Raw genomic sequence first — 55,252 nt, forward strand, 5'->3', positions numbered from 1 at the left:
GAGCCGGGCCCTGGGCCGGAGCCGGGCCCTGGGCCGGAGCCGGGCCCTGGGCCGGAGCCGGGCCCTGGGCCGGAGCCGGGCCCTGGGCCGGAGCCGGGCCCTGGGCCGGAGCCCCAGCCGAGGCCTGGCCCTGACCCTGACCCGAGGCCTGGCCCTGGCCCTGGGGCGGAGCCGCGGCCGGGCCCTGAGCCGGAGCCGCGGCCGACGCCGGGCCCTGGGCCGGAGCCCAGGCCGGATCCGGAGCCGCGCCTTGGGCCGGGCCCTGAACCGGGGCCAGGCCATGGCCCTGGGTCTGGGCCGGAGCCCTGACAGGGGTGGCGAAAGCCCCCCTGAACTGCGGTATGCCGGGAGACTAGCGAGGGCCACTGACAACGCCCGCCCGAGGGTGGGCCGGGGGTGCGCCGTGGGTGGGACGCCCTGGTTTGGGTAGTCTGTCCCGGACAGTGCGAGCAGCCGGTTGGGGTGGGGTAATGGAACGTCAGACGCGTGTGCCCGGTGTGGTCCTGGCGGCTTCGCTGCTGCTGGCGGTGGCCGGCTGTGCCGGTGGCGGCGGAGCCGGTGACGACGGGAGGCCGACCGCGCGGGCGTCGATACCGGCGTCCCCGTCCGCGCCGCAGTCCGCGTCCCCGTCCGCATCCGCGCCCGGTGACGACGGCAAGCCCGCAGCGGGGGACGTCCTGCCCGGCATGGTCAGCGCGGCCGTGGCCCGTACCCAGTTGGCCGCGCTGAAGGTGGCCGAGCCGGGCACGATGGCCGGCTACAGCCGCGCCAAGTTCACGCACTGGGCCGAGCAGGGCGACAAGTGCGACACCCGGGAGGTCGTGCTCAAGCGCGACGGCACGGACGTGACCCGCGACTCCGAGTGCCGGGCGGTCTCCGGCAAGTGGACGAGCCTGTACGACGGCGTGGCTGTCGGCGAGGCGTCGAAGATGGACATCGACCACATGGTGCCGCTCGCCGAGGGCTGGCGCTCCGGCGCGGCCGGCTGGGACGCCGCCAAGCGCAAGGCCTTCGCCAACGACCTGACCAACCCTCAGCTGCTCGCGGTCACGGCTTCCTCGAACCGGTCCAAGGGCGACCAGAGCCCCAACCTGTGGCAGCCCCCGGCCAAGTCGTCCTGGTGCCAGTACGGCCGGGCCTGGACCACGGTCAAGTCCACCTACGGGCTCACCGTGACCGAGCCCGAGAAGAAGATGCTGGGCACCATGCTGGACACCTGTACGCCTTAGCCGGGCCTCGTACTCGGGTCTCGGCTCGGGTCGCGGCTCCGGTCTCGGCTCGGGTCTCGGCTCGGGTCGCGGCTCAGGCCTCGGCTCAGGCCTCGTACTCGGTGAGGTCGATGCCGTGGATGTTCAGCAGGGAGCCGTACTCCGGGTGCGCGGTGTCCTTCTCCGGCACCATGCCCAGCTTGCGGATCACGCTCTCGGACTCCTCGTTGCCCGCGCGGTTGACGGCGACGACCCGGTCGAGTCCGCGGTCCTGGAGCGCGAACTCAAGCGTCGCGTGCGCGGCCTCGGAGGCGTACCCCTGGCCCCAGAAGGACCGGCCCAGCCGCCAGCTGATCTCCACCGCGGGCAGCACCTCCGGCAGCCACTCCGGCACGGACAGCCCGACCGCTCCGATCAGCTCCCCCGAGGCGAGCAGCTCGACGGCGAAGAGGCCGAACCCCTCGTCGTCCCACTCGTCCTCCCAGCGCTCGATCTCCTCGGCGGTCTGGTCCAGGTCGAGGGTGGAGCCGTCGCCGATCCAGCGCATCACCTCCGGGTCGGCGTTGATCTCCGACAGGGGGACGAGGTCGTCGTCGGTCCAGCGGCGGAGGAGGAGGCGGGGGGTGCGGATCTCGGTCATGCCCACATCCTGCCCAAAGCAGCCGACCAACCGGTAATCCGCCATTGCTGCCGTGTTGCAGGTTCGTGGCCATCGCGGTGGGAAGGTTCCCGCGGCCCGACCGTACCTCCTACGGTCCGTCGGGAACCGCGACCGAGGAGAGCCCTGTCATGCCCTTCGACCCGACCGCCGAGAGCCAGTACGACCGCACGCGGCTGCGGCAGTGGGCCCACGGCCGCGCCCGTTCCGCCGGTGTGGAGCGCCGCGACCTGCTCAAGGTGTTCGCGGCGGGGACGGCCGCCGCCGCGCCGCTGGGTCTGGCCGCGGGCGGAACGGCCTCCGCGGCCACCGCCGGGACCGCCACCGCCGACGCGGTCGGCACCTCCTCCGCCGCGGCGCAGCCCGGGATCGTCAAGCCGGTCCCGCCGGAGCTGTTCACCCTGCGGGGCACCAACGCGGAGACGAACTTCGCCGCCCTGCGCGGCACCGGCCGGCTCACCCCCGTGGACCGGTTCTTCGTACGGAACCACACCGCCACCCCGCGCATCGACACCGACGGGTGGCGCCTGAGGATCTGGGGCAGCGGGCTGGCGGGCGGCCCGGTGGAGTTCTCGTACGACCGGCTGCGCTCCCTGCCGTCCGTCGCCCGGACGCTGTTCATCGAGAGCGCGGGCAACGGCCGGAGCTTCTACACCACCCAGCAGGGCCAGAAGGTCGGCGGCACGGCGTGGACGCTCGGCGCGATCGGGGTCGCGCGCTGGCGCGGGGTGCGGCTGTCGGACGTACTGCGGCTCGCGGGCGTGACGCGCCGGGCCGTCGACGTGCTGCCGCGCGGGCTGGACGGCGAGGTGGTCGCGAACGGGGTGAACCTGGGGCGGGTGCGGCGCCCGCTGCCGGTGTCCAAGGCGCTGGACGACGTACTGCTGGCGTACGAGATGAACGGCGAGCCGCTGCCGCCCGACCACGGGGCCCCGGTGCGGGTCGTGGTGCCGGACTGGATCGGGATCTCCTCGGTCAAGTGGGTCGGAGACATCGAGGTGAGCGACGAGCCGCTGTACTCGCCGTGGAACACCGACCTGTACCGGATGTTCGGTCCCGGGCAGTCGGCCGGGGGCGGTACCGCGCTCACCCGGCAGACCCTCAAGAGCGCCTTCGAGCTGGAGCTCGGCGCCACCGTGCCGGTGCACCGGACGCGGCTGCTGACCGGCCGCTCCTGGTCGGGCGCCGCGCCGGTGCGACAGGTGGAGGTCAGCACGGACGGCGGCGCCCGCTGGCAGCGGGCCCGGCTGCACGACGCCCCGCGGCGGGGCAGCTGGGTGCGCTGGTCGCTGCCCTGGACCCCGCGGGCCACGGGAACGACGGCCCTGCTGGCGCGGGCCACGGACGCCACCGGGCGCACGCAGCCCGCGACGGCCGACTACAACACGGAGGGGTACCTCTTCGACGCGGTCGTGCGCCACCCGGTGCTGGTGGTCTGACCGCGGTCCGTACGGGCGCCGGGGCCTCAGGGGGTGTGGAAGCGGACCTCGGGGGCGTCGGCGGCCGGGCCGTCGAGGACGGGCTGGGGGCGTCCCTTCAGGTGCTGCTCGAAGAAGGCCCCGACGTAGCGCCGTGTCAGCTCGACGGACCGGGCGCCGGCCAGCGGCGCGTCGGGGTCGGGCAGACCCAGCTGGTCGGCGATGGCCGGGAAGTCGGTGAAGGTGAAGTGGCCCGAGCCGGCGAAGGTGATCCACCGCTTCCAGCCGTCGAGGCGGGGCCAGCCCTCGTCCCAGCTGTCGATGGCGCCGGGGCCGTTCGCCTGCGCGCCGAGGAGCATGAAGGGGCGGCCGCCGGCGCCGCTCCCGGGCCGGGGGGTCGCGAATCCGCCGTCCATGTCGATCGCGGCCCGGATCCTGCGGTCGGCGGCCATCGCGGCGAGCGAGGACGCGCCGCCGATCGAGTGGCCCGCCATGGCGATGCGGCTCCGGTCGATGAGGTCGGCGTGGCGCCAGGCCGGGTGGCGTGCGGTGAGGCGGTCCAGCAGGAAGGACACGTCGCGGGCGCGGACCTCGGTGACGGCGCGCACGCCGTCGGGCCCGTCGACCTGGTCGCAGGCCAGGCACTCCCGTACGCGGCCACCGGGTAAGGCGGTCGCGGCGCTCTCGTAGGCGTGGTCCACGGCGGCGACCACGTAGCCGCGCGAGGCCAGGTCCTCGGCCAGCGAGGTGAGGGTGGCGCGCGGGACCGTGAAGCCCGGGGACAGGACGATCAGGGGGTACCGGCCGCCGACGGGGCGGGCGCCGGACCGGGAGTGGGTCCGTGTGCCGGCCAGGGTCTCCGCCGGGATCACCTGGTCCAGTTCCCGGTCGATCAGCAGCAGTCGGGCCTCCTCGGCGGTGAGGTAGGGCGCCGGGCCGCCCGTGCCGGGGCGGGCCGGGTAGCGCATGGTCACCATCAGCTCGCGCGGGCCGGCGTGCGCCCAGGGGTCGGTCCGGCGGCGGTCCACCAGGTGCAGGGTCTCCTGGCCGACGGCGAACCGGCCGGTGGGGTGCGGGAGTTCCGCCGGCGTCCGCTGGGGGTCGAAGGACGCGGCGGGGCGTGCGGCGGCGGCCGGTGATGCCTCGGCCGCCGTTGACACGCCCGCGGCGGCGAGCGGAAGGAGGAGAGCAAGTAGAGCTGCGGACACGGCAGTTCGGCGTGTGGTCATGAGGACGAACCTAGGCGGCCCGGCCTGGCGGAACGTCAGCTCACAGGCGGACCGGGCCTGCGACCGCAGTCGCTGCCCGCGTCATCCCGAAGTCTGAGGGACGGTGATGGAGTCGAGCTTGGCCCGCAGGTAGCGGTGGGAGTCGACCGGGTCGTGCGCCACCCTGCCGACCGGGGCCGGAAGGGATTCCACGCGGGTGTTCGGGTCGCATTCGTAGAAGTAGACCAGGGAGATCAGCTCCTCTGCCGGTGCGTCGGCAGGCGGCGGCAGGACGCGGTGGCGGCCGGCCCGCCAGCGGTCGCCCGTCCAGCGGGCCATCAGGTCGCCGATGTTCACGGTGAGCGCGGCCGGGTCGTACGGGGCGTCCTGCCAGCCGTCGGAATCGGTGTGGATCTGGAGCCCGCCCGCGCCCCGCTGGCGGTCGAGGACGGTGACCGTGCCGAAGTCGGTGTGCGCACCGATGCGGAACTGTCCGGGCAGGGGCTCTCCGACGACCTCGGTTCCGGGGTACCAGTTGAGGTTGAGCCCCCAGGTGGGGTGTCCCGTGTGCCGGGTGAAGTGGTCCGTCGCCAGGCCCAGGGCGGCGGCCAGCAGCTCCAGCACCTCGTCGGAGAGCGCCCGCATCGCGGCCAGGTACTCCTCCACCAGGGGCCGCAGTTCCGGGGTCTCGCGCGGCCAGGTGTTCGGGCGGAACCATTCGGCGTCCACCGCCGCGACCCCGGTCGGGTCGTCCGCCGCGAAGGACCAGGACTCCTTGAGGTCGGGCGGGGAGGCGGCCCCCTCGGCGTAGCTGTTGGCCTCCGCTCCCGGGCCGAGCCAGCCGCGCCCGCCCACGGCGACCGAGTACGGCTCCTTGGCGGCAGCGGGCAGCCGGAAGAAGGTGCGGGCGGTTTCCCGGATCCGGGCGGGCAGGGAGGGGTCGACCCCGTGGCCGGCCACCAGCAGGAAGCCGGCGCTCTGCAGGGCCTCGTCGACGCGCGCCCCGATCCGGGCGCGTGCCTGGGGCCCGCCGTTCCGCCAGGGTCCGAGATCGATCACGGGGACTTGGGAGCTCGCCATGAAGGCCTGCCTTCCGGTCGGTGGGATCGAGGCTAGTCCGTTTGCCGCCCGCCGCACGGAGGCGCGTAGGCGAGGTAGGGCATGTGGGCGGTCCACTGGGCGCGGGTGATCCGCTCTCCCGTGTGTTCGCAGGCCTCCGCGATGCCCCGGCCGAGGTCGGTTCCGGCGAGCCGGAGGGTGGCGTCGAAGCCGCCGGAGGCCAGGACCGCGCCGTCGGGGCTGAAGGCCACCGAGCTGACGGCGGTGAGGTGTCCGGTGAGGGTGGTGAGCGGGCCGGGCCGGGCGGGCCGGGCCACGGACCACAGCCGCACCGTCCGGTCGTCGCCGGCCGAGGCGAGCGTACGGCCGTCGGGGCCGAAGGCGACCGAGCCGACGACGTCGGTGTGGCCGGAGAGGGTGGCGAGCGCTGCGGGGTGCCGCAGGTCCGTGACGTCCCACAGCCGTACGGGGGTGTGTCCGCCGGCGGCGGAGGCGAGGGTGCGGCCGTCGGGGCTGAAGGCCACGGAGAACACCGCCACGTCATGGCCCTCCAGCACGGCAAGCAGCGCCGGACGGCGCGGATCGGTGACGTCCGACAGCCGTACGGTGGCGTCCTCGCCCGCGGTGGCCAGGGTCCTGCCGTCCGGGCTGAAGGCGACCGCGCGGACGACGTCCCGGTGCCCCGCGACTCCCGTCAGCGCGACGGGCCGGGCGGGTTCCGTCACGTCCCACAGCCGGACCGCGCCCCCGGTGCCGCAGGCGGCCAGCGTCCGGCCGTCGGGGCTGTACGCGAGGGCGCGTACGTCGCCCACCTGCGCGTCGAGCCTCGCGAGCTGCGCGGTCCGGGCCGGGTCCGCCACGTCCCAGAGCCGGATGCTTCCGTCGGCGCCGGCCGTGGCGAGGGTGCGGCCGTCGAAGCGGTAGACCACCGAGCGGACGTCGTCCGTGTGCCCGCTCAGCGTGGCGAGGGCGACGGGCCGGTCGGTGCCGTGCATCCGCCACAGCCGGGCCGTGTGGTCCCCGCTCGCGGTGGCGAGCTGCTGCCCGTCGGGGCGGTAGGCGAGGGCGACGACTTCCTTGGAGTGCGCGGCCGTCGAGGTCATCAGGGTGCTGATGAGGCTGTCGCGGGTGCGCGCGGGGGGCGAGAGCCGGTAGGCCGTCAGGCTCAGCTGTACGGCGAGTCCCGGCTCGGTGTTGGTCAGGCCGGTGGCGCTCTCGGCGAGGTTCTGCGCGACCGCGTCGTTGCGCTGCCGGACCACCTCGTCCTCGGCGCGCACGGCGTTGACGGTGGCGACCGCGGCCACGGCGACGAGTGCGGCGAGCAGGGCGACCAGGGACCGCAGCCTCCGGGTGCGGCGCCGGGCGGTGTTCCCGGCGGCCTCCTCGGCCGCCGTGCTGGCCTCGTAGAACTCGCGCTGCTTCGCGGTCAGTCCGACCGTGCGGGTGGTGACCAGCTCGCGGGCCAGGGCGAGCCGGGTGCCACGGTAGAGGGCGCCCGCGTCCCGGCCGACGTCCTCCCAGGCCCGGGCGGCGTCGGAGAGCCTGCGGTGGAGCCGCAGCCGTTCGCGGTCGTCGGTCAGCCAGCCGCGCAGCCGGGGCCAGGCGCGGATGAGTGCCTCGTGGGTGAGTTCGACGCGCCCGTGGTCGAGGGTGAGCAGGCGCAGCCCGGCGGCGCGTGCCAGCACCGTGTCGGTGTCGGTGTCCTGGCCCAGTTCCTCGCGGGCCACCGGTCGTTTGGTGTCCTCCGTGCCGTCGCCGAGGGCGATGAGGTGGCCGAAGACCTGCCGGGCCAGCTCCTGCCGACGCGCGGAGAGGGAGGCGTAGAGGGTTTCCGCGGACTGGGCGAGGGCTCCGTCGAATCCGCCCGCCGCGTGGAAGCCGTCGAGGGTGAGGGCGGCGCCGCGGCGGCGGCGCCAGGTCTCCAGCAGGGCGTGGGAGAGCAGGGGCAGTGCGCCGACCTGCCCGTGGGCGTGGGCCACGAGGGTGGCCTGGAGGGCGCCTTCGACGGTGAGGCCGGCCTGCCGGGCGGGTTCCACGACGGCCCGGCGCAGTTCGGCGGCGCTCATCGGTCCGACCACGATCTGCGCCTCGCGCAGTACCTCGACCAGGGGCGCGTGGCGGGTGCAGTGGGCGTAGAAGTCGGCTCGTACGCCGAGGACGACGCGGCAGCGGGAGCCTGGAGCCCGGGCCGCGGCGACGAGCGCGGCGATGAAGCGCTCCCGCTCCCGCGGGTCGGTGCAGACGGTGAAGACCTCCTCGAACTGGTCGACGACCAGGACGGTTTCTTCGCCGCCGTGGTCCGGGCAGGTGTCCGCGGCCCCCGGGAGCCCGGCGAGCACCTCCTCCAGCAGCCGGGCCGGGTGGGGTCCCGGGGTGAGGACGCGCACGGCCCGGTGGGGGGCGCCGTCCCTCAACCGGGGCAGCAGCCCGGCGTGCAGGAGCGAGGACTTGCCCGCGCCCGAGGCTCCGACGACCGCGAGGACGCGGTGGCGGGCGAGGGTGGCGACGAGGTCCTCCACCAGGCGCTCGCGGCCGAAGAACAGTCCCGCGTCCTCGCTGCGGAAGGCCGCGAGGCCCACGTACGGGAGCCGGTGCCCGCCGTCCCCCGGGAGTCCGGGGTCGGATCCGGGTCCGGGTCCGGGTCCGGGTCCGGGGTCGGGTGACGGCGTGCCGTCCAGGGCGAGTTCGGCGGCGACCTCGTGCCAGCGCCGCTCCCACTCCCCCGCGTCGCCGCCGCAGGCGCGTACGTACGACAGGGTCACGTCCAGGCTGGGCAGCCGACGGCCGGCCGCGGCGCCGGAGAGCGTGGCGACGGAGTAGTGCGCGCGTGAGGACAGGTCGCGGTAGGGCGGGGATCCCGCCTCGTGGCGCAGGTGGCGCAGGGCTCTGGCGAAGTGCAGCAGCGGTCCGTCGGTTCCCTCCAGCGGACGCTCCTTGCGCGCCATCCACCGGCCCCTTCCACTCGTGCCCTTTTCTGCGTTCCGGGGTGGATTGTTCAGCAATTGTTTGTTCACTGCCAGCGGGCCGACGGCGAACAACGGAAGGCGGCTAGACCTGAGTCCGGAGCACCGGGACAGGAAGGAGCACGCCGATGGAACGACCGCTCGACGCCGCCGTCGCCACCGCGGCCGCCCTGGTGGCGGCGGTACTGCTGGCCGGCTGCGGAGCGTCCGCCGCGCCCCGGCCGCAGGGGCCGGTCCGCGAGCCGAGCGCCGCCGAAACGCGGCTGCTGGAGCGGGCCGAACAGATCCTGATCAGCGGCTGCATGCGGGAGCGCGGCTTCCCGTACGCCGTCACGGAGGCTCCCGCCGGGGACGCGGCGGGACGGTCCTTCCCCTACGCGGTCGACGACGTGGAGTGGGCGCGGGTCCACGGGTACGGCGGCCGCGACGAGAAGCGCCTCGCCGAGGCACGGCGGGCCGATCCGAACCAGAAGTACTTCCACCGGCTGTCGGAGCGGCAGCGCGCGGCCGCCCGTACCGCGCTCATGGGCCGCTCCCCCGTGGGCCTTTCGGCTGAGGCGCCCACCGGGATGACCCTCACCGCGAGCACCGAGGGGTGCATCGCGCAGGCGCAGCGCACGCTGTACGGCGATCTGGCCGGCTGGTTCCGCGCCAAGGTCGTGACGATGAACCTGCGGCCGGTGCGGGAGACGCGCGTGCGCGAGGACCGGCGCTACGCGGACGCGGTCCGCGAGTGGGCCGGCTGCATGCGGGCGGCGGGACGGCCGTACGCGACCCCGGCCGACTCCCGGCAGGCCGCGGCGGGCCTGGCCGAAGCGGCCGGGACCGAACTCGCGGTCGTCGAAGCGACCTGCGCCACCGGCACATCGCTGGCGCGGGTCTCCCAGGCTCTGGACCTCACCTACGGCGAACAAGTCCGTGCTCGGCACCAGGACGAGATCACGCTCGGGCGAAGGCTCCAGAACGACGCGCTCCCGACGGCGGAGCGGGTCGTGGCTCGACACGACGCATGACGGACAGGCAACGGACACACCGAGGGAGAACCCCATGAACAAGTTCCGTACGACGATGCTGGCCTGCGCGCTCGCGCTGCCGCTGCTGGCCGCCCCCGCGACGCTGACGACGGCCAGCGCGTCCCCGGCCGACGCCGCCGGCGTGGCCGCGGACGGCAACTACTGGGTCTGGGCCGACACCAACCGCGGGGGTCCCAGCTGTGGTTGGAGCGGCAACGACTCCGACTGGCGCACCTGCGGCTCCGGCGGCAACTACAACATGAACGACCGGGCCTCGTCCTGGTGGAACAACGGTTACTCGGGCTCGCTGGGCGATGTCCGCGTCTACGAGGACATCAACTACGGCGGTGCCTCGACCTGCGCCCCGAACGGGTCGGCCGGCAACATCCCGTGGGAGTGGAACGACCGGATCTCCTCCCACAAGTGGGTGACCAACTGCGGTTACTGACCCGCGCAGCGCGTTTCGGCGGGCCTCCCGGGCATCAGCCCCGGGGGGCCCGCACGGCGTAGCGGATCTGTCCGTCGTCGGCGCCGACCTGCTCGAACCCGGCCCGGCGGACCACCCCGTGGGAGGCGGCGTTGCCCTCGGCCACGTTGGCGCGCAGCTCGGTGAGGCCGGGGTGCGCGAACGCCCAGTCGGTCAGGGCCTTGAGCGCCTCGGTGGCGTAGCCGCGGCCGCGGGCCGACGGTACGAGGTCGTAGCCGATCTCCGCGCCGCCCTCGGCGTCCGGGGCGGCGTGGAAGCCCATGCCGCCGATCGCGCGGCGGTCGCTCGTGCGGACGAGGGCGTACGGCCCCCAGCCCGGCAGGTAGCGGCCCTCCTCGCGCGTTCTGGCCGCCATCCCGGCGCCGATGCGGGTGCCGTCGGCGGGGCCGTCCTCGGTCCAGGCGAAGCCGCCGGTGCCGCCCGCGTGCAGGTCGGCGGCGGACGCGGCGGAGATCTCGCAGAGCGTCAGGCGCTCGGTCACGACGGGATCGGCGTACCAGCGCCAGGTCGTCTGGCGGGCCAGGCCCGGGAGTTCGCCGCGGCCGGTGGCCCACAGCAGCGTCCGCCAGGCGTCGTTGCCGCGCGGGACGTGCGGGAAGAGCCGGTCGAGGACCTGCGCGGACAGGTCCGGGCAGGCTTCCCAGTCGTGGACGCCCAGGCCGGACAGGATGTCGTGGGTGTGCAGCAGCGTCTCGACCACGCCCATCGCGGCGAAGCCGTCGGCGCCCGCGCTGCCGTACGGGTGCCAGGCGCGGTCGCCGGGGCGGGCCGCGCGTACGGCGGCGGACAGCAGGCCGCCGGTCGCCCCGATGATCCGTATCAGGCCGTCGGGGGTGGTGCCGGGGTCGGCGGTGATCTCGAAGGGAACGTACGAGTCGGTGGCGCGGCCGGTGAGCTGGGCCGCGTAGCCGGCGAAGTCGCCCGCCACGTGGACGGCGGTGTCGTAGCAGCTCCAGTCCAGGCCGGCGGCCTGCTTGCCCCAGTCGAGGTGTGCCACGCCCCTCAGTGCCTGGGTGGTGAGTGACACCGCTTTGTCTACGTCCTGCGCGCCCGTGATCGTCATGGGGCGAACCCTAGGCCCCGGACCCCGTCGGACCAACGGAATATCCGTCGAGACCTCGTACTGGTGACAAGGGCGCGCCGCCGTGCCCGCGGCCGGGCCGGGGCGCTACTGCTTGTGCTCGTGGCGGCGCGCCGACGGCGCCCGGACGAAGGGCGGAGCAAGCGGTGGACATTTCGACGAAGGACGTCTTCGGGGCGCCGTGCTGGGTGAGCCTGATGGCCCGCGACCTGGAGACGTCGCAGCGGTTCTACGGTGCGGTCGCGGGCTGGCGGTTCCGCCCGGCCCGGCTCGGCGAGGCCTTCTCGGTCGCCGAGCTGGACGGGGTACCGGTGGCGGGGATCGGGGCGCTGGCCACGGACCTCGGGGTCGCGGTGGCGTGGACCCCGTACTTCGCGGTCGACGACGCCAACGTGGCGGTGGACCGGATCCGGGAGCGCAGCGGCACGATCGCGGTCGGCCCGGTGTCCTTCGAGTCCGGGGGCAGGGCGGCGCTGGTGGCCGACCGGGACGGGGCGGTGTTCGGGATCTGGGAGGGCCGCGTCTCGTCCTCCTGGCGGGTGGGGGCGGGCCCCGCACCGGCCTGGCTGGAGCTGCGCACCCGCAACGCGTTCGAGTCGGCGATCTTCTACGGGGAGGTGCTGGAGTGGGCCACCGAACGCCCGGGGTGCTGCGAGGTCTCCTACGAGGAGGACCAGGTGGTGCTGCGGCAGCGCGGCGAACCCGTCGCCCGGCTCGACAGCGGCCCCGTCGAGGCGGCCTCGTACACGCCGTACAGCCGGCCGCGCTGGCACGTGCACTTCCGGGTCCCGGCGTTGGAGCCTGCGGTGGAGGCGGCCCTCGCCCTCGGCGGCCGCACGGTCTCGGAGATCGAGTCGGGCCCCGCCGAGCGCTGGGTGGCCCTGCGCGACCCGGACGGGGCGCTGTTCACTCTCACGACCTCGCTCGCCGGGTGAGGGCGCGAGGACGCCTCAGCCGGGCGGGCGGCGGGTGCGGGTCCAGTCCAGGAGGGCTTCCGCGGGCCAGGTGTTGACGACCCGGGCGGCCGGGACCCCGCACTCCACGGCGCGTTCGCAGCCGAGGGTCTGCCAGTCCAGCTGGCCGGGGGCGTGGGCGTCCGTGTCGATCGCGAAGAGCGTGCCCGCGCGCTCGGCGAGGCGCAGCAGCCGGCGGGGCGGGTCGAGGCGCTCGGGCCGGCTGTTGATCTCCACGGCGGTGCCGGCCTCGGCGCAGGCGGCGAAGACTGCCTCGGCGTCGAACTGCGACTCGGGCCGGGTCCTGCCGGTCACCAGCCGTCCCGTGCAGTGGCCGAGGACGTCCAGGTGGGGGTTGCGTACGGCGGCCAGCATCCGCCGCGTCATGGCGGGGGCCTCCATGCGCAGTTTCGAGTGGACGGAGCCGACGACGAGGTCGACCTCGCCGAGCAGTTCGTCCTCCTGGTCGAGGGATCCGTCGAGGAGGATGTCGCACTCGATGCCGGTCAGCAGCCGGAACGGCGCCCAGGTCTCGTTGAGCTCGGCCACCGCCCGCAGTTGTTCGCGCAGCCGCTCGGGCGAGAGCCCCCGGGCGACGGTCAGGCGCGGCGAGTGGTCGGTGAGCACCGCGTACTCGTGCCCGAGGTCCGCCGCGGCGCGTCCCATGGCCTCGATCGGGCTGCCTCCGTCCGACCAGTCGGAGTGCACGTGGCAGTCGCCGCGCAGCGCCGCGCGCAGGGCGAGGGCCTGGGGCGACGGCGGCGGGCCCGCCGGGTGCGCGGCGGCCAGGTCCTCCAGTTTCCGCAGGTACTCCGGGATCTCGCCGCCCAGCGCCTCGCGGACGACCTTGGCCGTCTTGGGGCCGATGCCCTTGACCGCCTCCAGCGTGCCCGCGCGGGCCCGCTCGGCCACCTCGCGCTCGCCCATGCCCACGACGGCCGACGCGGCCGTCCGGAAGGCCCGGACCCGGTAGGTCGGCTCCTGGGCGCGCTCCAGCAGGAAGGCGATCCGGTCCAGCGCCGCAACCGGATCCATCGCGTACCTCCTGTCGCCTCCTGTTGTCCCTGTCCCTCCGCGGTCCGTGGTCCCTCTGCTCCCAGTGTGGCCGCGAACCGCCGTCCCGGCTCAGCGGAGCTCGGCCAGCAGCAGCGCCACGTCGGCCGCGGCGACCGCCAGTGTGGCGCGGAAGGGGAAGCGGCCGCCGAGCCGGCCGCCCGCGAGCAGGGCCGGGGTGGCCGTCACGACCAGCAGGGCCCATCCGTACGGGCTGACCGGCCCCGGCGGCCCGAGGACCAGCGCGGCGGTCGAGCCGAGGACGAGGAGGCCGGCCAGGGCGGCCGAGCGGCGTACGCCGAGCCGCTGCGGCAGGCCCGCCACCCCGGTGGCCAGGTCGTCCTCGATGTCGGGCAGGACGTTGGCGAAGTGCGCGCCCGCCCCGAGGAGCGCCGCGGCGGCGGTGAGCCACGGCGGCGGCCAGGGGGCTCCCGGCAGGCCGAGGGTGACGTAGGCGGGGAGCAGCCCGAAGGCGAGGGCGTACGGCAGCCAGGAGGCGGCGGTGGCCTTGAGGCGCAGGTTGTACGCCCAGGCGGCCGCCACGCCGGTGAGGTGCACGGCTCCCGCGAGGAGTCCGCCGGCCAGCGACAGGGTCACGCACAGGAGCAGCGCCCCGATCGCGGCGGCTGCCACCGCGCGCGGGGACACCGTAGCGGCGACCAGGGGTTTGTCCGTGCGGCCGGTGGCGAGGTCGCGGCGCAGGTCGGCGCGGTCGTTGCACCAGCCGACCGACAGCTGTCCGGCGGCGACGGCCGCCACGGTGACGGCGGCTCCGGGGAGCGCGCGCCCCACGGCGGCGGCCAGGGCGGCGGTGAACAGGGTGACGGCCGCCGCCGGCAGCGGATGGCAGGCCCCCAGCAGGCCGGCGGCCGCGGGCGCGGGGATGCGGGGACGGGTGCGGGGCGGGCGGGGTCCTGCGGTGGTGGCGGGCACGGTGCCACGCTATGCGGCGGCGCGCCCGGTTCGCTCGATTCCTCACGAAGTGTCAGTTTTTGCCTATGTTGAGGCAATGACACGTGTCCTCGCAGTGCGCAGCGTGTTCCCGCCCCACCGCTACCCGCAGTCCGAGATCGCGGCGGCGCTCGCCCGCTTCCTCCCGCCGGGTTCCGACAGCGCGCTCCTGCACCGGGTCCACGCCTCGGTACGGGTCGGGGCCCGTCATCTGGCACTGCCGCTGGAGCGGTACGGACCCTCGAACGACTTCGGCGCCACCAACGCCCTCTTCGTCGAGGCCGCCCTCGAACTCGGCGGCCGGGCCGTCGAACTCGCCCTCGCCGACGCCGGACTGCCGGGCTCCGAGCTCGACCTGGTCATGTCGACCACGGTGACCGGTCTCGCCACGCCCTCGCTGGAGGCCCGACTCGCCGGCCGCGCGGGCCTGCGTCCGGACGTACGGCGGCTGCCGCTCTTCGGCCTCGGCTGCGCCGCGGGCGCCGCCGGGGTGGGCCACCTCCACGAGCACCTGACGGGCAGCCCCGGCCATGCGGCGCTCCTGCTCTCCACCGAGCTGTGCTCGCTCACCCTCCAGAGCGCGGACGCCTCGATGGCCGCCCTCGTGGGTGCGGCCCTCTTCGGCGACGGGGCCGGCGCCCTGGTGGCGGTCGGCGAGAGCCATCCGCTGCACGGCTCGGGCCCCGGGCCCTCGGTGGTGGCCGCGCGCAGCCGCCTCTACCCGGGCACCGAGCACCTGCTGGGATGGGACATCGGCCACTGGGGCTTCCGCCTGGTGCTGGGCCCCGAACTCCCCGAGGTGGTGCGGCTGCACGTGGCGGAGGAGGTGGAGACCTTCCTCGCCGGGCACGACCTCAAGCCCTCGGACGTCGACGCGTGGATCTGCCACCCCGGCGGGCCGAAGATCCTCGACGTCCTGGCGCAGGCGCTGGCGCTGCCCGAGGCGGCCTTCGCGGCGAGCCGGAACTCGCTCGCCGCGGTCGGCAACCTCTCCTCCGCCTCGGTCCTGCACATCCTCGCCACCGTCCAGGAGTCGGGGCCGCCGCCGCCCGGGTCGGTCGGGCTGATGATCGCCTTCGGTCCGGGCTTCGCCTCCGAACTCGTCCTGCTGCGCTGGTGAGTGAACCGTGCCGATGAACCTGTACCTGCTGATCGTGGGCCTCGTCGCCGCCGAACGCCTCGCCGAGCTGGTCACGGCGCGCCGCAACAGCGCCTGGAGCCTGGCCCGGGGTGCCCGCGAGTACGGCCGGGAGCACTATCCGGCCATGGTCGCCCTGCACACCGCGCTGCTGGCCGGGTGCGCGGTGGAGCCGTGGGCCGCGGGGCGCCCGTTCGTCCCCTGGCTGGGCTGGCCCGCACTCGCGCTCGCCGCGGCGGCGCAGGTCCTGCGCTGGTGGTGCATCACCACCCTCGGGCCGCGCTGGAACACCCGGGTGCTGGTGGTGCCGGGACTGCCCCTGGTCACGGCGGGGCCGTACCGGCTGCTGCGCCACCCGAACTACGTCGCGGTCGTCGCCGAGGGCATCGCCCTGCCCCTGGTGCACACCGCGTGGGTGACCGCAGTCGGCTTCACCGCCCTGAACGCGGTCCTGCTCGGTGCCCGCATCCGCTGCGAGGACGCCGCCCTCGCCGACGCCCCGGCGGACCGGGCGGCGCACCACGTGCCCGCCGCGGCCCCGCGTCCCGCGCCGTGATCGACCTGCTCGTCGCGGGCGGCGGCCCTGCGGGGCTGGCGACCGCGATCCACGGCGCGCTGGCCGGGCTGGAGGTGGTGGTCGCCGAGCCGCGGCCGACGCCCATCGACAAGGCCTGCGGCGAGGGCCTGATGCCGGCGGGTGTACGGCGGCTCGCCGAGCTCGGCGTGACCGTGCCCGGCCGGCCCTTCCACGGCATCCGCTACCTCGACGGCACCACCGGGCGCCACGCGGAGGGGCTGTTCCGCACCGGCCCCGGGCTCGGCGCCCGGCGCACCGGACTCCAGGCCGCACTGGCCGGCCGGGCCGTGCAGTTGGGCGTACGGGTGGTCGCCCGCCGCGTCGAGGGGGTGCGCCAGGGGCCCGACTCGGTCGTCGCGGCGGGCCTGACCGCGCGCTACCTGGTGGCGGCGGACGGACTGCACTCCCCCGTCCGGCGGGAACTGGGCCTGGCCGCGCCGCCCGTGCCCGGCCGGGCCGCGCGCTACGGCCTGCGCCGGCACTACGCCGTGGCCCCGTGGAGCGACTGCGTCGAGGTGTACTGGTCGGACCGGGCCGAGGCGTACGTGACGCCGCTGGGGCCCGACCGGATCGGCGTGGCCGTCCTGACCACCGAGCAGGCGCCCTTCGACGTACAACTCGCCCGGTTCCCGCTGCTGTCCGCCCGGCTTCCCGCGGCTCCCGGCGCGCCGGTGCGCGGCGCCGGGCCGCTGCGCCAGAGCTCCCGGGTGCGGGTGGCAGGGCGGGTGCTGTTCGTGGGGGACGCGGCCGGGTACGTCGACGCCCTCACGGGCGAGGGGCTCACTCTGGCCGTGACCGCGGCGGGTGAGCTCGTACGGTGCGTACGGGCGGGCCGGCCGCGGGAGTACGAGCAGGCTTGGCTGGAGCTCTCGCGCAGCTACCGGGCCCTGACCGCCTCCTTGCTCTGGGCCCGCGGGCAGCCCCGGCTCGCAGGGCGCATCGTGCCGCTGGCCGCCCGGCTGCCCGGGGTGTTCACGCGGCTGGTGAACGTGCTCGCGTAGCCGCCGCACACCATGGCGAAGGGGGCCCGGGCGGCGCACGCGGCGCCGCCCGGGCCCCCTGTTCCGGGTCAGGAGCCGCCGCGTGGCTCCCGGTACTGGAGCGCCAGGCCCGCGAGGACGGCGGCGGACGCCGCGCAGAGCACCGCCGTGACGCCCGTCCAGGCCGCGGACCCGCCGATCGCACCCGCCAGGGGGTCGAAGTCGACGACCCCGCCCAGCACGTGCAGCACGGTGACGGCCAGGGCCGCCACGGCCCCGGTCCGCCACACCGCGGCCGTGTCCCGCACCGCCACCAGTGCGCCGAGGCCCAGGCACACCACGGTGACCGCGAGGGCGAGCAGCCCCCCGGGCTCACCGGAGGAGACGCCCTCCAGGTCGCCGGGCAGGTGCAGGGCCCCGCAGACCAGCAGCGCGAGCGCCACCGGCCAGCGCAGCACGTGCCGCAGCGCGCGGGAACCGCGGGCGGCCGGGACCGGCTCCGGGGCCCAGCCCTGACGAGGAGCCGCAGCCAGGGCGGGGGTGGGGGCGGGGGCGGGGCGTCCGGCCGGTTCGGGCCGGACCCGGGGGTGCGCCGCCGGTTCGCCGGTGCCGAGGATGCTCACCAGCCGGGCCACGTCCTCGACGGGCCGGCCGAGTGCGGCGGCCCGCAGGGTGATTTCGGTCTCCACCCCGTCGTGCGGGGGCCGGCCCAACAGCGTGACCATCTCCCCGACTTCGTCGACGGGCCGGGACACGGCGGCAGCCCGCAGCGCCTCGTGTCCGGGGTTGGGCAGTTGGCCGGTCTCCTTGAGCAGGCTGACGAGTTCGGCGACCTCTTCGAGGGGGCGCCCGGTGGCCGCCGTCACCAGGACGGTGCGTATGGGCCGGCCGTGCGCCCCGCCGGTATGCGGTGCGTCGTCCGCGGTCGGCACCTCGTCCTCGGGGGTTTCGTCGGCCGGCGGCCGGGTGGCAGTGGTGTCGGGGAGCCGGCGCGGTTCTTCGTAATCCGTCGCGGCGAGCGTGATGGGGTCATTCATGGAAAGCTCCGTTCGCCGACGCGCGGGTCTACACATCGCGCGCCGGTCATCGTGCGTCATGGGAATCGCACGCTTCGTTACATTCAGCGTCACTTCCGTGCACTGCGCCATTCGGGGCGGGCAAACGGGGGGCCGTCCGGACCGGCCCGGATGGCTCCCGCCCGGCGTGGGCATGGAGGAGGCATGAAGGGCACAGAGCTACTGGCCGACGCGTTCGGCAGGGTCCATGAAGTGGTGCACGAGGCGGTCGAGGGGCTGTCGGCGGAGCGGTTGAACGCGCGCGTGGATCCGGAGGCGAACTCGATCACCTGGCTGGTGTGGCACCTCACCCGCATCCAGGACGACCACGTGGCGGACGCGGGCGGGCTGGAGCAGGTGTGGCACGCCGGGAAATGGGCCGACCGGTTCGCGCTGCCGCTGCCCGCCGGGTCGACCGGGTACGGGCACACGGCGCAGCAGGCCGGGAGCGTGCGCGTGGACTCCGGCGAGCTGCTGCTGGGCTACTTCGACGCCGTCCACGCGCAGACCGGGCGGTTCCTGCGGGGGCTCGCGGCCACCGACCTGGACCGGGTCGTCGACGAGGCGTGGGACCCGCCGGTGACGCTGGGGGTGCGGCTGGTCAGCGTGATCGCCGACGACCTCCAGCACGCCGGGCAGGCCGCCTTCCTACGGGGCGTGCTGACGCGGGGCCGCGGATGACTGCCGTACGGCGGGCGGCGCGGGCCCTGCTGACGGGGCTGCTGGTGCCGGGGCTGCTGCTGGCCGCGCCGGTGCTGTCGGCGGCAGGTCCGGCCTTCGGCGCCCCGGCGGCGGACCGGCCCCTGGTGGAGACCGACCGGGGGGCGGTGCGCGGGCGGGCGCAGGACGGGTACCGCACCTTCGAGGGCATCCCGTACGCCGCGCCGCCGGTCGGGGCCCTGCGCTGGCGGCCGCCGGAGCCCGCGGCCCGCTGGACGGGCGTGCGGGACGCGGGGGCGCCCGGTGCCCGCTGCGTGCAGTTGCCCGCGATCGGGCCGGGCGGGCCGAGCGGCTCGGAGGACTGCCTGTTCCTGAACGTGACCGCCCCGGACGGGAATCCGGCCGGCGCCCGGCGGCCCGTCATGGTCTGGTTCCACGGGGGCGGCTTCGTCAACGGTGCCGGGGACCTGTACCGGCCGTACCGACTGGCCGCGACGGGCGGCGCCGTGGTCGTCACCGTCAACTACCGGCTGGGCGTCTTCGGCCTGTTCGGGCATCCGGCCCTGGGCGGGGCCCCCGACGCCACCCTCTTGGACCAGCAGGCGGCGCTGCGCTGGGTGCGGGCCAACGCGGCCCGCTTCGGCGGCGATCCGGGCAGGGTCACCGTCTTCGGCGAGTCCGCCGGCGGCCTCAGCGTCTGCGCGCACCTGACCTCCCCCGCCTCGGCCGGCCTCTTCCACCGGGCGATCGTGCAGAGCGGCTCCTGCTCCACCACGATGCCCCCGCGGGCCCTGCTGCCGGGCCTGGGGGCGTACGAGCCCTTCGTGCCGCAGCCGCGCACGGTCGAGGCGGGGGCCGCCGCGGCGGCCCGGCTCGGCTGCGGCCGGTCCGAGCCCGCCGACGAGCTGGAGTGTCTGCGCGGCCTGGACGCGGGGAGCCTGGCGACGCCCGAGCTGATGCAGCGGTTCTCCCTCGTCTCCTACGGCAACGCGCTGCTGCCGGCCGAGCCGCGGCGGGCCCTGCGGGAGGGCCGCTTCCACCGGGTGCCGGTCATCCAGGGCGCCACCCGGGACGAGATGCGGCTCTTCCTCGGGCAGACCCTGGCGGTGTACCCGGTCCCCGACGAACAGGCCTACCGGGCCCGGCTGTACGCGTCGTTCGGGGAGTCGGCCCCGCGCATCGAGGCGGCCTATCCGGCCTCCGCGCACCCCACGCCGGCGCTGGCCCTGGCGGCGGTGCTGACCGACGTGTCCTTCGTGTGCCCGGCGCTGCGCGACGGCCGGGCACTGGGGCGGCACGTGCCGGCGTACCTCTACCGGTTCGACGACCGGGACGCGCCGAACTACGCCGGGCTGCCGCAGATCCCCGGGTTCCCGTACGGCGCCGCGCACGGGTTCGAGCTGCCCTACCTGTTCGACGCCCCGGTCGTCCTGACCGGGCCGCAGCGGGCGCTGGCGGACCGGATGGCCGACTACTGGGTCCGGTTCGCGCGGACCGGGAACCCCAACGGGCCCGGGGCCCCGCGGTGGACGGCCTCTGCTCCGTCCTCCGCGCTGTCATTGGCGCCGGGGCCGGGCGGGATCCGTCCGGTGGACGCGGGGGCCGAACACCACTGCGCGCTCTGGGAGTCCCTGAGCGGCGCCGGGGGAAAGGCGGAATCGTGAGCGGCTTGGGCGACATCCTGGAGCGCGAGGTCGACAGCGGTTCGCTGCCGGGCGCGGTGGCGCTGGTGGCGCGGGGCGACCGGGTCGAGGTGGCGGCCGTGGGGAGCGCGGACGCCGAGGGCAGTGCCCCGATGGTGCGGGACTCGCTCTTCCGTGTCGCCTCGATCACCAAGATCGTCACTGCCGCGGCCGTGATGGCCCTGGTGGAGGAGGGCCGCTTCGCACTGACCGACCCCGTGGCGCCGTGGCTGCCGGAGCTGGCCTCGCCGGTGGTGGTGCGGACCCCGTCGAGCCCGGTGGACGACGTGGTCCCGGCCGAACGTGCCGTCACCGTCGCGGATCTGCTCACCTCCCGGGCCGGCTGGGGGTTCCCGTCCGACTTCTCGCTGCCGGCGGTCGGGCCGCTGTTCGAGCTGGGGCAGGGGGTGGATCGGCCGCAGCTCACGGCCGCGCCGGACGACTGGATGGCGGCGCTGGCCCGGATCCCGATGCTCGGCCAGCCGGGCGAGGCCTGGCTGTACAACACCTCCTCGGACGTGCTCGGGGTGCTGATCGCGCGGGTCGCGGGGTGTCCGCTGCCGGAGTTCCTGGCCGAGCGGATCTTCGAGCCGCTCGGCATGGCGGACACCGGCTTCGCCGTCCCGCACGGCGACCGCGGGCGCTTCACCGGCTGTTACCGGACTGGGCCGCGGGGCGGGCTGGAGCTGGTCGACGCCCCCGACGGACAGTGGAGCAGCGTGCCGGCCTTCCCGTCCGGCGCCGGCGGGCTGGTGTCGACCGTGGACGACCTCCACGCGTTCGCCCGGATGCTGCTCGACGGCGGCGGCCCGCTGCTGTCGGCCGATTCGGTGCGGCGGATGACCACCGACTGGCTGACGCCCGCGCAGCGGGCCGGCGCCGAGCTGTTCCTGGAGGGCCAGGGCTGGGGGTTCGGCGGCTCGGTGGACATCGCGCCGAGAGATCCGTGGAACGTACCCGGCCGCTACGGCTGGATCGGCGGCACGGGCACGGCCGCGCACGTCACTCCCTCCACCGGGGCCGTCAGCATCCTGCTGACCCAGCTGGAGATGAGCGGCCCGACGCCGCCCGCGCTGATGCGCGAGTTCTGGACGTACGCGGCCTCCTGAGGGCCGCGTACGTCCACCCGGGTGGGTCCGCCGGGTCAGTGGTTCTCGGTCGGCTGGAGGTCGCGCGGGATCATGGCCCACGTGGTGGCCGCGGCGGCGACCGCGAGGGCTCCGGCCAGCAGGAACGCCGGGGTGATCGCCAGGGTGTAGGCGTGCGAGGCGGCGTCGAGCAGGGCGCCGCCGACGTCGCCGCCGATCCGCTCGGCGGTGTGGGCCGCCTCGCCCACGGAGTCCCGTACGGCGGTCAGGGTGGGGCCGTCGAGGTCGAGGGCGGGGAGGTTGCCCCGGTAGAGCGCGGCGGCCGTGGAGCCGAGGATGGCCACGCCCATGGCCGAGCCCAGCTCGTAGCAGGTCTCCTCGATGGCGGCCGCGCTGGACACCTCGTCCGCGGGGGCGGAGGAGATCAGGGTCACCGAGGCGACCGTGGTGGCCAGGCCGGCGCCCAGGCCGATGACCGCCAGGGCGGCGGCGAAGGCCGGGTAGCCCAGGTCGGTGAACTGCTGGAGTATCCACGGCAGGGCCATGCCCGAGGCCAGCACCACCAGGCCGGCGCCCAGGACGTGGCGGATCGCGAAGCGCTGCATGAGGCCGGGGGCCACCATCGAGGCGCAGATCAGGGCGAGCGGCGCGGGCAGCAGGCGCAGGCCCGCCTCCAGCGGGGTGTAGCCCTGGCCGTACTGGAACCACTGGGTGACGAGGAACAGGATCGCGCCCATGCCCACCATCGGCAGGAAGATCGCGGTCGCGGCGACGCTGAAGGCGGGCTTGGCGAACAGCCGTACCTGCAGCAGCGGGTTGTCCAGGCGCAGCTGGCGGCGGACGAAGACGGTCAGCGCGACCACGGCGACGGCCAGCAGGGCCCAGGGCAGCGGGTCGGCGATGCCGCTCTTGCCGAGCTGCTTGATGCCGCCCGCGAGGGCGAGCATGCCGACGATGGACTGGGCGACGCCCCACCAGTCCCACGCGCCGGTGGAGCGCGGGGAGCGGGATTCGGGGAGGTAGCGCAGGCCGGCCGCGACGATGACCGCGGCGACGGGGAGGTTCAGGAGGAAGGCCGAGTGCCAGCCGTAGTCCTGGACGAGGAGACCGCCGACGACCGGTCCGAAGGCCATGCCGCCGCCGAAGACGGCCGCCCAGACGGCGAGGGCGAAGGCGCGTTCCTTGGCGTCGGTGAAGACGCTGCGCAGGATCGACAGGGTGGACGGCATGATCGCCGCGCCGCCGATGCCGAGGAGGGCGCGGGCCGCGATGACGTGCCAGGCCTCGGTGGAGAAGACGGCGATGAGCGAGGCGAGGGAGAAGATGCCGAAGCCCGCCATCAGCAGGCGCTTGCGGCCCCAGCGGTCGCCGAGGGCGCCCGCGGTGACCAGCAGGCCGGACAGCGCGAGGGCGTAGATGTCGATGATCCACAGCTGCTGTACGGCGCCCGGCTGGAGGTCGCCGACGAGCGAGGGGAAGGCCACGTTGAGGATCGTGGTGTCCATCGAGATGAGCAGAAGGCTGCCGGAGAGGATCGCGAGCACGATCCAGCGGCGCGGATCCTGCGTGGGGGTGTGCATGGGGGTTCCGTTCATGTGTGCGGAGGTCACGCTGCGGGACTACTCGGCGGAGGGCCGGGTTCCGCCGAGGAAGGAGGCCAGGACCAGCCGGCCGGTCTGGCGGGGGGCGAGGTGCCCGTCGCGTACGCCCTCGGCGGCCGCGTCGAGCAGGCCCCAGAGCGAGTACCAGATCCAGTACGCGGGCAGGTCGGCGCGGAGCCGGCCGAGTCTCTGGCCGAGCTCCAGGAACGCCAGCGCCCGCTGGTCCTGACGCTCGATGCCGGCCCGGAACTCGGGGTCGGCGAGCACGGTGGCGTCCCGCGAGGTGAAGCCGTACAGGTGGGCGGCGGGCAGCAGGTCGGTCACGAGCTGCTCCAGCGCGGCGTCGAAAGCCGCGCCGTCGGCGCCCTCGGCCAGGTCGGCGGGGCTCAGGCAGCCGTCCACCACTTCGATCGCGCGGACGGCGACGGCCTTGAGCAGGGACTCCCGGGTCGCGTAGCGACGGCTCAGGGTGGCGCGGCTGGTGCCGATGCCTGCGGCGATGTGCGCCATCGAGGCGCTGTGATCGCTTGCGAGGACGCGGGCGGCGCCGTCCAGAAGTTCGTTTTGCTGCACCATGATGAGCCTCCTTCGCCTCAGACGATACATTTTTGTCTCATCTGAAGCAAATTTGCTCAGCCGGTGCCGTTTCGGGTGGTCGTAGTCGTGGCGGTCGTAGTCGTGGCGGTCGTAGTCGTGGTGGTCGCAGTCGTCCTGTGGTCTACGCGCCGCTGTCCGACTGATCCGCCGTTCGGGCACGGGCACCCGAGCGCGTACGCCCCGGGGTCTGGGCCCGCTCCGGGTGGCGGCGCACGTACTCGTGCTCCAGCTCGTTCATCCGGTGCGTGTGCGTGACCAGCGCGTCGTCGGACCCGTGCAGCAGCGTCTCGTGGCGCGTGCGGTGGATGGCCTCCAGCTCCTTGAGCAGCCGGCCCTCCTCCAGCTTGCGCGCCGCCGGACCGCCCTCGCTCTCCTCCATGGCGCGTACACCTCCTCCTCGGCGGGGTCGGGCGCGGCGCCCGGCCCTGGTCCCTCCATCATCCGCCGGTGGCGGCGGCGCGCGCTCGGCAGCTGCGGGCGACCTCGTCGGCGAAGACGCGGGCCGGCGGGCTGAGGGCCGTCCAGCGGCGCACCGCCCAGCCCACCGCGAGGGGAGGCAGCGCCGGAACGGGCACGAGGCGCAGCGGGCCGCCTGTGCCCGGCACCTGCCACCCGGGCAGGGCCGGTACGACGGCATGGCCCAGGCCCAGTTCGGCCAGCAGCAGGGCGGTGTCCCAGTCGGCGACGCTGGTGTCGGAGGTGATCCGGACGCCGGATTCGGCGAGGGCCGCGTCGAGGTGGGCGCGGGAGGCGGAGTTCTCGGGCAGCCGGATGTGGCGTACGGCGGCCAGGTCGGCCGGCTCGATCCGGGGCCGGGCGGCCAGGGGGTCGTCGGCGCGGACCGCGACGACCCAGGGCAGGTCCATGACGGGGCGCTGCTCGATGCCGCGGACGGGGGCGCCGATGGTGATCCAGGCGAGGTCGAGGTCTTCGGCGGCGAGGGCGTCGAAGCAGCTGCGGCTGGAGTTCTCGGTCTGGAACTCCAGGCTCACCCGGGGGTGGCTGCGGCGGAAGCCGACGACCGCCTCGGCCATGAAGTGCCGCACGGTCGTGGCCCCGGTGGTGACCCGGACCGAGCCCGCGCCGCCGCGGACGAGGTCGTCGAGCTGTCGCAGGGCACCGTCGAGGCCGTTGATCCCGTCGGCGGCGGCCGCCCACAGGATCCGCCCGGCCTCGGTGGGTACGACGCCCCGCGCGTGGCGTTCCAGGAGCTGTGCCCCGGTCTGCTTCTCCAGGCGGCGGACGTGCTGGCTGACGGCGGACTGGGTGCAGCCGAGGTCGCGGGCGACGGCGCTGAGGCTGCCCGCCCGGCAGACGGCGACGAAGGCGCGAAGGTCATCGAGGGTCATGAACCCCAAGGTATCGCTTGGGGGTTGGGAGGAAATCGGAGGATTGACTTGGGTTTCCCCGTGGACCACGATCTCCTCAGGGCCCGGCCCGGGCGGCAACCCGTCCCCCGCCCCGCCGAGGTCCGGACCTCGGCGGGGAAGAAGGGGACGGGTGCCGACCCATCGGCCGTGGGGGGCGTTCAGGGGGTGAGGGTCCAGCGCTGGGCCGTGGAGTTGTCGCAGGTGGCGCGGGTGAGCTTGGTGCCGTTTGCGGTGCCGCCACCGACCGGCGCCAGGCATTGGCCGCCCGTACGCAGGCTGGACTGGGGGCCGGACTGCCAGGTCTGGCCGGAGCTGCCGTTGCAGGTCTGGACGGTGACGCGCGAGGGGCTCGTACCGTCCAGGCAGACTCCGCCGAGGCCGGTCAGGCGGCCGTCGCCCTGGAGGGTCCAGCGCTGGTTGGGGCCGCCGTGGCAGGTGTACAGGGTGGGTTCCGTGCCCGGTGTGGTGGCGCTGTGCGGGAGGTCCACGCAGCTGGCCGAGGCCGCGTTGACGAGGGTGGCGTCCGCCGGGAGCGGGGTGGCCCGGCCGGTGAGCGTGATCTCGGCGGCGCTGCTCCAGGGGCCGCGGCCCCCGGCTTCGGTCAGGGCCTTGAGCCGGAGGTAGCGGCCGGCCCGCGCGGCCAGGGTGATGTCCTTGCGGGCGGCGGTGTCGGCGAAGGTGCCGCCGGCCACCGGGGAGCCCCAGTCGGCGGTGGTGTCCGAGACGTACACCTCGTAGCCGCCGATCCGGCCGTTGACGCCGCCGTCCTGGCGGGGCAGGTAGCCGAGGCCGTCGACCGTGTGGCGGGCGCCGAGGTCGATCTGGATCTCGTGCGGGAGCGGTGCCGGGGTGCCGGAGGACCAGGCGGTGTGCCAGATCGTCGCCGGGTTGCCGTCGAAGGCGTTGCGGGCCGCGCCGTTCTCGCCGGACGTCTCCTGGCTGTCGGCGGAGACCAGGGTCCAGGCCGACTGGGAGATCGGGCCGGAGGTGGCCGGGATCGGGTCCGCCGCGGGGACGGTGGTGCCGGTGGCCGTGATGCTGAACGCGCCCGACTTCGAGCCGGTCTTGACCCGGAGGACGCCTCCGCGGTCCGCCGCGTCGAAGTACCAGCCCGACGCCGCGGCTTCGTAGGCCGCCTTCGAGGACTGCCCGGGCAGGGCGGCGCCGTCCGCCGTGACCGTACCGGGGGCGGTGGCGACGTGGAGGGTGAACTCGTAGCCGCGGGCGGCCGGTTTGCCGGTGTAGCTGCCGGTCGGGGCGCCGACGGAGACGGTGACCGTGCCCGGGCCGGAGGCGGGGGCGGAGACGTCGACCCGCTGGCGGGCGTACGCGCCCGACTGGTGGGCGCGGGTGAGGCCGTCGTCCTCGTAGAGGCTGAAGGAGGAGGCGCCGCGCGGGTGGATGTCGTAGGTGAGGGTGGAGACGGGCTTCTCCCCCGTGTAGTTCATCTGCGGCCACATCGGGACGATCGCGCCGCCCTTGACGAACAGAGGCAGGGTGTCGAGCGGGGCCTGGTAGCCGTTCAGCCAGCCCGGTCCGGCGTACGTCTTGCCCGTCCAGTAGTCCGTCCAGGTGCCGGCGGGCAGGTAGATGCCGTCCCGTACGGAGGTGTCGGAGACCACCGGCGCGACGAGGAAGGAGTCGCCGGCCATGAACTGGCCGCTGGTGAGGTTGCCGCGGGCCACCGGGTCGTCGGGGTACTCCAGGACCATGGCGCGGGTGCTGGGCACTCCGCTCTCGTGCGCGACCCGGCTCATCGTGTACAGGTACGGCATCAGGCGCATCTTGAGCTGGAGGTACTTGCGGTTGATGGACAGGTACGGCTCCGCGAACCGCCAGGGCTGCTTGTCCTGGTAGCCCGCCGACGGGTTGGTCGCGCCCCAGCCGGACATGGTCATGAAGGCCGGGGTGAAGGCCTTCCACTGGAGGTCGCGGGCGTAGGTCTTGGGGCTGCCGCCGAAGATGCCGTCGATGTCGCCGGCGGCGTAGTTGAGGGCGGACAGGCCCGCGCCGGTGATGGCGGGGACGTGCCAGCGCATGTCGTCCCAGGTGCCGTTGGTGTCACCGGTCCAGACGACCGCGTTGCGCTGGGTGCCGGCCCAGCCGTCGACGGTCCACACGTAGCGGCGGGCGTCGGAGTTCTTCTCGATGCCGTCGACCGCCTGCTGGACGCCGTTGAAGGCGTACTTGTAGCCGCTGCCGATCCAGGCCACGTCGGTCTTGACGCCGCGGCTGCCGGCCACGGAGACCTCGTCCTTGATGGAGCCGAGGCCGGTGGAGGTCCACAGCCCGGTCTGGAAGCCCTTGGCCTTGAGTGCGTCGACCGTGGACTTCAGCGGCGCGGTGTAGCCGCAGCCGTAACCGTCGTTGGGCAGGAACCAGCCCGAGGGCATGTCGGCGGCGCGGGCGTCGGCGGCGTAGCCGGCCACGTCCGGGGTGGTCTGGTGGCGCAGGCGGTTGTGGTCGCCCTGGTAGTCGGGGTTGGAGGCGTTGAAGCAGTCGGCGTTGCCGAGCTCGAAGCCCCATGCCGGGGCCATGAAGGGTTTGCCGCTGACGTCGGTGTAGGCGTCGAGGACCGATTTGAGGGAGTCGCCCGTGAAGTACCAGGCGTCGAAGCGGCTCTCGTTGTGGGTGAGGGTGGTGGGGGCGTTGAATCCGTAGGAACCGGGGGCCCAGGTGTTGCGCATGACGCCGTAGCCGTTGGTGGACATGTAGAAGGGCGCGGGGCTGGCGTTGTTGTTCTCGCGCCACTTGTTGTCGACGGCCACCGGTACGGTCTTGCCGCGCAGCGCCCATTCGCCGAGGCGCAGGCCGGTTCCGTAGAACTGCTCGTCCGCACCGCGGTTGAGGTATTGGGTGGTCTGGCTTCCGGTCCAGGAGGTGGGCTGGGTCTCCTGCCACACGGGGGTGGAGTTGTCCGCCCGGTAGACCGAGAACTGCAGGGGGGACTTGTTGACCCGGATGGACAGGGCCCCGGTGGTGATCCGGTAGTAGGTGCCGGCATCGGTGTAGGCGGGGCTGACGGGGCCGAAGTCGGTGGTGGGGGCGAGGTCGGTGCCGGCCGGGTCATTGGTGAAGGCGCCGTCGGGCGAGAGCCAGAGCCGGAAGATGTCCGCGCGGGCGACGACCACGCGGGCCTTGGCGCCGCTGGAGGCGGTGACGGTGAAGGTGTTCCCGGACTGGGTGAAGCCGGTGACGTTCCCGGCCGTGGCCGCGGCGGCCCGGGAGGTTCCGGCCGCCCCGTCGGCCGCCTTGGCCGGAGTCACGGCCGGCCCGGCCGCGGCCAGACCCGCCACGGCGAGGGCGGCGGCGAGCAGGGCCGCGGTGCGGCGCCTCACCATTCCCCGGGGCCGGCTCCTGCGGATGCGGATCAGTCTCATGGTGCAGCTCCTCGTGCGGTCCGGCTCACGGACACACCTCTTTGGCATGCTCCCGGCAACATAGCGCTCCGCGCGCTCCGTTTGAAGGAAGTTGCTCGAAGTCGCTTCAGATCGAGCATCTTTGAGCATCCGTCAGGTGATGGGCCGCTGGTTCACCGCAACCCGCACACGCGGCGGCGCCCTCGCACAGTCAGGGCGGCCTGATCGTCCAGCGGTACCTGACCCGGATGACCGCCGAGGGCCGTGGGGCCGACCTGCGTCCGCGCGCAGCGTCTTCCCCGGCGCCGCGGTGCTGCCCGGGGACCGTTCGGGCATCGCTCGGGCGACGGACCCCGACGACCGGGCGGCCTCCGGATAGGACCACGACGGCTCCGAGCCCTCCGTCCGTCCGGACAGCCGGCCGAAGTCCCAGCCCTCGACCGGGGCCGCCATCGCAGCGGCCACCAACTCGTCGTACCCAGCAGCAGTCATGCCGGGGAGGCCAAGGACACCCGACCGCCCCGGCAACGGGAATTCGTCCGCCCCCGCCGGGCCCGCGGGGCCGGGGCATCCGCTACCCGAAGCGGACCGGGAGGTGCTTGATGCCGTTGATGAAGTCCGAGCGCAGGCGGCGGACTTCGCCGGTGAGAGTGACCTCCGGGTGGTGGGTGAGGAGTTCGCGGACGAGGGCCTTGATCTGGGTGCGGGCCAGGCCGGCGCCCAGGCAGAAGTGGGGACCGCCGCCGCCGAAGGTGACGTGGTCGTTCGGGGCGCGGCGGATGTCGAAGGTGAAGGGGTCGGTGAACGCGGTCTCGTCGCGGTTGGCGGAGGTGTAGTACGTGACCACCTTCTGGCCGGCGGCGATCCGGCGGCCGCGCAGGACCGTGTCACGCGTGGCGGTGCGGCGGAAGTTGTGGATCGAGCCGCCCCAGCGCAGGAACTCCTCCGTGGCCGAGGTCCACAGGGTCTCGTCCCGCGGGGCGGCGGCCAGTTCGGCTCGCGCCGCCGGGTGTTCGATCAGGGCCAGGAGCGTGGCGGAGAGGAGGTTGCGGGTGGTCTCGTTCCCGGCGACGCACAGGAGCACGAAGAACATGTTGACCTCGTCCGGGGTGAGCCGGTCCCCGTCGACCTCGGCGTGCACCAGGGTCGAGAGGATGTCCTCGCGCGGGTGCTCGCGCCGCTCGGCGGCCAGCGCGTCGCAGTAGGCGTAGATCTCGGCCGCCGCGAGGTCGCTGTCGTGCTTGCCCGCCGAGAGCTCCGGATCCTGGCCGCCCGCCATCCTGTTGCTCCAGTCGAATATGAGCCGCTCGTCGCCCGCCGGTACGCCGACCATCTCGCAGATGGTCTGGATCGGCAGCCAGGCGGCCACCTCGGACACGAAGTCCATGTCCCGGCCGGGGACGACCGCGGTGTCCACCAGGGCGGTGGCCCGCTCCGCGATCCGGGCCGCGAGCCGGCGTACCACGCGGGGCGTGAAGCCCGCGCTGACCAGCGAGCGGTACCGGGAATGGCGCGGGGCGTCCATCCCGAGCAGGACCAGGCGCAGGGTCTCCAGGGAGTCGGGGCTCTGGTCGCGGATCATGAACGAGCCGAGTTCCGTGGACCAGAGCTCGGATTCGCGGCTGATGGCCTTGACGTCGGCGTGGCGCGTGACGGCGTAGAAGCCGTCGTGGTGGCCCGGCACCTCGTGCCAGTGCACGGGGTCCTCGGTGCGCAGCCGGGTGAACTGCGCGTGCGGGACCTCGCGGGCCCAGGTGTCTTCGAGCAGGTCGATCTCGCCGGTGGGGATCACCGCGCACGTCCTTCCAGGAGGGTGCCGAGAGCGTCCACGACCAGTTGGTCGGGGATGCCGTGCGGGTCGAGCCGGTGCTGCATCGCCAGGCCGAGCAGGACGCCCAGGACGAGGGCGCCGGTCTCCTCCGGCGTACGGGCGAGGGGGGTGCCGGTGGCTTCTGCCCAGTCGGCGAGTCCTTCGCCGAGCTGGGCGCGGATCTCGGCGTAGCGCTGGGCGAGCTGGCCGCCGATGAGCGGGCCGCGGGCGGCGTGCAGCCAGAGCTCCGCCTCCAGCAGCAGCCACGAGTCCCCGCGGTCCGGGTGCGGGCGGGTGAGGCTGCCCCACATCGCGGAGAAGTGCACCGCGGGGTCCGCCGGGTCGGCGCTGGCGGCGATCTCGGCGGCGAGTTCCTCGGCGGTGCGTTCCTTCCAGACCTCCAGCAGGGCCAGCAGCAGGCCTTCCTTGCCGCCGAAGTGGCTGTAGAGGGCGCCGGTGGTCCGGCCGGCCGCGTCGGCGACGGCCTCGGCGGAGACGGCGTGGAAGCCCTTGCGCGCGAAGAGCTCGGCGGCCGCGTCGATGAGGCGGGAGCGGGTCTGCGACTTGCGCTGCGCCTGAGGTGTGCGCTGCGGCTGCGCCTGAGGTGTGCGCTGCGGCTGCGCCTGAGGTGTGCGGCGGGTGGTCACGGGGCGCCTCCGGCATGCATGTATATCTGCTTCCCGATATAAGTTGCGCCCTGGGTCGGTGTCGAGTCAATCCCCGTGCGGGCAGCGGTCTTTGGCGTACGGGGACCGAAGCCGGCCGGTGCTCCATTGCTCGCAGTTTGCCGTTTTCATACCCTTTGGTGGTGAACTGCGGGTCTCTCCTGCACCTCTCCACCGGTGACGGCCGGACCGGCCGTCACCGTACGGGTCTCAGGAGTGGCACACGATGAACGACGGCAGCATGCGCCGGGAAGCAAGGCTCGGTCGGCGATCGCTGCGGCGCCGGTGGATCGGGGGCGCGGTGGCGGTCGTGGTGGCCGGCGCCGTGGCCGCCGGAGCGATGACGTACTTCGACGTCTTCTCGGACACCGGCGAGACCGTGCACCTCAACGGCGGACAGGACCGGGCGGCGGGCGGCGGCGCCCCGGGCAACTCCATGACCCGGATGCCCACCGGCCCGGAACCCGAACTCAAGATCGCCGGCACCATCCCGGAGGACGGCAGCAAGGTCATGGTCACCACCCTGGCCGGCAAGAAGTCCGGCTTCACGGGCAAGGTCTGGCTCTGGCTGCCGCCGCAGTACAAGGACCCCAAGTACGCGCACAGCGGCTTCCCCGTGATGATCGCGCTGCCCGGCGGCGCCGGCTTCCCCACGAACTACTGGATGGGCAAGGACCTCAAGCTGGAGGCGAGCATCTCCAAGTGGTCCCAGGACGGCAGCAGCCTTCCCTTCATCCTCGCCATGCCCGTCCTGAACCCGCAGCCCGAGTCGAAGGACGGGCTGTACTGGGACGGCAGCGACATCCCCGACCAGCCCAAGATGGGCACCTGGCTCACCGAGGACGTCCCCGACCTGGTGCGGGCGGCGTTCCGGACCATCAAGTCCCGGGACGGCTGGGCGTTCATGGGCAGTTCCACCGGCGGCTTCGCGGGCCTCAAGGCGGTGCTCCAGAAGCCCGACCTGTTCAAGGCCGTGATCGCCGGCGGGCCGGACATCGTGCCGGACTCCCGGCTGTGGAACGGCCACCCGAAGGAGAAGGCGGAGAACAGCCCGCCCCAGCTCGCCAAGGAGCTCATCGACCGGCACGGTCCCGACGTCTACCTGGGCTTCCAGGTAGGCACCAAGGGCAGCGACGTCGCGAACCGGCCGCCCATCGAGAAGTTCATAAAGGACTACGGCAAGGGCCCGGTCAAGACCATGTTCCGCGTCGACGAGGGCGGCGGCCACGATGCCTACACCTACGTCCCCGGCATGCACGACAACGGCCTCATCCAGTGGATCAGTCAGCACATGCAGGGCCCCGTTCCCAGCCCCTGACCTGCGTCGATGTTCTGCGCGGGAGCAGCAGCGGGGTCGCCAGCAGGAGTACGCCGGCCAGGCCGACGGCCGTACGCGGTCCGAGCAGGCCGCCCAGCACGCCCCAGATGCCCGTCAGGAGCGCGGTCTGGGCCTTGGCCGTCACGGCCCAGGCGGACAGGGTACGGGCGACCCGGTCGGCCGCGGTGCGTTGGAGCCGGTAGGTGGCGCAGACGGGGTTGAAGACACCGCAGCAGAAGATGAGCCCGAACTCGACGCCCATCACCAGCAGCAGCCCGCCGGCGCCCGGCCCGGGGAAGGCCAGGCCGAGGGGCCAGACCGCGCGGAGCGACCCGGCCACGAGCAGGACCCGGTGCTGTCCGAACCGCGCGACGAGCGGCCCGGCCAGCCGCGAACCGAGCAGCCCGCCGACCGAGGGCACGGCGAAGGCGAGGCCGTACTGCCAGGGCGCGAACCCGAGCCGGCCGAGCATCAGGACGGCCAGCAGCGGCGAGGCGGCCATCACCAGGGCGTTGAACGAGGCGGTGTTGAGGAACAGCGGACGCAGCGTCGCGTCGGCGAGGATGTACCGCCAGCCGTCGAGCAGGTCCCCGGCCCGCATGCGCGGGGCCTCCCGGCGCTCGGGCAGCGGCTCGGGCCCGCCCATCGCCCGGATGCCCAGGGCCGAGAGCAGGTAGCTGACCGCGTCGGCCACGACCGTCACCACCGGGCCGAGGAGTCCGATCGCCACGCCGCCCAGCGGTGGTCCGATGATCGTGGTCGTCCAGGCCGTGGACTCGAACCGGGCGTTGGCGACGAGCAGGTCCTCGGCCGGCAGCAGGGTCTTCAGGTACGCCCCGGAGGCGGCCCGGAAGGTGATGTCGGCCGCCGCGACGACGACCGAGACCAGCAGGAGCTGGAGGAAGGTGAGCACGCCGAGCGCGAACGCGGCGGGGATCGTCAGCAGGGCGGCGAACCGCACCAGGTCCATCGCGATCAGCACCGGCCGCTTGCGGCGGAACTCCACCCACGGGCCGAGCGGCAGCGCCACGGCCGCGCCGACCGCGGCCCCGACGGAGGCGAGCGCGGCGACCTCGGCCGGCCCGGCGTGCAGTACCTGGATGGCGATCAGCGGGAACGCACCGAAGGCGAGCCACGTGCCGAGCGCGCTGGTTCCGTACGCTCCCCAGAGCCACCCGAACCGCCGCCCCAACCGGTGCCCGCTGCTCATCCCCGCCGCCCTTCGCCGCCCACTCGTACAACCAATTCGCGATCGGAAGCATCAAAGCGAGCGCCGTACCCAGGGATCAAACAACCATCGGGCCACCAGTCACAACCACTGGTTGTGGCCGTAGGCTGTCGGCATGGACCTCGACACCGTCCGGACCTTCGTGGCCGCCGCTGAGGCGGGGCAGTTCCAGGAGGCCGCCGCCGAGCTGGCGGTCACCCAGCAGGCCGTCTCCAAGCGCATCGCCGCCCTGGAGCGCACCCTCGGCGTCCGGTTGTTCACCCGCACCGCGCGCGGCGCCCGGCTCACCATCGACGGGCAGGCCTTCCTGCCCCACGCGCGCGAGCTGCTGCGCGTCGCCGAGCGTGCCGTCGCCTCCGTGCGCACCGGCCGCCGTCCGCTGCGCGTCGACGTGATCGCCTCGCGCAGCGCGCAGTCGGCGTTGATGCGCGACTTCCACCGCGCGCACCCGGACATCGAGCTCGACGTGATGATGCTGTTCGACGTGGAGACGGCCGTCGCCGCCATCCGGTCCGGTGCGATCGACGCGTCCTTCCGCGCCGTCGCCGTGCCCGGCCGGCCCCTTCCCGAGGACATCGAGGCCGTACGGGTTCTCGACGAGCCGCTCCAGCTGCTCACCGGCCCCGACCACGCGCTGGCGGGTGCCCGGTCGGTGACCGTGGCCGAGCTCGTCGGGCACCGGATCTGGATGCCCGGCATCGTCCCCGGTACCGAGTGGGCCGCCTACTACGACGACCTGGTCGCCGAGTTCGGCCTCACCATCGAGGCGACCGGTCCCAACTTCGGTTCCGACGCACTCCTCGACACCATCGCCGACACCCCTGCCCTGGCCACGTTCATGGGCGGGCAGACCCGCCTCGTCTGGCCCGCGGGCCACGGGCTGCGCCGGATCCCGGTCACCGGCCCGACGCCCGTCTACCCGCACTCGCTCCTGTGGCACCGCGACAACCCCCACCCGGCGCTGGCCACCCTCCGCGCCCACCTCGCCTCGACGGCGGCCGGCCACGAGACCGCCGGGACCTGGGTGCCGGACTGGGTGATCCCGCGCTGAACGTCCCGGCCGCGACCGTCCCTACGCCTGGCGGCGGCCGAACCCGTCAGCAGGTCCTGGGGGCAGGACCGCCAGGACCGGCGGCGCCGGCGAGGTGTGCTGGTGACCGCAGGGGTCGAAGGCCAGCACCACGGGCAGGCCGGGGCGTTGGCGCCAGGAGATGCGCTCCGGCGCGTCTTCGCACACGGGACAGCGGGGCAGCGGGCTCGGCTCCGACCGGCACTCGGGGGCGGCCGCGAGGGGCGTGGAGTGCTGATCGCGCATGGAGGCTCCCTGGTCGTGCGGTTGGGCTGATCGCACTGTGCCATGGACAGGGCCCTGTCCGCACGGGCGAATCCTCCAGTGTTTTGGCTGGTCAGGGGTGTGCTCCCCCGGAGGAATCCGGTCCTCTTCCGGGCACTTGGTGATCAACCGCGCTCTCCGGCGGCCGCCACCAGCCCCGATTCGTAGGCCGCGATCACCGCCTGGGCGCGGTCCCGGACCCCGAGCTTGCCGAAGATGCCCGTGATGTGGTTCTTGACCGTGGAGACGCTGATGTCCAGGTCCCGGGCGATCTCGGCGTTGTCGAGCCCGGTGGCCAGCAGGTGCCAGATCTCCAGCTCCCGCGGCGTGAGTTCGCCCGCGATGGCGGCGGGCCGGCGCGGGGGCCGCGCGGGGGCCCGTACGTAGGTGGAGATCAGCCGGGTGAGCAGGCGCGGCGCGACGGCCGCCTCGCCGGTGTGGACGGTGCGCACGGCTGCGCTGAGCTCCTCCGGGGAGACGTCCTTCGGCAGGAAGCCGTAGGCGCCGGCCCGCAGGGCGGCGACGACGTACTCGTCCATGTCGAAGGTGCTCAGGGCCAGCACGCGGGACTCCGGCAGGAGCCGGGCCAGTTCCTCGGTCGCCCTGACCCCGTCGAGCACCGGCATCCGGATGTCCATGACCACCACGTCGGGCCGCAGGCTCTGGGCGAGGCCGACGGCCTCGGCGCCGTCCCCTGCCTCGCCCACGACCTCGAACTCCGGGTCGGGGGCCAGGATCAGGGCCAGGCCGCGCCGCACCAGCGGCTGGTCGTCTGCGATGAGTACACGGATCACAGTGCCCGCTCCCCTCCCTCTCCACCCCGTTCGTCACCGGCCGCGCCGGACGCGGCCGGTATGCGCGCCGCCACCCGGAAGCCGCCGCCGTCGAGCGCGGCGGCTTCCAGGGTGCCGCCGTGCAGGGTCACCCGTTCGCGCATGCCGATCAGACCGTACCCGGGACGGGGGGCCGGGTGCTGCTCCGGCGGCCGCCGGCCCGCCCCGTCGTCGCGCACCTCGACGGTGACCTCGTCGGGGTGGTACGTCAGCCGCACCCGGGCCCGGGCCTGCGTCGCGTGCTTGCGGGTGTTGGTCAGTGCCTCCTGCACGATCCGGAACACGGTCAGGCCCACGGTCGGGGGCAGCGGACGCTCCGCCCCGTCCACGGTGAACTCGGTGTCCGTCCCCGCCAGCCGGGCCTCGGTGACGATGCGGCCGAGGTCCCCGGCTCCGGGCTGCGGCGCCGGCGGACCGTGCTCGGGTTCCTCCCCGGCCCGCAGTACGTCGAGCAACTGCCGCATCTCGCGCAGCGCCAGCCGGCCGGAGCCCTCCAGCGTGACCAGGGCCTCGCGGGCCACCTCGGGGTCGTGCGCCAGGTTGGCCCGGGCCCCGCCGGCCATGAGCTGCATGGTGGTGATGTGGTGGGCGACGATGTCGTGCAGCTCCCGGGCGATGCGGCGCCGCTCGTCGGCCACTGCCCGGTCGGCCAGCAGCACGCGGTTGGCCTCGACCTCCCGCTGCCAGCGGCCCGTGACCACGGCCGTGGCGACGACCAGCGCCGTGGCCATCGCGTTGGCTCCGACGGACCAGAGGTCGGGGAGCAGTGAGCCGCCCTGGCCCACCGAGGGCAGGGGCACGGCGGCGAGTGCGGCTCCCGCCACGACCGCGGGCCGGCAGAACCTGGCCACCGAGTAGAGGGCGACCGCGAGGCCGAGACCGAAGTGCGGTGACACCTCCGGGGTCGCCAGGTTGGGCACCACGTTCAGGGTCAGTACGACCGCGAGCACGGCCACCGGGTGGGTGCGGCGCGCGACCAGGCCCAGGGCCGAGGCCACGAGGGCGAGCGCCCCGGCAACGGTGAGCAGCTGGCTGTCGGTCCGGTCGCCGACGGAGAAGCCGACCAGGTCGACCGCGGCGGCCCCGATGGCCAGGAGTGCGTCGTTGCGCGTCCAGGTCAGCAGCCTGTCGGTGCCCTTGCCCATCGGTGCAGTTCCTCCTCCGCCGGCTGCCCCTCCGGCCGGTGCCGGGGCGACGTGCAGCCGTTCCTTCGTGATCCATTCTCGCAGCGGACCCGGCCGGCGGAACCGGCCCCGGGCGGATGCCGGACCAGGACCGGGGTCCTGGTCCGGCCGGGGGCCGGACCCTGGTCCCGGGCTGCAGATCATCCTGTGCCCGGACGCTCGCGGCGCCGGCGGCTGATGGTCTTGGGAGTAGCCGGGAACCCCCGGCGGAAGTCGCACAGATCTGAGGAGTCACGTGATCCGCGCCCTGACCGGATTCTCGACGAGAAGCCCGTGGAAGGTGATCGCCGTGTGGGCCGTGCTCGGCATCGCACTGGCGATTCTGGGACAGGCCATGGTCTTCCGCGCCACACAGAGCGGCAGCGGTGACTTCCTGCCCGCCACCTACGATTCGGCGGCCGCCCTCAAGATCGCCGAGGAGAAGTTCGGGGTGCGGCCCGACGCCAACCCGATGACCGTGCTGGTGGCCAGGACGGACGGCAAGCCGCTGGAGCCCGCGGACGAGCGGCGCATCGACGAGGAGGCCGCGGAGCTGGCCCGGCACCGGATCACCGTGCCCAAGACGGAGGACGACCTGCCCTTCGTCCAGGACCATTCGCAGATCCCGAAGGTCAGCCCGGCCATGACGGCTCCCGACCGGAGCTACCGGCTGCTGTCGGCGGAGCTGACCGGCGTCGCGCAGGATCCCGGAGTGCAGGCCGCCTTCCGGACCTTCCGCGACCAGACCCGGGACCGGTTCGCCGAGGCGGGGCTGCGGACCGGGTTCACCGGCGGACTCGCCGACAGCGTGGACGCCGCCGATGCCGAGGAGACCCGGTCCACGGTCGTCGGCGCGGTGATGCTGGGCCTGATCGTGCTGCTGCACGTGCTGGTGTTCCGCAGTCTGCTCGCGGCGCTGCTGCCCCTGCTGATCGTCAGCGTCGTCGGAGGCGCCGCCACGGGTACGGTCGTCGGCGCCGCGCTGCTGACCGGCGTCGACCTCGACGCGTCCACCCCGCAGCTGATCAACGTCGTCCTGGTGGGCATAGGCATCGACTACTTCCTGTTCCTGCTGTTCCGCTTCCGCGAGCAGTTGCGCAGGTACCCCGAACAGTCAGGGCGCGCTGCGGCGGCCGAGGTCGCCGGGCGCGTCGGTACGGCCGTGACCTCGGCGGCGCTGACCATCGTCGCCGCGTTCTCCACCCTCGGGGTGGCCTCCTTCGGGCAGTTCCGGGTGCTCGGTCCGGCCGTAGCGGTGGCCGTGCTGGTGATGCTGCTGGGCAGCCTCACCCTGATGCCGGCTCTGCTGGCCGTGACCGGGCGCAAGATGTTCTGGCCCTCGCGCTCCCTGAAGCGGGCTCCCCGCGCGGGTTCCGCCGACCGGCTGGGTGACCTGGTGGCGCGGCGGCCGCTGGCTGCGGCGGTCGTCTGCGTGGCGCTGCTCGGTGCCCTGGCCGCGGGTGTGGCCGGCATGCGGATGGACTACGGATCGAGCGACACGGGCGGTGAGCGTACGGCTGCCGCGGACACCGCGGCCGAGATCTCCCGCGCCCTGCCCGCCGGCGTGTCGGACCCGATCAGCGTCTTCGTCGCCGCGAAGGACGGGAGCGCGCTGCGCGCCGAGGCGGTCGCCCCGCTGGCCGGGGCGCTGGCGGAGGTGGACGGCGTGGGCCGGGTCGCCCCGACCGTGCTGAACGGGGACGGCCGGGCGGCCCGGATCGACCTGTTCCCGACCGCCGACCCGAACGGCCAGGAGGCCCGCGACCTGGCGTCCGGCCCGGTCCGCGACGTGGTTGCCGCGCACCGGCCCGAAGGCACCGATGCGCATGTCGGGGGTACCGCCGCGGTGTTCGCCGACATCTCCGTGGCGGTGGACAAGGACCTGAAGGTGGTCTTCCCGGTGGCGGCGGCGCTGATCGCGGTGATCCTGTTCCTGCTGCTGCGCAGCCTGCTCGCGCCGCTGGTCCTGCTGATCTCGGTGGGGCTCGGGTTCGCCGCCACGCTGGGCGCCTCGACGCTCGTCTTCCAGCGTGCGCTGGACCAGCCGGGCGTGGCCTTCTCGCTCCCGCTCGTGCTGTTCCTCTTCGTGGTCGCGCTGGGCACCGACTACAACATCCTGGTGACCGACCGGATCCGCGAGGAGATGCAGCGCCCCGGACCGGCCCGCGCGGCCGTGGCCCGGGCGGTGCGGCACACCGCGCCGGCCATCGCGACGGCCGGCCTGGTGCTGGCCGCCTCCTTCGGGAGCCTCGCCGTCACCCCGGCGGCGGCCACGCAGCAGATCGGTTTCGCGACGGGGCTCGGGATCCTGCTCTCCGCCTTCGTCCTGTCGATCGTCCTGGTGCCCGCCTGCGCGGCGCTGTTGGGCCGGTCCGTCTGGTGGCCGGTCCGGCCGCCCGTCGGGGCCGAGCCCGTCGAGGAGTACGCCGGGTCCGCACGGCACCGGGTCCCGGTCGGCTGAGCCGCCGGCCGGCGACCCCGGCGCCGGTGCACGCGGGAACGTACTCGGGTACGCAGCGCCCGTGCGCCGGCGCCGGCGGCCGTCCAGATGTCCTGGACGGCCCGGACGGCCTAGACGAGCTTCTTCTCGACCTCGGGGTTCTCGGCCAGCCAGGCGCGGACCGCCTGCTGTTCCTTGCCCTTGCCGGCTTCCTGGATCTTGGCCTCCAGGCCCGTCAGCTGCTCCTCGGTGAGCTTGAACGAGCGCAGCCATTCGGCCACCCGCGGTTCGTCCGCGGCGAAGCCCTGGCGCGTGACCGTGTGGATGCCGTCGCCCTTGCCCCACACGCCCTTGGGGTCCTCCAGCTTGCGCAGGTCGTACGAGGCGTACGCCCAGTGCGGCGACCAGAGCACGGTCACGACGGGCTCCTGCTTCTCGTAGGCGCGCTTGAGCTCGGCGAGCATGCCCGGCGTGGAGCCGTCGACGACCTTGTACTCGCCGTCCAGGCCGTACTCCGGCAGGAGCTTGTCCTTCAGGATCCCCATCGCGCCCGCGCTGGGCTCGATGCCGATGATCCGGCCCTTGAACTCCCCGCCCTTCCCCTTGAGGTCGGCGAGGGACTTCACGTCCTTCATGTAGGACGGGACCGCCAGCTCGATGGAGGTGGGGCCGTACCAGGCTCCGAGGTCGTCGAGCCTGTCCCCGTACTTCTTCCAGTACTCGGCCTGCGTGACCGGCAGCCAGGCGTCGGTCTGGAAGTCGACCTGGCCGCCGGCGAGGCCGGTGAACAGGGCGCCGAGCTCCAACTGCCGGGCATCGACGCGGTAGCCGCGGCGCTCCAGGAGCTCCTTCCACAGGAAGGTGGAGGCGATGCCCTCGTCCCACGGGATGTAGCCGATGCTGACCTTGTGGCCCTTGCCGACGTTGTCGGCCCCGGCCGCGCTCGTGCTCACCTGACCGGCGCCGCCGAAGGCGCCCAGTCCGCCGGCGACGAGGGCGAGGACGACGGCTCCGGCGATGGCGTGGACCGGCTGCGGGCGGTGGTTCCACAGCCGGGTCACGCCGGTCGCGGCGGACCGCGCCTTGGCGAGGGAGCGCCTGCCGAGCGGGGAGACCTGGCGGCCCAGTGCCCCGGTCATCCGGTCCAGGTACATGGCGAGGATGACGATGGAGATGCCCGCCTCGAAGCCGAGGCCGATGTCGACGCTGCCGATGGCGCGGTAGACGGCGCCGCCCAGTCCGCCGCCGCCGACCATGCCCGCGATGACGACCATGGAAAGGCCCAGCATGATGACCTGGTTGATGCCCGCCATGATGGTGGGCAGGGCCAGCGGGAGCTGTACGCGGACCAGGGTGTCGCGCGGTGTGGTGCCGAAGGCGTCTGCGGCCTCGACGAGTTCGGCGTCGACCTGGCGGATGCCGAGCTCGGTCATCCGTACACCGGGCGGCAGCGAGAAGATGATCGTCGCGATGATGCCGGGCACCACGCCCACCCCGAAGAAGATGATGCCGGGGATGAGGTAGACCATGGCCGGCATGGTCTGCATGAAGTCCAGGACGGGCCGCAGAGCGGCGCTGACCCGGTCGGAGCGTGCGGCCCAGATGCCCGTCGGGACGGCGAAGGCCAGGGTGACGAGGGTGGCGACCAGGACCAGCGAGAGCGTGGACATGGCGTCCGGCCACAGGCCCACGGAGTCGACCAGCGCGAAGCCCGCGAAGGCCAGCAGGGCGGCGAGCAGACCGCGCAGCCACCAGGCGGCGACGGCGAGGATGCCGGCGAAGAGCAGCGGGGACGGCGCGGACAGGACGGTCTCGATGCCGTCGTAGAGGCCGGTGACGCCCGTACTGACGGCGTCGAACAGCCAGGAGAGGTGGAGCTGGAGGAAGTCGACCGCGCTGTCGACCCAGGCGCCGAGGTGCAGGCGGGGCATCAGGCCGCCACCTCCGTGCAGGCCATCGGGGGTCGCTGTTCGTCGCCGATGAAGGCGACGAGGCGGTCCTGCGGGACCGAGCCGACGACGGCGCCGTCCTCGTCGGTGACGGAGACCGGGTGGGGTACGCGGGCGCTGACCGCGCAGAGATCGGCGAGCGGGGTGCCGGGGCTGACGGTCGGGCAGTCGCAGGCGGTGGCGGCGGCCGCCCCGCCCGCGGGAGCGTCGGGGCCCCCGGCCTCGTCCATGACCGCTTCGGCGGTGAGGACGCGCGAGCGGTCGACGTCCTGGACGAAGGAGGCGACGTAGTCGTCGGCGGGGCGGGTGAGGATGTCCTCGGCCGTGCCCTGCTGGACGATCCGGCCGTCGCGCATCACGGCGATCGCGTCGCCGAGGCGCATGGCCTCGTTCAGGTCGTGGGTGATGAACACGATGGTCTTCTTGAGCCGTTTCTGGAGTTCCAGCAACTGGTCCTGCATGTCGCGGCGGATCAGCGGGTCGAGGGCGCTGAAGGACTCGTCCATCAGGAGCAGGTCGGCGTCGGTCGCCAGCGCACGGGCGAGGCCGACGCGCTGCTGCATGCCGCCGGACAGTTCGTCGGGCCAGGACGTCTCCCAGCCGCCGAGCCCGCACAGCGCCAGCGCCTCGGCGGCGCGCCGTTCGCGCTCGGCCCGGGGGACGCCCTGGACCTCCAGACCGTATGCGGCATTGGCCAGGACGTCGCGGTGCGGGAACAGCGCGAAGTGCTGGAAGACCATGCTGATCTTGGTGGACCGTACGTGGCGCAGTTCGCGCGGCGACAGCGTGGTGAGGTCCTGGCCGTCGAAGAGGATGCGTCCCTCGGTGGGTTCGAGCAGTCCGTTGAGCATGCGCAGCAGAGTCGACTTGCCCGATCCCGACAGACCCATGACGACGAATATCTGGCCGGGTTCGACGCGGAACGTGGCGTCGATCACCGCGGCCGTCGTTCCTTCGGCGCGCAGTTCGTCGCGGGCGGTGCCTGCTTCGAGGGCGCGGACGGCGGCCGCCAGGTCGTCGGGTCGTCTGGCGAACACCTTGTACACGTGCTCGGCCTGGAGCGTGGACACATACACCTCGCGGGTAGTACCGGTAACGGCTGTCCGGTCGCAAAGCGGCCGGTGCGCCGTGGAGCGGTACGGGATCTGCCCGCATGCACCATGCCCTCCGGCCGATTCGGCCGGAGGGCATGGTTCCGCTCCAGTAGCGCAAGTGCCCGGTATTCACCTGCGCAAACGCAAAGGTGATCTACCTCACGTGGGGCGGGGCGGTCAGGCAGGGCGGTCGCCGCCGGCCGGCACCTCGCGCTCGGGCACCTCCGGCACTGCCGGATCGTCCAGCATCGAGGACCGCAGGTGCGCCAGGAGCCGGGTGAGGAGGCGGGAGACCTGCATCTGGGAGATGCCGAGGGCGGCGCCGATCTGGGCCTGGGTCAGCTCGTCGCCGAAGCGCATCCGCAGCATGCGGCGCTCCCGGTCGGTGAGCTGTTCGAGCAGCGGCGCGAGGGTCTGGATGTCCTCGACGCGCTCCAGCGCCGGCTCCTCCTCGCCCATGACGTCGGCGAGGGTGTGCCCCTCGGCCGGGCCGTCGCCGTGCTCGGCGTGCGGGGCGTCAAGGGAGCCGCTGGTGTGGCCGTTGGCGGCGACGAGCCCCTCGATGACCTCCTCCTCCGTGAGGGAGAGGTGCAGGGCGAGGTCGGCGACCGTCGGCGAACGGTCGAGCCTGGCGGTCAGCTCCTCCTTCGCCTTGGCGATGTCGATGCGCAGCTCCTGGAGGCGGCGCGGGACGCGCACGGCCCAGGTCGTGTCACGGAAGTGTCGCTTGATCTCACCTGTGATGTACGGCATGGCGAGGGTGGAGAACTCGTTCTCGCGGGCCGGGTCGAAGCGGTCGATGGCTTTGATCAGGCCGATGGTGCCGACCTGGACGATGTCCTCGATCTCGCCGCCACCCGCGGCGTCGCCGGAGCCGCGGGCACGGAAGCGGCGGACGGCGTACTGGACGAGCGAGGCGTTCATCTCGATCAGCGTGTTGCGGACGTAGCGGTACTCCGGGGTGCCCTCGTCGAGTTCGCGCAGCCGCCGGAAGAACAGCCGCGACAGTTCCCTCGCGTCGGCGGGAGCCACCTCCCGGGGCTCGTCGATCCGGGGCAGACCCGCACTGAGGGCGGCCGCGGCGGCGCTCCGGCGGGGGCCGGGGACGACGGCGGCGGCAGTCGCTGCGGGGCGGGAGTCGGCGGTATGGGAGAACGGGGCGGGGACCGGCATGGGGTTCGCTCCTTGGGCTTGTCGGCTTGCGGCGCGGGACCTTGACTGCCGTCGATGGTGGACCCGTTCTGCTCCTACGTCAAGAATTACCGGAAACGCGCTTCACGTCTTGCATCACATGAATCGTGTATCGCATCATGACCACATGGGGAGCATCACAAGCCGTCAGAACTGGACATTTCTCACAAATCACGCACGCGTTCTGGTGACCATCGCTCGGGACCCGGCCGTGCGTCTGCGGGACGTCGCGCAGACGTGCACGCTGACCGAGCGGACGGTGCAGGCGATCGTCACCGACCTGGAGACGGACGGGTACCTGAAGCGGGTGCGCGACGGTCGGCGCAACCGCTACGAGATCTCGCCGGGCGCGGTCTTCCGGCACCCGGCCGAGGCCGGGGTCCAGGTGGCCGGCCTGCTCGCGCTCCTGACGGGCGTCCCCGCCACATCGGACTCCCCCGACCTCCCGGCGGGCACGGACGAGTCCGAGGCCCTGGACATGCTGGGCCTGGACCCGGTCCCGGACCTCGCCACCGAGTGACGGGCGGGCGAGTTCGGCCCGATCTGGCGTTTCGGCGTGCGCGGCGGCGTCCGCGTGGGCGACGGTGTCTCCATGGAATGGACACTCGAAGTCATCCCGGTACCCGTCACCGACATGGACCGCGCGAAGGAGTTCTACGCCGCCAAGATCGGCTTCAAGGTCGACCTCGACGACGAGGTGGCCCCCGGCGTGCGCATCATCCAGCTGACCCCGCCCGGCTCGCGCTGCTCGGTCGCGCTGCTCAAGGGGATGCCCACCGCGCCCGGCACGAAGACCATGGAGCCGGGCACGCTGCAGGGGCCCCAGCTCTGCGTCACCGACATCGAGGCGGCCCGCCGGGAACTGGCGGACCGGGGCGTGGACGTGTCCCCGATCCGCCACATCGGCGCGCTGGGCTGGGAGGACGGCAAGGGCGACACCTGGAACTCCTTCATGTCCTTCGAGGACCCGGACGGCAACGGCTGGGTGGTCCAGGAGGCACCGTCGGCCCTGTCCGAACGCTGAGCGCGGAGCTCCCCGCGGCCGGCCCGGTGACCGGCCTCAGGTGACGAGGAACCCCGGCGCCGGGCGGTCCCGGTGGAAGATCAGCCGGTCCCAGGTGGGGAAGGCGAGGTCGGTGACGGCGAGCAGCCGGCCCGCGGTGTCGTGCAGGGTCCGGCGTACGGAGAGCCCGGCGGCGGGGGTGGCGGTCGGCGGGTGGCTGGTACGGGTCATGGTGATGGTCTCGGCGACGCGGCCGGCCACCGCGGCCCGCTCCAGCCAGTGGTGCAGCGGACGCGGGTCCTCGTCCCGTACGGCTGCGGCCGCGCGGTCGCGGTAGCGGGCCAGTTCGGGCGTCGCGGCGACCGTGCGCGGGCAGAAGTACGTCACGGCGTGCCGGAGTATCTCGCCCGTCGGGCCGAGGTCGCGGTGATGGTGGACCAGGGTCCGGTCGCCGCCGCGCATGCCGAGCAGGGCGGCGGTCGAGGGCGCCACGGTGACCAGCGTCAGCCAGCTCTGGGTGGGGGCCGCTACGGGCGCGGCCGCCCGGCTCGACGGGCCCGGCCGGTCCTGCGCCGCGGGCGCGGAGCGGGTCCCGCGGCGGCCGGTGACGATGAGGCCGTCCTCGCGCAGGTTCTGGAGGGCGGCCCTGATGGTCTGCCGGTTGACCTGGTAGCGGGCGGCCAGGCTGCGCTCGGAGGGCAGTCTGGAGCCGGGGGTGTGCGCGGTGCGGTCGAGTTCGTGCCGCAACGCTGCGGCGATCCGCTGGTACTTGGGCGTGGCGGCCGGGCCGCCGCCCCGCGAGGGGGAGGGCATGGCTTCTCCTCTGACGGGTGGTCAAGGACTGCGCGGTCTGCTCGACCAACGTAGCATTGGTCTATACCTATTGGGAGGCGGGTCTCCCCCGAGCCACGCGGTTTGGCCGGAATCCACCCCTCCGGGAGGCGTCACTTCCGGGCCCGGAGGCTCGCCAGCTCGCCCTCCACGACCTTGAGGTCGTGCAGGTCCCCGGCCGACCGGAGCAGCGCCGCGGACAGCTCGAAGTGCCGGACCGCGGCCTGAACCTGCGACCTGGCCAGTCTCAGCTGCCCCAGCTCGAAGTGCGCCCCGCCCTGGCCGACGAGATGTCCGATGCGCCGGTAGAGCTTCAGTGCGCGCTCCAACTGCACTTCGGCCGCAGCCAATTCACCGCGCTGCCGGGCCACGCAACCCAGTTCGTAGGTGGCACCGGCCTCGCCCCGGGGTTCCTTGGTGGCCCGACTGATTTCCAGTACGCGCTTCTGGTACGCCTCGCACACTTCGTACTGTTCCCGCATACGGGCCAATGAGCCCAGTGCGTGCAGTGCTTCACACAGCCCGACGGAATCCTCGCCCGCCTCGTACAGGTCCATGGCTTTGGTCAGTTCGATCCGAGCACCCTCCACATTCCCGGACCTCATCGAGAGCAGACCGAGCTCATGGCGAATGTCGGCCTCGCCTCCGCGATATCCCCCCTGCCCGCAGAGGGCGAGGGCCCGGCGGAGATATTCGAGCGCCTGAGCCGTGTCCTGGCGTGCCCGTTCCACCGACGCCAGTACGTGCAGCACACCGACCTGGCCTTTGACGTCCTCACGCCTCGACAATTCGTCCACCACGGGCAGCCGGGGAAAGATCGAACGCACGGTGAAGGGCCGTTCCACCGTGACCGATCACGACGTCGATTCCCCCTGACCCGCCGCCGCAGGCAGGGGGTTGGGAAGTGGTAGGTAACGGGCGTCCGCACCGTCGGCGCGCGTCCAGCGCAGCAGGAGGTTGGTCTTGGCCGGGAGCGAGGGGGCGCTGAGCAGGGCCGCGATCTCGGGCAGGGGCCGGGCCGCGTCGTAGCGCAGGAACTCCTCCCGGGCCGCGGGCCACAACCCGGCGGCGGCGTGCGGGTGGTGCTGCGCGAGGGCGCCCGCGATCTCGGTCAGGTGGTTGACCACCAGGCAGTAGACGAGCCGCTGCCAGGCGGCCTCGCGCGGCAGGTCCGGCAGCAGCTTCACGCCCTCCGCGTCCCGGAAGAGCGCATGCGCGGGCATGCCGTCGGCGTCGACGGCGATCAGGGCGTTCTGGAGGTGCGCCTCCAGGACGATGCCGTGCCGCGCGAACAGGTCCAGGACCGGGGGCACCACGCTCCGCAGGTACGCCCGCCACCACCCCGCGGGGTCGGCCGTGCGCTCCAGTGGACTGCCCGGGAAGCCCTCGGCGAGGGCGGCGGCCAGCAGCGGGGTGGTCCCGGGCTCCAGGTGCCCCCGAAGGCCGTCGCGCACCAGTACCGCCAACTCCTCGAAGGCGAAGGCGGCGGTGCGGTAGCCGCGGTCGGCGAGCCAGCCCGCGTTCGATCCCGACCGGCGCAGCTGCGCGAAGCCCGCCGCCACGGCCGCGTCCGTACGCCGCAGCTTCAGCAGGTCGTGCCGCCACAGCCGGCGCACGTCATTGGTGATCCGCACGTCGAGGCTGAACTTCACGAAGAGGTCGGCGGTCGCCCCGGGCACGTACACGGTCCGGATCGAGGCCGTCGGCCAGACCGGCAGCCGCCCGGTCCCCAGCCGGAGCAGCCGCCCGTCCTCGAAGGCCTCGCGCATCCCCGGCCGCCCCCCGACCAGGTCGAGCTGCCAGGGATGGGCCGGCAGCAGCCGGTACCCGGCGGGCGCGCGCGGGCCGTCGAGGACCTCGGCGAGCGAGTCGACCGCGGCGCCCGCCTCCGGGCCGCCCTCCTCGACCGCCTGGTCCTCGCGCAGGCCCAGGAAGACCAGCGGGAACCGGGCATGGGCCTCGGGCGCGTACGGCAGCCAGCTCGCGGCGGGGGCCCCGCCGCGGGCCTTGGGCGCAGGGTGGTGCGGGTGCCCCATGACCAACGCCTGCTCGGACAGCACGTACGGGTCGGCCGGCGGCCCGGCGGCGGCCCGGGCGGTCAGCAGCGCCGCGATGGTCTCCCGGCTGTCGGTGATCTCGACCGGCAGCTCGTCGTTGGAGACCCCGGTGTACTCGCACAGTTCGTCGGAGGTGAGTTTGACCAGTTCGGTGTGGGTGAGCGGATGCCAGCCGTCCGCGGTGCGCAGTTCGGGTCGTGCGGGCCGGCGTCCGCCGCGCACCCGCAGCAGTCTCCCGCTGCCCCGCAGCCGGTAGGCGCCGTTCCCCTCCGGTTCGGCCACCTCCCGCAGGAGGCAGTTCAGCAACGGGGCTGCGGCGTACGCGTCGGCGGCGGCGTTGAGGTCCACTGGTTCCATTCGGTCCATCCGGATCGCCGGCGGAGCGCGGGGCGCGACACCGGCCGTGATCTTCAGTATCCGCGATGATGAACTGATCATCACCGCTTCCGCGAGAGGAACAGGGCCCTGCACTCCAGCGCGTACCTCCCCGACCCGCTCCCCGGCTCTCCGGCCGCTTCCCCGGCCGAGGAGGCGGTCGCCGCCGGGCTGGCCGGCGTACGACCGTCCCTCGTGGCCGCGTACGCCGGCGCGCTCCCCGGCGCGCGGGCCGCCGTGCTGACCCGGCTGTGGCGGGGGCTGGCCTTCGATCCGCTGCCGTGGGTGGAGCGCCGGGAGCGGGGGTCCGGCACCCTGGCGCTGGTCCTGGCCGGGGGCGGGCGACTGGAGGGGCCGCTGCCGGATCCCTACGCGACCGGGCCGTACGTGGACGAGGTGCTGCTGGACGGCCGCCCCTACCGGCAGGCGGCACGGCTGATGGCGGCGCTCGGCGTGCGCTTCGGAGCCGAGTCCGAGGCCCGGTCCGGGGCGGAGCCGGGGTTCGGACTCGGGTTCGGGTTCGGATCCGAACCCGGATCCGGGTTCGCCGCCGAGCTGGACGGCAGTACGGCCTCCCTGGCCCTGTCCCGGGCCGGACAGCCGGCCCGGCAGGCGCCTCCCGCGACCGTCTGGGAGTGGGAGCAGCGGGTCGTCGACGGCCACCCGTACCACCCCAACTGCCGCTCCCGGCCCGGTTTCTCGGTGGCCGAGCAGCTCGCGTACGGGCCCGAGCACCGGCCTCTGGTCGAGCTCGGTCTGGTCGCCGTACGGGCCGAGGAGTGCCTGGTCACCGGGGAATGGCCGGACCACCTGCGCGACGGCGGGCGGATCCTCGTACCGGTGCATCCCTGGCAGGCCGAGCACGTGCTGAAGCGGGAGGAGGTCCGGCCCGGGTTCGCGGCACATCCGCTGATGGCCCTGCGCACGCTGGCGCCGGCCGCGGGCGGGGCGCATGTCAAGACCGCGCTCAGCGCCCGGCTGACCTCCTCCGTGCGGGACATCTCCGGGTACTCCATCGAGACGGCCGCAGTGCTGTCCGCCTTCACCCAGGCCCTGACCGAGCGGCTCGACGGCCGGCTGCACTTCACCCGCACCCTGGGTGCGGCGGGCGCGCACAGTCCGGACCTGGCGGCGGTGCTGCGCGAACCGCCGGAGGCCTTCGCGGACACCGCGGCCGGCGAGAGCGTGGTGCCCCTGGGCGCGCTGGCCGCCACCCCGTACGCGCGTTCCGCACCCTGGCGGGCCGATCTGGCCCGGCTGGCGATCGGCGTCGGGCTGCGGCTGCTGGACCTGGGGGTGGCGCTGGAGGCCCACGGCCAGAACCTGCTGGTGGTGCTGGACTCCGCCGGCGCTCCGCTCCGGCTCGTCTACCGCGACCTCGCCGACATCCGGATCAGCCCGGTCCGGCTGGTGCAGCACGGCGTGCCCGTGCCCCCGCTGTCCGGCCGGCTGGTCAACGACGACGTCGGCGTGCTGCGGCGCAAGCTGTTCGGATCACTCGTGGCCGGCGCGCTCGGGTCCACGGCGGGCTCGGCGGCCGCGCTCGGGGAGGATCTCGCCCGGGCGACCGCGGAGCTTGCGCCGACCGCCGACACCGGGGCGCTGTTGACCGGGCCGCTGCCCACCAAGGCGCTGACGCTGATGCGGCTGAGCCCCGGGACGCCGGGCGACCAGTGGGCGGAGCTGCCCAATCCGCTGTCGGCCACATGACGTTCACACGGCCTGGAGCCGACTCCGGGCGGCGGGCGGGCTACTGTTCAGGGGCATGACAGAGACCTCGTACCTGCACTCCGTACGGGCGTCCTACGACGCCGTCGCGGTCGACTACGCCCGGCTGCTGAGCTCGGAACTGGCCCGCAAGCCACTGGACCGGGCCATGCTGGCCGCCTTCGCCGAGTGCGTGCGCGGGCCGGGCGGTGGACCGGACGGGGAGGACTGCCGCGCCGCCGCCGGCAGCCGCGCGGTCGCGGACCTGGGCTGCGGTCCCGGCCGGGTGACGGCCCACCTCGACGGGCTCGGCGTACGGGCCTTCGGCGTCGACCTGTCCCCGGCGATGGTGGCCGTGGCCCGCCGGACCTACCCGGGGCTGCGCTTCGAGGTCGGCTCGATGGCCGCGCTGGACATCGCGGACGAGGTCCTGGGCGGGGTCCTCGCCTGGTACTCCACCGTCCACACCCCGCCGGGCGAACTGCTGCCCCTGTTCGTCGAGTTCGCCCGCGTGCCGGCGCCCGGCGGCCATGTCCTGATCGCCTTCAAGGCGGGCGACGAGCGGGTCCGGCTGGAGCACGCGTACGGGCACCCCGTCGATCTCGACGTGTACTGGACACCGCCCGACCTGATCGCCGGACTGCTGACCGAGGCCGGTCTCACCGAGACGGCGCGGCTCGTCCGGGAGCCCGATGCCCACGAGCGGCAGCCGCAGGGGTTCATCCTGGCCCGCAAACCGGTCCGATAGTCATGCGATAGCCGGCCGTACGGCCGCCAGGGCGGCCGAGGTGGGCCGTTCGGGGGGCAACTCTTCCCGCGTGGGCCCGCCTTCCCTCCGATCGGCCGCGGCGGTGGCAGGAAGGAGGCATGAGCCTCCACCGCCGCCAGGTCCTGACGAGTGCCGCAACGGCGGTACTCGCCGGCCTCGGCGCGGCTCCCCGGCCGCGGGTCCCGGACTACGGGGCCCTCGCCCGGTCGCTCGACGGGCGGGTGGTGGTGCCCGGGGACGGGGACTTCGCCGAGGCGCGCCGGCTCTTCCAGCCCCGGTACGACGCCGTCGCGCCGGGCGCCGTGGCCTATCCGGCGCACGCCGGGGACGTGGCCGTCTGCCTGGAGTTCGCCCGCCGTTCGGCCGTGCCGGTGGTGCCGCGCGGCGGCGGGCACAGCTACGCGGGCTGGTCCACCTGCTCCGCGGGGCTCGTGGTCGACGTCGGAGCCATGGCGTCGGTATCGGTCGACGGGGGCTCCGGCTCCGGCTCCGGGACGGGCGTACGGATCGGGGCGGGGGCCCGGCTCGGCGACCTGGGCGCCTCCCTGGCCGAGCGCGGCCTGGCGGTCCCGGCCGGCCTGTGCCCCTCCGTCGGCATCGCGGGCCTCACCCTCGGCGGCGGGCTGGGCCTGTCCTCCAGGGCCTACGGCACCACCGCCGACCAGCTCACCGGCGCCACCGCGGTGACCCCCGACGGCACCGTCCGCGAGGTCGGCCCCGACCGGGACCCCGGCCTCTACTGGGCCCTGCGCGGCGGCGGTGGCGGCAACTTCGCGGTGGCCACCGAGTTCCGCTTCCGCGCGCACCCGGTCACCGACTGCGCCTTCGCCGAACTCCACTGGCCCGAGGCCGGCTCCCCTGCGGTGCTCGCCGGCTGGCAGCGCTGGCTGGCGGGGCTGCCCGACCCGTTCTGGAGCCAGGTGGAGTTCACCCTCGACGGAGGTCCCGCCCCGGCGCCCGCCGTGCGGGTGGTCTGCCTCGACGGGCGCCGCGAGCTGGAGGGGCAGTTGACCCGCCTGTCCGACCTCGTCGGGAGTCCGGCGCGGGACAGCTGGGTCGTCGTACGGAGCTACGGCGACACCGTACGGGCCATGTCGGGCTGCCTGGAGCGGACCGCCGCCCAGTGCCGGCTGCCCGGCGCCCTGCCCGGCCACGATCCGCAGGGCCGGCTCGGCCGCGAATCGTACGCCGCCCGCTCCGACTTCTGGCCCGCGGGCGGCCTGCCCGAGCCGGCCGTGGCCGCGGTACTGGCCGCCGTCCGGCGGTACGCGCGCAGCGTGCCGCGCGGCGGGGCCGGGGTGGTCCAGTTCGACGGGGTCTGCGGCGGCGCCGTGAACCGGGTGGCGGCCGGCGACACGGCCTTCGCCCACCGGGACAGCGCCTTCCTCGCCCAGTACCTCGTCTACTGGCCGCAGTCCGCGCCGGCCGCCGAGGTGGCCCGCCACCAGGACTGGCTGGACGGGCTCTGGCGGGACCTACGCCCCTGGGCGGGCGGCAGCGCGTACCAGAACTACACCGACCCGGGGCTCGTCGGCTGGCGCGAGGCCTACTACGGGCCGAACCTCGCCCGCCTGGAGGAGGTCCGGCGCACCTACGACCCGGACCGGCTGTTCCGCTTCCCCCAGGCCGTCTGAGGACCTGGGCCCGATCAGCGACGAAGAGGAGACGGACATGCGACGTGCGTTGACGGTGGCGGCGGCGACGGCCGCCCTGCTGCTGCCCGGCGGGCCCCTGCCGGTCGCCGAGGCCGGCAGCGCCCAGCCGCCGGCCGGCAGTTGGTCGGCACGCGAGGCGGAGTCCTTCTGGACGGCCGACCGGATGGCCTCGGCCGTGCCCGTCACCCGCGGCGGACAGGCCGCGGCCGGCAACGGCACCGGCCAGGACTTCGACGGCATCCCGGTCGTCGGCCGGATGTTCGTCATGAAGGGCGGCGGCGCGTACTTCTGCACCGCGAGCGTCGTCGCCTCCCCCGGCCACGACCTGGTGCTGAGCGCGGCGCACTGCCTGCTCGGCACGGACGCCCGGCAGGTGGCCTTCGTACCGCAATACACCTCCGCCAACCCGCAGCCGTACGGGATGTTCCCGGTCCTGCGGGACGCCGCCGGGAAGTCGAAGGTATGGATCGACCCGCGCTACCGCAGCCTGGGCGCCGACCGCGGGGCCACCCTCGACGTGGCCTTCGCGCAGGTCGGCCCGGACGCCGACGGCTTCCCCGTGGAGGACGTGGTGGGCGGGAACCGGCTGGTCACCGGCGCCACGTATGCCCATCCGAAGGTGTCGCTGATCGGCTATCCGGCGTCCGCGGCGCGCCCGCGGCTGTGCGTGAACAGGACGACGAAATTCACCAGCTCCGATCCCGGGATCCCGGGATCGTTCCTGCGGATCGCCTGCACCGGCTACCCGGGCGGGACCAGCGGCGGCCCGTTCCTGACCCGCTACGACGAGCGGACGGAGACCGGCGACGTGGTCGGGGTCATCGGCGGCTGGAAGACGGGCGGGGACACGGCCGACATCTCGTACAGCTCCTACTTCGGCGCGGAGGTCAAGGAGCTGTACCGGAAGGCGGTTGCCGGGGCGCGGGTGCGGTGAGGACCTGCTGACGGACCCACCGGGTGCGCCGCGGGTTCCCGACCGTGCGCGGGAGCGCCGGGAGCCCGTCGGCGGTCAGCGGGTCGGCGGGCGCGAGGCCCAGCTGGCGGCGCAGGTCCGCGAGGGCCGCGTGGACCGGCGCGAGGATCACCTCCGCGCGGGGATGGGCGTACGTCAGCGCGTGCGCGGTGGTCTCGATGGCCTCGGCGGCGTCCTCGGCGGCGCTCCGGCTCCACGCCCCGGGCGCGGCGGGGCCCCACGGCGCGACGGCGTCGTGGAGGTGGCAGGCGGCATCGGCCGCGGCGTCGGCCCGTTCACCGACGCCGGGCGCCGCGATGGTCGGCAGCTCCATGCCGGGTCAACGAGCGGGGCCCGCCGGGGGAACGACCCCGTCTCAGGGGGAGACGGCCTGGAGCCAGAGCGGCAGCAGCAGGAGGGAGACGACCGAGCTCTTGATGACGATGGAGGCGGAGAGGTCCACACCCACGTCGTAGCGCTGGGCGAAGATGAACAGGTTCTGCGGTGTCGGCATCGCCGCGATCAGGACCAGGTACGTGAGCCAGTCGCCGCGGACCCCGAGCGCCCCGCACACCGTCCAGGCCAGCAGCGGGAAGCCGAGGCATTTGAAGGCGACGATGGCGGCCTCCTCGCGGGTGGTGCCCCGGACGTCCAGGCCGAGGCCGCCCAGGTGCAGGCCGAGGGCGAAGAGGGCCACCGGGGAGGCGCTGCCGCCGACGAACGCGGCCCCGTCCAGCACCACCTTCGGGACGTGCACCGACAGCAGGTTCAGCAGGATCCCCGCGTTGCAGGCGAGGACCAGCGGGGTGGCGAGCGAGGCGCCGACGGCCCGCGCGAGGCGCCGCCCGGGGCCGCCGGCGCCGGGGCCCGCGCGGCCCAGATCCATGATGGCGATGACGACGAGGGACAGCACGCACACCTGGAACAGCAGCACCGGGAAGATCGGCGCGGCCGTCCCGAAGAAGGTGATGAACACGGGGACGGCGAAGTACGCGGTGTTCACCTGGACCCCCGCCATCACGCGCAGCGCGACGGCCCGGGGCTCGCGCAGGCCGTAGGCGCTCGCGGCGAGGGCCACCGCCACGACGGCCAGGGCCGCGGTGGCCGCGTAGCCGCCGATCGCCCGCCAGTCGAAGAGGGCGGCGAGGTCGGCGGCGTAGATGTTGCCGAAGAGGTAGCAGGGGACCGCGAAGAGGAAGGCGTAGTCGGCGAAGGCCTTGGAGGCCTCGGCCGGAATGATCTTGCGGCGTGCGAGCAGTACCCCGCCGCCGAAGGCCAGCAGGACCGGCACCAGCTTCTCCAGTGCTGCTGCCCCGCCCATGCGTACGGCTCCCCCGTGGTCGACCGCGTGCAGCCTACCCGTACGCATAGGGTGGACCGATCATGACTGACACACCCCGTACCCCCGCCAGGGCCCGCGGGCCGCGCGGGCCCCGCGCGCTGGCCTCGCTGGGGGCGGCGCTGCGCACGCCCGCGCGGGCCGCGGAGCCGTTGTTCGCGCGGGCGCCCAAGGCCTGGCAGCGGCACTTGCCGTACCTCGTCACCGCGGTCTTCGTGATCACCCTGGTGCCGGTGACCATCGCGGTGCTGAGCAACGACTACGCGGCGGCCGGCGGCTGGGCGGGCGCCCTGGGCGTGGCACAGACCGTGCCGTTGCTGCTCGCCGTGACCCGGCCGCTGGCCGCGTGGCTGATGATCCTGCTCGCGGACACGGTCGGGGCGGTGGTGCTGGTCCACGCCGAGCAGGTGGCCCGGCACGCCTGGCCGTGGACGCCGATGGTGATCGTCGGCTATCTGCTGCTGATGGCGTGCCTCGGGCTGCGCGAGCCGATCCGGACGCTGATCGGGGTGTGGCTGGCGACCGGCGCGGTGGGGGTGGTGCTGGGCTTCTTCAAGCCCGCCGGGGTGGTCGACACGGTGGCGCTGCTGTTCGTGCTGAGCGGGGTCGTGCTGGCGCTGACCGGGGCGCTGCGCGGGCTGGGCGAGGCCCAGCGGCGGATCGCCGAGCAGGAGGTGATCAGCGAGGCCGAGCGGGCGCGGCGCACGCTGCTGGAGGAACGGGCACGGATCGCCCGCGAGTTGCACGACGTGGTGGCGCACCACATGTCGGTGATCACCGTGCAGGCCGATTCGGCTCCGTACCGGCTGCCCGGCATGTCGGCTCCGGTGCAGGAGGAGTTCGCGACCATCGCGGCCTCGGCCCGGGAGTCGCTGGGCGAGATGCGCCGGCTGCTGACGGTGCTGCGCGGCGACGGGGGCGACGGTCCCGGCGGGGAGCGTGCGCCGCAGCCGGGCCTGAGCCGCTTGCAGCAGCTGGTCGAGACGACCGTACGGGCCGGGCAGCCGGTGGAGTTGTCCCTGGCCGCGGGGGCGGCCGGGGCCGCTCCCCCGGCGGTGGACCTGTCGGCGTACCGGATCGTGCAGGAGGCCCTGGCCAATGTGGTGCGGCACGCCCCCGGGGCGCCGACCAGGGTCTCGGTGACCGTCGACGAGGACGAGATCCTCGTGCTGGTGGTCAACGGCCCGGCGCGCGAGGCAGTGGTGGAGCTGGAGAGTTCGGGCACCGGCCACGGTCTGGTGGGGATGCGGGAGCGCGTACGGTTGACGGGCGGGACGCTGGACACCGGTCCGCTGCCCGACGGCGGCTTCCGGGTCGCCGCCCGCCTTCCCCTGGTCCCTCCTGACGGGACCGCCCGCATGAACGAGGAGCCCAGTTGACC

General features: G+C 74.1%; 49 protein-coding genes (1 of these 49 cut by a window edge). 22 read left to right on the plus strand and 27 right to left on the minus strand.

Going from position 1 to position 55,252, the window contains the following annotated elements; genetic code table 11:
* The first annotated feature begins 470 nt into the window (after window positions 1-470).
* A complete protein-coding gene (locus tag AB0M99_RS28545) occupies window positions 471-1,229 on the plus strand; it encodes an HNH endonuclease family protein (RefSeq protein WP_365925357.1) in 759 nt (252 codons plus the stop codon).
* 85 nt (window positions 1,230-1,314) lie between these two features.
* Here AB0M99_RS28545 and AB0M99_RS28550 read toward each other — a convergent pair whose 3' ends face one another.
* Entirely contained in the window at window positions 1,315-1,848 is a 534-nt protein-coding gene (locus tag AB0M99_RS28550; RefSeq protein WP_365925359.1) for a GNAT family N-acetyltransferase, read from the minus strand.
* Window positions 1,849-1,997: 149 nt separating this feature from the next.
* Between AB0M99_RS28550 and AB0M99_RS28555 the strand changes: the two genes are divergently transcribed.
* Complete coding sequence (locus tag AB0M99_RS28555; protein WP_365925361.1) at window positions 1,998-3,305, plus strand: sulfite oxidase; 1,308 nt, start codon at window positions 1,998-2,000, stop codon at window positions 3,303-3,305.
* A gap of 26 nt (window positions 3,306-3,331) precedes the next feature.
* Here the strand turns inward: AB0M99_RS28555 and AB0M99_RS28560 are convergent, their stop codons facing one another.
* From AB0M99_RS28560 to AB0M99_RS28570, 3 genes are all read right to left on the minus strand, one after another.
* Window positions 3,332-4,513: an alpha/beta hydrolase gene (locus AB0M99_RS28560; RefSeq protein ID WP_365925363.1), complete on the minus strand. Its 1,182-nt coding sequence runs from the start codon at window positions 4,511-4,513 to the stop codon at window positions 3,332-3,334.
* 81 nt (window positions 4,514-4,594) lie between these two features.
* Entirely contained in the window at window positions 4,595-5,572 is a 978-nt protein-coding gene (locus AB0M99_RS28565) for a 2-oxoglutarate and iron-dependent oxygenase domain-containing protein (protein WP_365925365.1), read from the minus strand.
* A gap of 32 nt (window positions 5,573-5,604) precedes the next feature.
* Window positions 5,605-8,496: an XRE family transcriptional regulator gene (locus AB0M99_RS28570; protein WP_365925367.1), complete on the minus strand. Its 2,892-nt coding sequence runs from the start codon at window positions 8,494-8,496 to the stop codon at window positions 5,605-5,607.
* Between the two features lie 146 nt (window positions 8,497-8,642).
* Here AB0M99_RS28570 and AB0M99_RS28575 point away from each other — a divergent pair, with 146 nt between their 5' ends.
* Window positions 8,643-9,527 (plus strand): hypothetical protein, encoded by an 885-nt coding sequence (locus AB0M99_RS28575; RefSeq protein ID WP_365925369.1) that lies wholly within the window; start codon window positions 8,643-8,645, stop codon window positions 9,525-9,527.
* 34 nt (window positions 9,528-9,561) lie between these two features.
* Window positions 9,562-9,975 (plus strand): peptidase inhibitor family I36 protein, encoded by a 414-nt coding sequence (locus tag AB0M99_RS28580; RefSeq protein WP_365925371.1) that lies wholly within the window; start codon window positions 9,562-9,564, stop codon window positions 9,973-9,975.
* Between the two features lie 34 nt (window positions 9,976-10,009).
* Here the strand turns inward: AB0M99_RS28580 and AB0M99_RS28585 are convergent, their stop codons facing one another.
* Window positions 10,010-11,077 (minus strand): GNAT family protein, encoded by a 1,068-nt coding sequence (locus AB0M99_RS28585; protein ID WP_365925373.1) that lies wholly within the window; start codon window positions 11,075-11,077, stop codon window positions 10,010-10,012.
* A 215-nt stretch (window positions 11,078-11,292) separates the two neighbouring features.
* Between AB0M99_RS28585 and AB0M99_RS28590 the strand changes: the two genes are divergently transcribed.
* The gene (locus AB0M99_RS28590; protein ID WP_365925504.1) at window positions 11,293-12,030 is read left to right on the plus strand and encodes a VOC family protein; all 738 of its coding nucleotides are present in this window, start codon (window positions 11,293-11,295) and stop codon (window positions 12,028-12,030) included.
* A gap of 15 nt (window positions 12,031-12,045) precedes the next feature.
* Here the strand turns inward: AB0M99_RS28590 and AB0M99_RS28595 are convergent, their stop codons facing one another.
* The gene (locus tag AB0M99_RS28595) at window positions 12,046-13,083 is read right to left on the minus strand and encodes a PHP domain-containing protein (protein WP_365925375.1); all 1,038 of its coding nucleotides are present in this window, start codon (window positions 13,081-13,083) and stop codon (window positions 12,046-12,048) included.
* A 90-nt stretch (window positions 13,084-13,173) separates the two neighbouring features.
* Window positions 13,174-14,034: a UbiA family prenyltransferase gene (locus AB0M99_RS28600; protein WP_365925377.1), complete on the minus strand. Its 861-nt coding sequence runs from the start codon at window positions 14,032-14,034 to the stop codon at window positions 13,174-13,176.
* 76 nt (window positions 14,035-14,110) lie between these two features.
* Between AB0M99_RS28600 and AB0M99_RS28605 the strand changes: the two genes are divergently transcribed.
* The 3 genes from AB0M99_RS28605 to AB0M99_RS28615 are packed head-to-tail and all read left to right on the plus strand — an operon-like array spanning window position 14,111 to window position 16,768.
* Window positions 14,111-15,172, plus strand: coding sequence for a 3-oxoacyl-[acyl-carrier-protein] synthase III C-terminal domain-containing protein (locus tag AB0M99_RS28605; protein WP_365925379.1), 1,062 nt, complete (start codon window positions 14,111-14,113; stop codon window positions 15,170-15,172).
* 13 nt (window positions 15,173-15,185) lie between these two features.
* A complete protein-coding gene (locus tag AB0M99_RS28610) occupies window positions 15,186-15,746 on the plus strand; it encodes an isoprenylcysteine carboxyl methyltransferase family protein (RefSeq protein WP_365925506.1) in 561 nt (186 codons plus the stop codon).
* Window positions 15,743-16,768 carry an NAD(P)/FAD-dependent oxidoreductase gene (locus AB0M99_RS28615; RefSeq protein WP_365925381.1) on the plus strand — a complete coding sequence of 342 codons (1,026 nt, stop codon included), beginning with the start codon at window positions 15,743-15,745 and terminating at the stop codon, window positions 16,766-16,768. The genes AB0M99_RS28610 and AB0M99_RS28615 overlap by 4 nt, the downstream gene beginning before the upstream one ends.
* 68 nt (window positions 16,769-16,836) lie before the next feature.
* On the opposite strand, the gene AB0M99_RS28620 is transcribed toward AB0M99_RS28615, so the two are convergent.
* A complete protein-coding gene (locus AB0M99_RS28620; RefSeq protein ID WP_365925383.1) occupies window positions 16,837-17,784 on the minus strand; it encodes a hypothetical protein in 948 nt (315 codons plus the stop codon).
* Between the two features lie 183 nt (window positions 17,785-17,967).
* Between AB0M99_RS28620 and AB0M99_RS28625 the strand changes: the two genes are divergently transcribed.
* From AB0M99_RS28625 to AB0M99_RS28635, 3 genes are read left to right on the plus strand one after another with little or no spacing between them, the layout of a single operon-like run.
* A complete protein-coding gene (locus tag AB0M99_RS28625) occupies window positions 17,968-18,483 on the plus strand; it encodes a DUF664 domain-containing protein (protein ID WP_365925385.1) in 516 nt (171 codons plus the stop codon).
* A complete protein-coding gene (locus AB0M99_RS28630) occupies window positions 18,480-20,126 on the plus strand; it encodes a carboxylesterase family protein (RefSeq protein ID WP_365925387.1) in 1,647 nt (548 codons plus the stop codon). Before AB0M99_RS28625 ends, AB0M99_RS28630 begins: the two co-directional genes overlap by 4 nt.
* Entirely contained in the window at window positions 20,123-21,253 is a 1,131-nt protein-coding gene (locus AB0M99_RS28635) for a serine hydrolase domain-containing protein (RefSeq protein ID WP_365925389.1), read from the plus strand. Before AB0M99_RS28630 ends, AB0M99_RS28635 begins: the two co-directional genes overlap by 4 nt.
* Before the next feature lie 35 nt (window positions 21,254-21,288).
* Here AB0M99_RS28635 and AB0M99_RS28640 read toward each other — a convergent pair whose 3' ends face one another.
* From AB0M99_RS28640 to AB0M99_RS28670, 7 genes are all read right to left on the minus strand, one after another.
* Complete coding sequence (locus AB0M99_RS28640) at window positions 21,289-22,812, minus strand: MFS transporter (protein WP_365925391.1); 1,524 nt, start codon at window positions 22,810-22,812, stop codon at window positions 21,289-21,291.
* A gap of 39 nt (window positions 22,813-22,851) precedes the next feature.
* Entirely contained in the window at window positions 22,852-23,409 is a 558-nt protein-coding gene (locus tag AB0M99_RS28645; protein WP_365925393.1) for a TetR family transcriptional regulator, read from the minus strand.
* Window positions 23,410-23,551: 142 nt separating this feature from the next.
* Window positions 23,552-23,809, minus strand: a complete 258-nt coding sequence (locus tag AB0M99_RS28650; RefSeq protein ID WP_365925395.1) for a DUF6158 family protein — start codon at window positions 23,807-23,809, stop codon at window positions 23,552-23,554.
* 58 nt (window positions 23,810-23,867) lie between these two features.
* Window positions 23,868-24,779 (minus strand): LysR family transcriptional regulator, encoded by a 912-nt coding sequence (locus AB0M99_RS28655; protein ID WP_365925397.1) that lies wholly within the window; start codon window positions 24,777-24,779, stop codon window positions 23,868-23,870.
* Window positions 24,780-24,958: 179 nt separating this feature from the next.
* A complete protein-coding gene (locus AB0M99_RS28660; RefSeq protein WP_365925399.1) occupies window positions 24,959-28,180 on the minus strand; it encodes a TIM-barrel domain-containing protein in 3,222 nt (1,073 codons plus the stop codon).
* A gap of 553 nt (window positions 28,181-28,733) precedes the next feature.
* A complete protein-coding gene (locus tag AB0M99_RS28665; RefSeq protein WP_365925401.1) occupies window positions 28,734-29,951 on the minus strand; it encodes a cytochrome P450 in 1,218 nt (405 codons plus the stop codon).
* Complete coding sequence (locus AB0M99_RS28670; protein WP_365925403.1) at window positions 29,948-30,616, minus strand: helix-turn-helix domain-containing protein; 669 nt, start codon at window positions 30,614-30,616, stop codon at window positions 29,948-29,950. Before AB0M99_RS28670 ends, AB0M99_RS28665 begins: the two co-directional genes overlap by 4 nt.
* A 244-nt stretch (window positions 30,617-30,860) precedes the next feature.
* On the opposite strand from AB0M99_RS28670, the gene AB0M99_RS28675 reads away from it, so the two are divergent.
* Window positions 30,861-31,952, plus strand: a complete 1,092-nt coding sequence (locus tag AB0M99_RS28675; RefSeq protein WP_365925405.1) for an alpha/beta hydrolase-fold protein — start codon at window positions 30,861-30,863, stop codon at window positions 31,950-31,952.
* On the opposite strand, the gene AB0M99_RS28680 is transcribed toward AB0M99_RS28675, so the two are convergent.
* Window positions 31,915-33,162, minus strand: coding sequence for an MFS transporter (locus AB0M99_RS28680; protein ID WP_365925407.1), 1,248 nt, complete (start codon window positions 33,160-33,162; stop codon window positions 31,915-31,917). The two genes, AB0M99_RS28675 and AB0M99_RS28680, sit on opposite strands and share 38 nt — an antisense overlap.
* A 133-nt stretch (window positions 33,163-33,295) precedes the next feature.
* Here AB0M99_RS28680 and AB0M99_RS28685 point away from each other — a divergent pair, with 133 nt between their 5' ends.
* Entirely contained in the window at window positions 33,296-34,231 is a 936-nt protein-coding gene (locus AB0M99_RS28685) for a LysR family transcriptional regulator (protein ID WP_365925409.1), read from the plus strand.
* A gap of 21 nt (window positions 34,232-34,252) precedes the next feature.
* Here the strand turns inward: AB0M99_RS28685 and AB0M99_RS28690 are convergent, their stop codons facing one another.
* The 3 genes from AB0M99_RS28690 to AB0M99_RS28700 all read right to left on the minus strand — a co-directional run bounded on the left by AB0M99_RS28690 (window position 34,253) and on the right by AB0M99_RS28700 (window position 36,491).
* Entirely contained in the window at window positions 34,253-34,495 is a 243-nt protein-coding gene (locus AB0M99_RS28690) for a hypothetical protein (RefSeq protein WP_365925411.1), read from the minus strand.
* A 143-nt stretch (window positions 34,496-34,638) separates the two neighbouring features.
* Window positions 34,639-35,307 carry a response regulator transcription factor gene (locus AB0M99_RS28695; RefSeq protein WP_365925413.1) on the minus strand — a complete coding sequence of 223 codons (669 nt, stop codon included), beginning with the start codon at window positions 35,305-35,307 and terminating at the stop codon, window positions 34,639-34,641.
* Window positions 35,304-36,491: a sensor histidine kinase gene (locus AB0M99_RS28700; RefSeq protein ID WP_365925415.1), complete on the minus strand. Its 1,188-nt coding sequence runs from the start codon at window positions 36,489-36,491 to the stop codon at window positions 35,304-35,306. The genes AB0M99_RS28695 and AB0M99_RS28700 overlap by 4 nt, the downstream gene beginning before the upstream one ends.
* Before the next feature lie 274 nt (window positions 36,492-36,765).
* Here AB0M99_RS28700 and AB0M99_RS28705 point away from each other — a divergent pair, with 274 nt between their 5' ends.
* The gene (locus tag AB0M99_RS28705) at window positions 36,766-38,970 is read left to right on the plus strand and encodes an MMPL family transporter (protein ID WP_365925417.1); all 2,205 of its coding nucleotides are present in this window, start codon (window positions 36,766-36,768) and stop codon (window positions 38,968-38,970) included.
* A gap of 110 nt (window positions 38,971-39,080) precedes the next feature.
* On the opposite strand, the gene AB0M99_RS28710 is transcribed toward AB0M99_RS28705, so the two are convergent.
* The 3 genes from AB0M99_RS28710 to AB0M99_RS28720 all read right to left on the minus strand — a co-directional run bounded on the left by AB0M99_RS28710 (window position 39,081) and on the right by AB0M99_RS28720 (window position 43,165).
* Window positions 39,081-40,880, minus strand: coding sequence for an ABC transporter permease/substrate binding protein (locus AB0M99_RS28710; RefSeq protein WP_365925419.1), 1,800 nt, complete (start codon window positions 40,878-40,880; stop codon window positions 39,081-39,083).
* Complete coding sequence (locus AB0M99_RS28715; protein ID WP_365925421.1) at window positions 40,880-41,968, minus strand: glycine betaine/L-proline ABC transporter ATP-binding protein; 1,089 nt, start codon at window positions 41,966-41,968, stop codon at window positions 40,880-40,882. Before AB0M99_RS28715 ends, AB0M99_RS28710 begins: the two co-directional genes overlap by 1 nt.
* Before the next feature lie 201 nt (window positions 41,969-42,169).
* The gene (locus AB0M99_RS28720) at window positions 42,170-43,165 is read right to left on the minus strand and encodes a SigB/SigF/SigG family RNA polymerase sigma factor (RefSeq protein WP_365925423.1); all 996 of its coding nucleotides are present in this window, start codon (window positions 43,163-43,165) and stop codon (window positions 42,170-42,172) included.
* Between the two features lie 145 nt (window positions 43,166-43,310).
* Between AB0M99_RS28720 and AB0M99_RS28725 the strand changes: the two genes are divergently transcribed.
* Together AB0M99_RS28725 and AB0M99_RS28730 are read left to right on the plus strand one after the other, a co-directional pair.
* Window positions 43,311-43,703, plus strand: a complete 393-nt coding sequence (locus tag AB0M99_RS28725) for a MarR family winged helix-turn-helix transcriptional regulator (RefSeq protein WP_365925425.1) — start codon at window positions 43,311-43,313, stop codon at window positions 43,701-43,703.
* A gap of 72 nt (window positions 43,704-43,775) precedes the next feature.
* Entirely contained in the window at window positions 43,776-44,207 is a 432-nt protein-coding gene (locus AB0M99_RS28730) for a VOC family protein (protein ID WP_365925427.1), read from the plus strand.
* A 36-nt stretch (window positions 44,208-44,243) separates the two neighbouring features.
* Here AB0M99_RS28730 and AB0M99_RS28735 read toward each other — a convergent pair whose 3' ends face one another.
* The 3 genes from AB0M99_RS28735 to AB0M99_RS28745 form a co-directional block, all read right to left on the minus strand.
* Window positions 44,244-44,999 carry a GntR family transcriptional regulator gene (locus AB0M99_RS28735; RefSeq protein ID WP_365925429.1) on the minus strand — a complete coding sequence of 252 codons (756 nt, stop codon included), beginning with the start codon at window positions 44,997-44,999 and terminating at the stop codon, window positions 44,244-44,246.
* 131 nt (window positions 45,000-45,130) lie between these two features.
* Complete coding sequence (locus AB0M99_RS28740) at window positions 45,131-45,862, minus strand: tetratricopeptide repeat protein (RefSeq protein WP_365925431.1); 732 nt, start codon at window positions 45,860-45,862, stop codon at window positions 45,131-45,133.
* 9 nt (window positions 45,863-45,871) lie between these two features.
* On the minus strand, window positions 45,872-47,440 hold the full coding sequence (locus AB0M99_RS28745; RefSeq protein ID WP_365925433.1) for an IucA/IucC family protein: 1,569 nt from the start codon (window positions 47,438-47,440) through the stop codon (window positions 45,872-45,874).
* A 204-nt stretch (window positions 47,441-47,644) separates the two neighbouring features.
* Between AB0M99_RS28745 and AB0M99_RS28750 the strand changes: the two genes are divergently transcribed.
* The 4 genes from AB0M99_RS28750 to AB0M99_RS28765 all read left to right on the plus strand — a co-directional run bounded on the left by AB0M99_RS28750 (window position 47,645) and on the right by AB0M99_RS28765 (window position 52,514).
* On the plus strand, window positions 47,645-49,159 hold the full coding sequence (locus AB0M99_RS28750; protein WP_365925435.1) for an IucA/IucC family siderophore biosynthesis protein: 1,515 nt from the start codon (window positions 47,645-47,647) through the stop codon (window positions 49,157-49,159).
* A gap of 55 nt (window positions 49,160-49,214) precedes the next feature.
* Window positions 49,215-49,904: a class I SAM-dependent methyltransferase gene (locus AB0M99_RS28755; RefSeq protein WP_365925437.1), complete on the plus strand. Its 690-nt coding sequence runs from the start codon at window positions 49,215-49,217 to the stop codon at window positions 49,902-49,904.
* Between the two features lie 119 nt (window positions 49,905-50,023).
* Complete coding sequence (locus AB0M99_RS28760; protein ID WP_365925440.1) at window positions 50,024-51,559, plus strand: FAD-binding oxidoreductase; 1,536 nt, start codon at window positions 50,024-50,026, stop codon at window positions 51,557-51,559.
* 37 nt (window positions 51,560-51,596) lie between these two features.
* Window positions 51,597-52,514 carry a trypsin-like peptidase domain-containing protein gene (locus tag AB0M99_RS28765; RefSeq protein WP_365925443.1) on the plus strand — a complete coding sequence of 306 codons (918 nt, stop codon included), beginning with the start codon at window positions 51,597-51,599 and terminating at the stop codon, window positions 52,512-52,514.
* Here the strand turns inward: AB0M99_RS28765 and AB0M99_RS28770 are convergent.
* Complete coding sequence (locus AB0M99_RS28770) at window positions 52,468-52,866, minus strand: hypothetical protein (RefSeq protein ID WP_365925445.1); 399 nt, start codon at window positions 52,864-52,866, stop codon at window positions 52,468-52,470. The two genes, AB0M99_RS28765 and AB0M99_RS28770, sit on opposite strands and share 47 nt — an antisense overlap.
* 42 nt (window positions 52,867-52,908) lie before the next feature.
* The gene (locus AB0M99_RS28775; RefSeq protein ID WP_365925447.1) at window positions 52,909-53,901 is read right to left on the minus strand and encodes an AEC family transporter; all 993 of its coding nucleotides are present in this window, start codon (window positions 53,899-53,901) and stop codon (window positions 52,909-52,911) included.
* Between the two features lie 14 nt (window positions 53,902-53,915).
* On the opposite strand from AB0M99_RS28775, the gene AB0M99_RS28780 reads away from it, so the two are divergent.
* Entirely contained in the window at window positions 53,916-55,250 is a 1,335-nt protein-coding gene (locus AB0M99_RS28780; protein ID WP_365925449.1) for a histidine kinase, read from the plus strand.
* Window positions 55,247-55,252: the 5' portion of a response regulator transcription factor gene (locus AB0M99_RS28785; RefSeq protein ID WP_365925451.1), read on the plus strand. 675 nt of this gene lie beyond the right edge of the window; 6 of the gene's 681 nt are visible here — the first part of the coding sequence; its start codon is at window positions 55,247-55,249; its stop codon lies off the right edge, out of view. Before AB0M99_RS28780 ends, AB0M99_RS28785 begins: the two co-directional genes overlap by 4 nt.

The organism is Streptomyces sp. NPDC051183, from assembly GCF_040682455.1.
Lineage (GTDB): Bacteria > Actinomycetota > Actinomycetes > Streptomycetales > Streptomycetaceae > Streptomyces.

What these genes read in the sequence shown, in the direction of transcription:
- AB0M99_RS28545 (WP_365925357.1), top strand. Translation starts at nt 471, where the DNA reads ATGGAACGTCAGACGCGTGTGCCCGGTGTGGTCCTGGCGGCTTCGCTG.
- AB0M99_RS28550 (WP_365925359.1), bottom strand. Translation starts at nt 1,848, where the DNA reads ATGACCGAGATCCGCACCCCCCGCCTCCTCCTCCGCCGCTGGACCGAC.
- AB0M99_RS28555 (WP_365925361.1), top strand. Translation starts at nt 1,998, where the DNA reads ATGCCCTTCGACCCGACCGCCGAGAGCCAGTACGACCGCACGCGGCTG.
- AB0M99_RS28560 (WP_365925363.1), bottom strand. Translation starts at nt 4,513, where the DNA reads ATGACCACACGCCGAACTGCCGTGTCCGCAGCTCTACTTGCTCTCCTC.
- AB0M99_RS28565 (WP_365925365.1), bottom strand. Translation starts at nt 5,572, where the DNA reads ATGGCGAGCTCCCAAGTCCCCGTGATCGATCTCGGACCCTGGCGGAAC.
- AB0M99_RS28570 (WP_365925367.1), bottom strand. Translation starts at nt 8,496, where the DNA reads ATGGCGCGCAAGGAGCGTCCGCTGGAGGGAACCGACGGACCGCTGCTG.
- AB0M99_RS28575 (WP_365925369.1), top strand. Translation starts at nt 8,643, where the DNA reads ATGGAACGACCGCTCGACGCCGCCGTCGCCACCGCGGCCGCCCTGGTG.
- AB0M99_RS28580 (WP_365925371.1), top strand. Translation starts at nt 9,562, where the DNA reads ATGAACAAGTTCCGTACGACGATGCTGGCCTGCGCGCTCGCGCTGCCG.
- AB0M99_RS28585 (WP_365925373.1), bottom strand. Translation starts at nt 11,077, where the DNA reads ATGACGATCACGGGCGCGCAGGACGTAGACAAAGCGGTGTCACTCACC.
- AB0M99_RS28590 (WP_365925504.1), top strand. Translation starts at nt 11,293, where the DNA reads ATGGCCCGCGACCTGGAGACGTCGCAGCGGTTCTACGGTGCGGTCGCG.
- AB0M99_RS28595 (WP_365925375.1), bottom strand. Translation starts at nt 13,083, where the DNA reads ATGGATCCGGTTGCGGCGCTGGACCGGATCGCCTTCCTGCTGGAGCGC.
- AB0M99_RS28605 (WP_365925379.1), top strand. Translation starts at nt 14,111, where the DNA reads ATGACACGTGTCCTCGCAGTGCGCAGCGTGTTCCCGCCCCACCGCTAC.
- AB0M99_RS28610 (WP_365925506.1), top strand. Translation starts at nt 15,186, where the DNA reads ATGAACCTGTACCTGCTGATCGTGGGCCTCGTCGCCGCCGAACGCCTC.
- AB0M99_RS28620 (WP_365925383.1), bottom strand. Translation starts at nt 17,784, where the DNA reads ATGAATGACCCCATCACGCTCGCCGCGACGGATTACGAAGAACCGCGC.
- AB0M99_RS28625 (WP_365925385.1), top strand. Translation starts at nt 17,968, where the DNA reads ATGAAGGGCACAGAGCTACTGGCCGACGCGTTCGGCAGGGTCCATGAA.
- AB0M99_RS28630 (WP_365925387.1), top strand. Translation starts at nt 18,480, where the DNA reads ATGACTGCCGTACGGCGGGCGGCGCGGGCCCTGCTGACGGGGCTGCTG.
- AB0M99_RS28640 (WP_365925391.1), bottom strand. Translation starts at nt 22,812, where the DNA reads ATGCACACCCCCACGCAGGATCCGCGCCGCTGGATCGTGCTCGCGATC.
- AB0M99_RS28645 (WP_365925393.1), bottom strand. Translation starts at nt 23,409, where the DNA reads ATGGTGCAGCAAAACGAACTTCTGGACGGCGCCGCCCGCGTCCTCGCA.
- AB0M99_RS28650 (WP_365925395.1), bottom strand. Translation starts at nt 23,809, where the DNA reads ATGGAGGAGAGCGAGGGCGGTCCGGCGGCGCGCAAGCTGGAGGAGGGC.
- AB0M99_RS28655 (WP_365925397.1), bottom strand. Translation starts at nt 24,779, where the DNA reads ATGACCCTCGATGACCTTCGCGCCTTCGTCGCCGTCTGCCGGGCGGGC.
- AB0M99_RS28660 (WP_365925399.1), bottom strand. Translation starts at nt 28,180, where the DNA reads ATGAGACTGATCCGCATCCGCAGGAGCCGGCCCCGGGGAATGGTGAGG.
- AB0M99_RS28675 (WP_365925405.1), top strand. Translation starts at nt 30,861, where the DNA reads ATGAACGACGGCAGCATGCGCCGGGAAGCAAGGCTCGGTCGGCGATCG.
- AB0M99_RS28680 (WP_365925407.1), bottom strand. Translation starts at nt 33,162, where the DNA reads ATGAGCAGCGGGCACCGGTTGGGGCGGCGGTTCGGGTGGCTCTGGGGA.
- AB0M99_RS28685 (WP_365925409.1), top strand. Translation starts at nt 33,296, where the DNA reads ATGGACCTCGACACCGTCCGGACCTTCGTGGCCGCCGCTGAGGCGGGG.
- AB0M99_RS28690 (WP_365925411.1), bottom strand. Translation starts at nt 34,495, where the DNA reads ATGCGCGATCAGCACTCCACGCCCCTCGCGGCCGCCCCCGAGTGCCGG.
- AB0M99_RS28700 (WP_365925415.1), bottom strand. Translation starts at nt 36,491, where the DNA reads ATGGGCAAGGGCACCGACAGGCTGCTGACCTGGACGCGCAACGACGCA.
- AB0M99_RS28710 (WP_365925419.1), bottom strand. Translation starts at nt 40,880, where the DNA reads ATGCCCCGCCTGCACCTCGGCGCCTGGGTCGACAGCGCGGTCGACTTC.
- AB0M99_RS28720 (WP_365925423.1), bottom strand. Translation starts at nt 43,165, where the DNA reads ATGCCGGTCCCCGCCCCGTTCTCCCATACCGCCGACTCCCGCCCCGCA.
- AB0M99_RS28725 (WP_365925425.1), top strand. Translation starts at nt 43,311, where the DNA reads ATGGGGAGCATCACAAGCCGTCAGAACTGGACATTTCTCACAAATCAC.
- AB0M99_RS28730 (WP_365925427.1), top strand. Translation starts at nt 43,776, where the DNA reads ATGGAATGGACACTCGAAGTCATCCCGGTACCCGTCACCGACATGGAC.
- AB0M99_RS28735 (WP_365925429.1), bottom strand. Translation starts at nt 44,999, where the DNA reads ATGCCCTCCCCCTCGCGGGGCGGCGGCCCGGCCGCCACGCCCAAGTAC.
- AB0M99_RS28745 (WP_365925433.1), bottom strand. Translation starts at nt 47,440, where the DNA reads ATGGACCGAATGGAACCAGTGGACCTCAACGCCGCCGCCGACGCGTAC.
- AB0M99_RS28755 (WP_365925437.1), top strand. Translation starts at nt 49,215, where the DNA reads ATGACAGAGACCTCGTACCTGCACTCCGTACGGGCGTCCTACGACGCC.
- AB0M99_RS28760 (WP_365925440.1), top strand. Translation starts at nt 50,024, where the DNA reads ATGAGCCTCCACCGCCGCCAGGTCCTGACGAGTGCCGCAACGGCGGTA.
- AB0M99_RS28765 (WP_365925443.1), top strand. Translation starts at nt 51,597, where the DNA reads ATGCGACGTGCGTTGACGGTGGCGGCGGCGACGGCCGCCCTGCTGCTG.
- AB0M99_RS28770 (WP_365925445.1), bottom strand. Translation starts at nt 52,866, where the DNA reads ATGGAGCTGCCGACCATCGCGGCGCCCGGCGTCGGTGAACGGGCCGAC.
- AB0M99_RS28775 (WP_365925447.1), bottom strand. Translation starts at nt 53,901, where the DNA reads ATGCGTACGGGTAGGCTGCACGCGGTCGACCACGGGGGAGCCGTACGC.
- AB0M99_RS28780 (WP_365925449.1), top strand. Translation starts at nt 53,916, where the DNA reads ATGACTGACACACCCCGTACCCCCGCCAGGGCCCGCGGGCCGCGCGGG.